The sequence below is a fragment of the Cognatitamlana onchidii genome (assembly GCF_004804355.1).
In the GTDB taxonomy this organism is placed as follows: Bacteria; Bacteroidota; Bacteroidia; order Flavobacteriales; family Flavobacteriaceae; genus Cognatitamlana; species Cognatitamlana onchidii.
In genome coordinates this window covers 288,358-346,028 of sequence record NZ_SRWZ01000003.1, presented here as the reverse complement: position 1 = coordinate 346,028, position 57,671 = coordinate 288,358, and the positions used below count along the sequence as shown (strand labels likewise).

General features: G+C 35.2%; 44 protein-coding genes and 1 tRNA gene (2 of these 45 only partly in view). 14 read left to right on the top strand and 31 right to left on the bottom strand.

The window, feature by feature from the left end:
* From E5D58_RS07755 to E5D58_RS07730, 6 genes are all read left to right on the top strand, one after another.
* Positions 1-1,404: the 3' end of a S41 family peptidase gene (locus tag E5D58_RS07755; RefSeq protein ID WP_136481282.1), read on the top strand. Its footprint begins 1,815 nt before the window's first position; the window shows 1,404 of its 3,219 coding nt (coding positions 1,816-3,219); the start codon falls outside the window, past its left edge; it ends in the stop codon at positions 1,402-1,404.
* Positions 1,405-1,437: 33 nt separating this feature from the next.
* Positions 1,438-2,667 (top strand): Nramp family divalent metal transporter, encoded by a 1,230-nt coding sequence (locus tag E5D58_RS07750; RefSeq protein WP_136481281.1) that lies wholly within the window; start codon positions 1,438-1,440, stop codon positions 2,665-2,667.
* A 3-nt stretch (positions 2,668-2,670) separates the two neighbouring features.
* Entirely contained in the window at positions 2,671-3,408 is a 738-nt protein-coding gene (pxpA, locus tag E5D58_RS07745) for a 5-oxoprolinase subunit PxpA (protein WP_136481280.1), read from the top strand.
* Position 3,409: 1 nt separating this feature from the next.
* Positions 3,410-4,144 (top strand): 5-oxoprolinase subunit PxpB, encoded by a 735-nt coding sequence (gene pxpB, locus E5D58_RS07740; protein ID WP_136481279.1) that lies wholly within the window; start codon positions 3,410-3,412, stop codon positions 4,142-4,144.
* A complete protein-coding gene (locus E5D58_RS07735) occupies positions 4,137-4,976 on the top strand; it encodes a 5-oxoprolinase subunit C family protein (RefSeq protein ID WP_136481278.1) in 840 nt (279 codons plus the stop codon). Before pxpB ends, E5D58_RS07735 begins: the two co-directional genes overlap by 8 nt.
* Positions 4,977-5,043: 67 nt before the next feature.
* Positions 5,044-5,790 (top strand): DUF6503 family protein, encoded by a 747-nt coding sequence (locus E5D58_RS07730; protein ID WP_235835865.1) that lies wholly within the window; start codon positions 5,044-5,046, stop codon positions 5,788-5,790.
* On the opposite strand, the gene deoD is transcribed toward E5D58_RS07730, so the two are convergent.
* The 4 genes from deoD to clpB all read right to left on the bottom strand — a co-directional run bounded on the left by deoD (position 5,787) and on the right by clpB (position 11,082).
* A complete protein-coding gene (gene deoD / locus E5D58_RS07725; RefSeq protein ID WP_136481277.1) occupies positions 5,787-6,485 on the bottom strand; it encodes a purine-nucleoside phosphorylase in 699 nt (232 codons plus the stop codon). The genes E5D58_RS07730 and deoD overlap by 4 nt on opposite strands.
* Before the next feature lie 9 nt (positions 6,486-6,494).
* Positions 6,495-7,163, bottom strand: coding sequence for a deoxyribose-phosphate aldolase (deoC, locus tag E5D58_RS07720; protein WP_136481276.1), 669 nt, complete (start codon positions 7,161-7,163; stop codon positions 6,495-6,497).
* 155 nt (positions 7,164-7,318) lie between these two features.
* Positions 7,319-8,068, bottom strand: a complete 750-nt coding sequence (deoC, locus tag E5D58_RS07715) for a deoxyribose-phosphate aldolase (protein WP_136481275.1) — start codon at positions 8,066-8,068, stop codon at positions 7,319-7,321.
* A 407-nt stretch (positions 8,069-8,475) separates the two neighbouring features.
* Positions 8,476-11,082: an ATP-dependent chaperone ClpB gene (gene clpB, locus E5D58_RS07710; RefSeq protein WP_136481274.1), complete on the bottom strand. Its 2,607-nt coding sequence runs from the start codon at positions 11,080-11,082 to the stop codon at positions 8,476-8,478.
* A gap of 192 nt (positions 11,083-11,274) precedes the next feature.
* On the opposite strand from clpB, the gene ytxJ reads away from it, so the two are divergent.
* The 3 genes from ytxJ (at position 11,275) to E5D58_RS07695 (ending at position 15,301) form a co-directional block, all read left to right on the top strand.
* Complete coding sequence (ytxJ, locus tag E5D58_RS07705) at positions 11,275-11,664, top strand: bacillithiol system redox-active protein YtxJ (protein ID WP_136481273.1); 390 nt, start codon at positions 11,275-11,277, stop codon at positions 11,662-11,664.
* A gap of 101 nt (positions 11,665-11,765) precedes the next feature.
* Positions 11,766-13,550, top strand: coding sequence for a DUF885 domain-containing protein (locus E5D58_RS07700; RefSeq protein ID WP_136481272.1), 1,785 nt, complete (start codon positions 11,766-11,768; stop codon positions 13,548-13,550).
* A gap of 68 nt (positions 13,551-13,618) precedes the next feature.
* On the top strand, positions 13,619-15,301 hold the full coding sequence (locus tag E5D58_RS07695; protein WP_136481271.1) for an RluA family pseudouridine synthase: 1,683 nt from the start codon (positions 13,619-13,621) through the stop codon (positions 15,299-15,301).
* 34 nt (positions 15,302-15,335) lie between these two features.
* Here E5D58_RS07695 and E5D58_RS07690 read toward each other — a convergent pair whose 3' ends face one another.
* Together E5D58_RS07690 and fahA are read right to left on the bottom strand one after the other, a co-directional pair.
* Positions 15,336-16,514 carry a hypothetical protein gene (locus E5D58_RS07690; RefSeq protein ID WP_136481270.1) on the bottom strand — a complete coding sequence of 393 codons (1,179 nt, stop codon included), beginning with the start codon at positions 16,512-16,514 and terminating at the stop codon, positions 15,336-15,338.
* Between the two features lie 123 nt (positions 16,515-16,637).
* Entirely contained in the window at positions 16,638-17,918 is a 1,281-nt protein-coding gene (gene fahA / locus E5D58_RS07685; RefSeq protein WP_136481269.1) for a fumarylacetoacetase, read from the bottom strand.
* A gap of 196 nt (positions 17,919-18,114) precedes the next feature.
* Here fahA and glyA point away from each other — a divergent pair, with 196 nt between their 5' ends.
* The gene (gene glyA / locus E5D58_RS07680) at positions 18,115-19,386 is read left to right on the top strand and encodes a serine hydroxymethyltransferase (RefSeq protein WP_136481268.1); all 1,272 of its coding nucleotides are present in this window, start codon (positions 18,115-18,117) and stop codon (positions 19,384-19,386) included.
* 467 nt (positions 19,387-19,853) lie between these two features.
* Here the strand turns inward: glyA and E5D58_RS07675 are convergent, their stop codons facing one another.
* The 18 genes from E5D58_RS07675 to E5D58_RS07590 form a co-directional block, all read right to left on the bottom strand.
* Positions 19,854-21,149 carry an alginate lyase family protein gene (locus tag E5D58_RS07675; protein ID WP_136481267.1) on the bottom strand — a complete coding sequence of 432 codons (1,296 nt, stop codon included), beginning with the start codon at positions 21,147-21,149 and terminating at the stop codon, positions 19,854-19,856.
* A complete protein-coding gene (locus tag E5D58_RS07670; RefSeq protein WP_136481266.1) occupies positions 21,146-21,988 on the bottom strand; it encodes a VOC family protein in 843 nt (280 codons plus the stop codon). The genes E5D58_RS07675 and E5D58_RS07670 overlap by 4 nt, the downstream gene beginning before the upstream one ends.
* A 539-nt stretch (positions 21,989-22,527) precedes the next feature.
* Positions 22,528-23,358: a helix-turn-helix domain-containing protein gene (locus tag E5D58_RS07665; RefSeq protein ID WP_136481265.1), complete on the bottom strand. Its 831-nt coding sequence runs from the start codon at positions 23,356-23,358 to the stop codon at positions 22,528-22,530.
* Entirely contained in the window at positions 23,345-23,635 is a 291-nt protein-coding gene (locus E5D58_RS07660) for a putative quinol monooxygenase (RefSeq protein WP_136481264.1), read from the bottom strand. Before E5D58_RS07660 ends, E5D58_RS07665 begins: the two co-directional genes overlap by 14 nt.
* Positions 23,636-23,801: 166 nt before the next feature.
* On the bottom strand, positions 23,802-24,041 hold the full coding sequence (locus E5D58_RS07655) for a hypothetical protein (RefSeq protein WP_136481263.1): 240 nt from the start codon (positions 24,039-24,041) through the stop codon (positions 23,802-23,804).
* Positions 24,042-24,147: 106 nt separating this feature from the next.
* Positions 24,148-26,421, bottom strand: a complete 2,274-nt coding sequence (locus E5D58_RS07650) for an aminotransferase class III-fold pyridoxal phosphate-dependent enzyme (protein WP_136481262.1) — start codon at positions 26,419-26,421, stop codon at positions 24,148-24,150.
* A gap of 697 nt (positions 26,422-27,118) precedes the next feature.
* Positions 27,119-30,619: a T9SS type A sorting domain-containing protein gene (locus tag E5D58_RS07645; protein WP_136481261.1), complete on the bottom strand. Its 3,501-nt coding sequence runs from the start codon at positions 30,617-30,619 to the stop codon at positions 27,119-27,121.
* A gap of 614 nt (positions 30,620-31,233) precedes the next feature.
* Complete coding sequence (locus E5D58_RS07640; RefSeq protein WP_136481260.1) at positions 31,234-32,433, bottom strand: serine hydrolase domain-containing protein; 1,200 nt, start codon at positions 32,431-32,433, stop codon at positions 31,234-31,236.
* 503 nt (positions 32,434-32,936) lie between these two features.
* A complete protein-coding gene (locus tag E5D58_RS07635) occupies positions 32,937-34,334 on the bottom strand; it encodes a right-handed parallel beta-helix repeat-containing protein (RefSeq protein ID WP_136481259.1) in 1,398 nt (465 codons plus the stop codon).
* An 886-nt stretch (positions 34,335-35,220) separates the two neighbouring features.
* Positions 35,221-36,366, bottom strand: a complete 1,146-nt coding sequence (locus E5D58_RS07630; RefSeq protein WP_136481258.1) for a pepsin/retropepsin-like aspartic protease family protein — start codon at positions 36,364-36,366, stop codon at positions 35,221-35,223.
* Between the two features lie 206 nt (positions 36,367-36,572).
* On the bottom strand, positions 36,573-36,785 hold the full coding sequence (locus E5D58_RS07625) for a helix-turn-helix domain-containing protein (RefSeq protein WP_136481257.1): 213 nt from the start codon (positions 36,783-36,785) through the stop codon (positions 36,573-36,575).
* Complete coding sequence (locus E5D58_RS07620) at positions 36,782-37,339, bottom strand: DUF2975 domain-containing protein (RefSeq protein ID WP_168796657.1); 558 nt, start codon at positions 37,337-37,339, stop codon at positions 36,782-36,784. The genes E5D58_RS07625 and E5D58_RS07620 overlap by 4 nt, the downstream gene beginning before the upstream one ends.
* Positions 37,340-37,769: 430 nt before the next feature.
* The gene (locus tag E5D58_RS07615; RefSeq protein ID WP_136481255.1) at positions 37,770-39,359 is read right to left on the bottom strand and encodes a hypothetical protein; all 1,590 of its coding nucleotides are present in this window, start codon (positions 39,357-39,359) and stop codon (positions 37,770-37,772) included.
* Positions 39,360-39,454: 95 nt separating this feature from the next.
* Positions 39,455-40,186, bottom strand: coding sequence for a hypothetical protein (locus E5D58_RS07610; RefSeq protein WP_136481254.1), 732 nt, complete (start codon positions 40,184-40,186; stop codon positions 39,455-39,457).
* A gap of 150 nt (positions 40,187-40,336) precedes the next feature.
* A complete protein-coding gene (locus tag E5D58_RS07605; RefSeq protein WP_136481253.1) occupies positions 40,337-41,359 on the bottom strand; it encodes a UDP-glucose--hexose-1-phosphate uridylyltransferase in 1,023 nt (340 codons plus the stop codon).
* Positions 41,360-41,379: 20 nt separating this feature from the next.
* On the bottom strand, positions 41,380-42,528 hold the full coding sequence (galK, locus tag E5D58_RS07600; RefSeq protein ID WP_136481252.1) for a galactokinase: 1,149 nt from the start codon (positions 42,526-42,528) through the stop codon (positions 41,380-41,382).
* 10 nt (positions 42,529-42,538) lie between these two features.
* A complete protein-coding gene (locus tag E5D58_RS07595) occupies positions 42,539-43,429 on the bottom strand; it encodes an aldose 1-epimerase (RefSeq protein WP_168796656.1) in 891 nt (296 codons plus the stop codon).
* An 11-nt stretch (positions 43,430-43,440) separates the two neighbouring features.
* On the bottom strand, positions 43,441-44,433 hold the full coding sequence (locus E5D58_RS07590) for a GntR family transcriptional regulator (protein ID WP_136481250.1): 993 nt from the start codon (positions 44,431-44,433) through the stop codon (positions 43,441-43,443).
* Positions 44,434-44,591: 158 nt separating this feature from the next.
* Between E5D58_RS07590 and E5D58_RS07585 the strand changes: the two genes are divergently transcribed.
* Together E5D58_RS07585 and E5D58_RS07580 are read left to right on the top strand one after the other, a co-directional pair.
* Positions 44,592-46,220: a sodium/sugar symporter gene (locus E5D58_RS07585; protein WP_136481249.1), complete on the top strand. Its 1,629-nt coding sequence runs from the start codon at positions 44,592-44,594 to the stop codon at positions 46,218-46,220.
* A 205-nt stretch (positions 46,221-46,425) separates the two neighbouring features.
* Positions 46,426-46,499, top strand: a tRNA-Arg gene (locus tag E5D58_RS07580).
* A 37-nt stretch (positions 46,500-46,536) separates the two neighbouring features.
* Here E5D58_RS07580 and E5D58_RS07575 read toward each other — a convergent pair.
* Entirely contained in the window at positions 46,537-47,598 is a 1,062-nt protein-coding gene (locus E5D58_RS07575) for a DUF4421 family protein (protein ID WP_136481248.1), read from the bottom strand.
* A 96-nt stretch (positions 47,599-47,694) separates the two neighbouring features.
* Between E5D58_RS07575 and E5D58_RS07570 the strand changes: the two genes are divergently transcribed.
* The gene (locus E5D58_RS07570) at positions 47,695-48,153 is read left to right on the top strand and encodes an RNA methyltransferase (RefSeq protein WP_136481247.1); all 459 of its coding nucleotides are present in this window, start codon (positions 47,695-47,697) and stop codon (positions 48,151-48,153) included.
* A 4-nt stretch (positions 48,154-48,157) separates the two neighbouring features.
* On the opposite strand, the gene E5D58_RS07565 is transcribed toward E5D58_RS07570, so the two are convergent.
* The 6 genes from E5D58_RS07565 to tsaD are packed head-to-tail and all read right to left on the bottom strand — an operon-like array spanning position 48,158 to position 53,409.
* A complete protein-coding gene (locus E5D58_RS07565; RefSeq protein ID WP_136481246.1) occupies positions 48,158-49,336 on the bottom strand; it encodes a THUMP-like domain-containing protein in 1,179 nt (392 codons plus the stop codon).
* 7 nt (positions 49,337-49,343) lie between these two features.
* The gene (locus tag E5D58_RS07560) at positions 49,344-50,432 is read right to left on the bottom strand and encodes an AI-2E family transporter (protein WP_136481245.1); all 1,089 of its coding nucleotides are present in this window, start codon (positions 50,430-50,432) and stop codon (positions 49,344-49,346) included.
* Positions 50,433-50,487: 55 nt separating this feature from the next.
* Positions 50,488-50,994, bottom strand: coding sequence for a TrmH family RNA methyltransferase (locus E5D58_RS07555; protein WP_136481244.1), 507 nt, complete (start codon positions 50,992-50,994; stop codon positions 50,488-50,490).
* Positions 50,995-51,013: 19 nt separating this feature from the next.
* Positions 51,014-51,667, bottom strand: a complete 654-nt coding sequence (locus tag E5D58_RS07550) for a DUF4159 domain-containing protein (RefSeq protein WP_136481243.1) — start codon at positions 51,665-51,667, stop codon at positions 51,014-51,016.
* 1 nt (position 51,668) lies between these two features.
* A complete protein-coding gene (locus tag E5D58_RS07545) occupies positions 51,669-52,373 on the bottom strand; it encodes a 16S rRNA (uracil(1498)-N(3))-methyltransferase (RefSeq protein ID WP_136481242.1) in 705 nt (234 codons plus the stop codon).
* 13 nt (positions 52,374-52,386) lie between these two features.
* On the bottom strand, positions 52,387-53,409 hold the full coding sequence (gene tsaD, locus E5D58_RS07540; RefSeq protein ID WP_136481241.1) for a tRNA (adenosine(37)-N6)-threonylcarbamoyltransferase complex transferase subunit TsaD: 1,023 nt from the start codon (positions 53,407-53,409) through the stop codon (positions 52,387-52,389).
* 186 nt (positions 53,410-53,595) lie between these two features.
* Between tsaD and E5D58_RS07535 the strand changes: the two genes are divergently transcribed.
* Positions 53,596-57,671, top strand: the 5' portion of a protein-coding gene (locus tag E5D58_RS07535) for a translocation/assembly module TamB domain-containing protein (RefSeq protein ID WP_235835877.1). 307 nt of this gene lie beyond the right edge of the window; the window shows 4,076 of its 4,383 coding nt (coding positions 1-4,076); its start codon is at positions 53,596-53,598; the stop codon falls past the right edge of the window.

The window sequence follows — 57,671 nt, the reverse complement described above, 5'->3', positions numbered from 1 at the left end:
ACCACTGGAAATGGTTCAAGAGGAAATGCTAAAGTTAGCTCAGATTTATTTAAAATTAAGTGGGATGGTAGAGATAAAAAGGCAGTAACTTTAAATGATACTAAGCCAAAAAATTTGGTTGTTAATAATGATAAATCCACGGTATATTTTACAAAATCAGAAGGTAGTTTGTCAAGTATAGATTTATCTAAGGATAAATTGGAGAATTTAGCCTTTACTGCCAAAATGAATATTGATTATAACGGGGAATCTAAACAAATTTTTAATGAAGCCTGGAAAGCTATTCGTGATGGGTTTTATGACCCCGATTTTCATGGTCAAGATTGGAACAAACTTCGACAGGTATACGAGCCATTAGCTCTTGGTGCTTCCACGCGCGTTGATTTTCAGCATATGATAAATAGAATGCTGGGGCAAATAAACGCCAGTCATATGGGCTTGTATCGGGTTGAAACCCGAGAGGACATACAAAAGGAATCTACAGGACTCTTAGGTGTTGAGTTGGAGTTAAGCTCTGGAGAGGACTTAAGGGTTGTTAATGTTATTGAAAACATGCCTGCTAGTAGAGAAGTAAGTCAGCTTATGCAAGGGGATATTATCAAGAGTGTCAATGGGGTTATTTTAAGTAAGCAAACTAATATTTACAGTCTTCTTGAAGGGACCTCAAATGAAAAAATATATATTAATGTGGAACGAGATGGTGTCTCAAAAGAAATAGTTCTCAGACCCAAAAGCAGCAATAGAATAGAAAATTACAAGGCATGGGTAAGTGAGCGCAAACGTTTAACAGACTTGTATTCTGGTGGTAAGTTAGGTTATATCCATATTCAAGGTATGAACTGGGAGAGCTTTGAACGTTTTGAAAGAGAACTTACCGCGGCAGGTTTAGGGAAACAAGGTATTGTTGTTGATGTTCGATATAACGGTGGAGGATGGACTACCGATTACCTGATGGCTGTTTTAAATGTTAAACAGCATGCTTATACGATTCCGAGAGGAGCGACCAAAAATTTGAAGTCAGACCATACTGAATTTGTAAATCATTATCCGTTTAATGAAAGATTACCTTTGGCTTCATGGACGAGACCCTCTATTGCTTTATGTAATGAAAGTAGTTACTCAAATGCAGAAATTTTTTCGCATGCTTATAAAGCCCTAGGCATTGGTACTTTAGTAGGCGTGCCTACTTTTGGTGCCGTGATATCAACAGGGTCTACCTCTTTAATAGATGGTTCTTATGTGAGGATGCCTTTTAGAGGCTGGTATGTAAAAGAAACCCAATCTAATATGGAATTGGGACCTGCACAACCCGATATTCTTGTGCATAACAACCCAGATGATAAGGCAAAGGGGCGAGATACACAACTAAAACGTGCTGTTGAAGAGTTGCTTAAACAATTATAAAAGGGTATTTTAGACGTATCTCAAAATACGTTTTTGAAAAATTTGTTAAAAAATATTGGCCCAGGGCCACTAATAGCAGCAGCTTTTATTGGTCCGGGTACGGTTACGGTGTGTACTTTAGCTGGTGCTGGATTTGGTTATGGTTTACTTTGGGCGATAGCACTATCTGTTGTGGCCACAATTGTTTTGCAAGAAATGGCTGCACGGTTAGGTATTATTTCGCAGCAAGGTTTGGCACAAGTTATCAGAGCACAAATAAATCACCCTTTAGTTAAACTTTTAGCTATTTTACTTATTTTAAGTGCTATCGTGGTTGGAAATGCAGCTTATGAAGCCGGTAATATAAGTGGTGGTGTATTGGGGTTGGAAACCATTTTTGGAGATCAAAGTTTAGACTTAGGTTTATATAATTTGAACCTTTGGAGTATACTTATTGGTTTAGTAGCCTTTGTGTTGTTGTATATGGGTAATTACAAAGTTTTAGAACGTGTTTTGGTATTCCTAGTAATTTTAATGAGTTTAGCTTTTTTACTTGCAGCCGTCATTACCAAGCCAAATCTTTCTCAACTATTTGAGGGTATTGTTAAGCCTTCAGTAAACTCCCAAAATTTACTCACCATTATTGCCCTTATTGGCACCACGGTAGTACCTTATAATTTGTTTTTACATGCCTCTTTAGTGAAAGAAAAGTGGCATGATAAAACAGATTTAGAAATCGCACAAAAGGACGCCATATTAGCTATTACCTTAGGTGGATTAGTGTCTATGTGTATTATTATTTCTGCGGCGTCTATTGAGTCTTCAGAGATCAATAATGCTTCTGATTTAGCTAAGGGCTTAGAGCCACTTTTTGGAAATTTCGCCAAGTACTTTTTAGCTATAGGTTTATTTGCAGCAGGAATAACAAGTGCTATAACAGCGCCGTTAGCTGGAGCTTACGTTATTGATGGCTGTTTGGGTTGGAATTCAAGTATGAAAGCCGTCAGATTCAAATTGGTATGGGGAAGTATTTTATGCGTTGGGGTTTTATGTTCATCGTTGGGCATCAAGTCAATCGAAATAATAAAATGCGCCCAAATCACTAATGGCGTCTTATTACCAGTTATAGTAGGGTTTCTTCTTTGGGTAATGAATAAAACAGCTGTTCTTGGAAAATACAGAAACACAACATTTCAAAATTTTTTTGGTAGTGCTATTTTGTTAATTACTATCTTACTTGCAATAGCAACTTTAAATAAGGTTTTTAATCTAGATTTACTGTAAGTTATGAAAACACGTATTGATATTAATGCAGATGTAGGCGAAGGGGTTGGAAATGAGTCGGAGATTATGCCATTTATATCTTCTTGTAATATTGCTTGTGGGGGCCATGCCGGTGGCATAAAAACCATGAGAACTGTTGTGGGGCTAGCAAAAGAAAATAAGGTAAAAATAGGAGCTCACCCGTCTTTTCCAGACAAAGAAAACTTTGGAAGACAAATAATAGATATGCCATGTACTGCCTTGTATACATCTATTAAGAATCAAATAAAGGATTTGATCGAAGTTTTAGATGATTATCATTTACAGATTCATCATGTTAAACCACATGGCGCTTTGTACAATTTAGCTGCTGTAGATGAAAAAACAGCGCAGGTAGTCGTAGAGGTTATGCGCGGCTTAATGCTTAGAGCTAAACTTTATGTACCCTATAAATCGGTTATAGCCAAAGTGGCTATAGAGCAAAACATTCCGATCATGTATGAGGCTTTTGCCGATAGAAATTACAATGATGATTTAACTCTGGTTTCTAGAGATTTGGATTATGCCATTATAGATAATGCGGATGCTATGTTCGACCATGTATTCAGGATGGTAACTTCGAATAAGGTAAAGACCTGGTCAGGAAAACTTAAAGCCATTGAAGCCGACACGTTCTGCATGCATGGAGACCATCCAAAAGCTTTTAATTTGATTTCTGAGCTTACTAAAAGATTAAGTGATCAAGGTATAAAGGTTGTTTAGAATGTCCAATTTTCTTTTAACATTTAAGTCCTTTGGGGAAAATGCTGTTCTTATAGAATGGCCTAAAGAAATAGATGAAACAATTCTAAAGGATGTTTTGCATTTTAAGTCTAAAATTGAAGCAAGTTTAGGTACTGATGTAAAGGAGGTAAGGTCTGCTTATCAATCACTTTTGGTGGTGTATGATAGGGCAATAAACCATACCAAATGTATTCCAAGGTTAAAACAGATTTATGGCGAAAATTTTGGTTCAAAGTTAACTATGTGCAGTAAATTATGGAGAATTCCAGTTTGTTATGAGGATTGCTTTGGAATTGATTTGGAGCGTATTGCAAAACTAAATAACCTGTCTAAAGAGGCTATTATTCATTTGCATGCAAAACCAGTATACACCGTTTTTTTTCTAGGTTTTCTTCCCGGTTTTTTATATTTAGGGGGGCTCGATGCTAAGTTGCATACACCAAGAAATGCGCAGCCAAGACTCCATGTGGAAAAAGGTGCCGTTGCCATTGGAGGTAAGCAAACAGGTGTTTACCCGAATAAAAGTCCGGGAGGCTGGAATATTATAGGAAATACACCTATAACCTTTTTTAGCCCAAAAAGTAAAGCACCCTGTTTTGCATCGGCAGGAGATCGTATTCAATTTTACCCAGTTTTATTTGAGGAATATTCTAAGATAAAGGAATTGGTAGAAACCGATGCTTTTTCCTTAGAAAATGAGGTGTGGAATGGTTAGAGTTATAAAAGCAGGCATATTGTCTAGCATACAGGATATGGGGCGTATGGGGTACCAAAATCTAGGGATTCCTTACTCGGGTGCCATGGATGCTAAGGCGGCTCTTATGGCCAATGCCGTATTGGGCAATAAGTCTAATGATGCCATACTAGAAATGACCATGACTGGCGATACATTAAAATTTGAATGTGAAACCTTAATTTGCTTAACAGGGGCTTTTATGAGCCCTAAACTCAACCAAAAGTCTATTGTAAATAACAAGGTTGTTGAAGTAAGAAGTGGTGATGTTTTAAGCTTTGGAGCTTTAAAAACAGGGTTTAGAACGTATTTAGCTGTTAAAGGAGGTTTTCAATCGGAAAAAGTATTAGGGAGCAGAAGTATGTATTCTGGAATTACCGATACGTTCAAGCTTAAAAAAGGCGCGCAGCTAAGTTTAAATAGTTATGCGAAAGGATCTGGAATTAAGTACGCTGGCGTAAAGGTGAATGATAGTTATTTTAATAGTCAAACTATTAGGGTTTATAAAGGGCCAGAGTTTTATTTGCTTTCTGAAGCGCAACAACACAAGTTAATGTCTCACGTATTTACGATATCAAAGCACAATAATAGAATGGCATACCAGTTAAATGAATTATTGGATAATAGCTTGGATCAGATTATTACGTCGCCAGTGCTTCCGGGTACTGTCCAATTAACACCATCTGGAAACCTCATTGTTTTGATGAGAGACTGCCAAACTACTGGTGGCTATCCTAGGGTTTTGCAACTTACGGAAGCTGCTATAAATACGCTCGCTCAAAAGTATACAGGACAAACTATACAGTTTTTATGAAATCAAATTAATATTATTAGAAGTAAGCTTGCTGTGTTTTTACGACTTAATTTGAAATGATGCGATCATGAAAAATTTCTTCATAATTGGTATTCTATTCTTGTTTTTAGTGTCTTGTTATAAAAAGCAAGACATGAATGCCAATACAATTATTATGAAATCTATCCTTGCCTCTGGGGGTAACCTAATAGATTCTTCAAAAGTTTCATTCAGTTTTAGAGATAGACATTACTATGCAATTAGAAACAAGGGGATGTTTCAGTTAGGAAGAATCACCTTAAAGAACAATGATTCTATATGGGATGTGTTGAGCAATAAGGGTTTTGAGCGTTTAGTAAATAACGCTAAAGTTTATGTTACAGATAGTATGATTCCAAAATATGCATCATCCGTAAACTCGGTGCATTATTTTTCGGTGTTGCCCTATGGACTCAATGCAAAAGCGGTTAAGAAAACACTTTTGGGTAGAACAGTTATAAAAAATCAAGACTATTTTAAGATCGAAGTTACTTTTGAGGAAGAAGGAGGTGGTGAAGATTTTGACGATATTTTTATTTATTGGGTAAATGCTAAGACCTTTCTTGTAGAATATTTAGCATATTCTTATAACGAAGAAGATGGTTTGGGACTGCGGTTTAGAGAAGCTTATAATGAACGTTACGTTAGTGGTATTAGGTTTGTTGATTACAGAAATTATAAACCTGAAACAGGTACTATTAAGCTGCAACAATTAGATAGTTTGTTTTTGCATGATAAATTGAAGTTACTGTCTATTATTGCGTTGGAACATATAAAGGTTGATTTTAATTTTTAGGCTAAATTAAGGGCAATCTTAACCATGTCATCAAAACTTGTTTCTCGATCTTGTGCGGAAGTGCGCTCTCCTGTGACAAGCGAATCCGATATAGTAAGAATGGAAAGCGCCTGAACCTTGTGTTTAGCGGCTACTGTATAGAGTCCTGCAGTCTCCATTTCAACGCAAAGAACACCAAATTTTGACCATATTTTGTACGATTCAAAGTCATCACTATAAAACTCATCTGAGGTAAAAACATTACCTGCTTTAACAGGAATACGCATTGATTTTGCCACATCTAAAGCTTTTTCAAACAATTCAAAACTGGCTGTTGGCGCATAATTAGCACTAGCAAACCGTATGTTATTCAATCCAGAATTGGAGGAGGCAGACATGGCTATAACCACATCTCTTAATGCTATTGTCTTTTGATAAGAGCCTGCGCTACCAACCCTAATCAAATTTTTTACGCCGTATTCGGTTATAAGTTCGTGGGCATATAATGAAATAGAGGGTACACCCATACCTGTGCCCATAACGGAAACCGGTTTCCCTTGATACAAACCAGTATAACCAAGCATGTTTCTAACTTTATTAAAGCATTTTGAGTTTTCTAGAAATGTGTGCGCTATCCACTTAGCTCTAAGTGGGTCGCCAGGAAGTAATATGGTTTCTGCGATATCGCCTTTTTTTGCTTCAATATGAATACTCATGTTACTGTTTTAGTATTTTGTATTTGACTTTTTATCTGTAACTATAGCTACCCCAGATGATGTTCCAAGCCTATTTACACCAAGGTTAATAAACTCCAAGGCTGTTTTTTCATCACGAATACCTCCAGAAGCTTTTATTTTAACACAGCCTTTACAAACACTTTTCATTAACTTTATGTCATGAATGCTAGCTCCTCTACTGCCAAATCCAGTTGAGGTTTTAATAAAGTCGGCTCCGCTTTGGATTGCGAGCTCACTGGCCTTAATAATCTCAATATCTTCCAAATAACAGGTTTCTAAAATTACCTTTAATATATGGTTTGGCATTGTTTTTTTAACAGCTTCAATATCTTTCCATACGCCATCAAAATCTTTGCTTTTAAGTAATCCAATGTTTAAAACCATATCAATTTCATCCGCACCATCTTTAATGGCGTTTTCAGCTTCAGCCACTTTGGCTATGGTGCTCATAGCTCCAAGAGGGAAGCCAATAACAGAGCAAACTTTAACAGGACTGCCTTTTAGTTGTTCTTTGGCAAGTGCTACGTAACCACTATTCACGCATACTGAAAAAAAATCATAGGTTTTTGCTTCTTCGCATAGCACTGTGATGTCTTCTTTAGAGGCTGTTGCTTTTAGTAGTGTATGATCTATAAATTTACTGAATGGGCTATTCATGGTTAGACTGTTTTATTAAAAACACCTCGCCTTTAGTCCAGCTTTTTAGAAACCATAAAGGAGGTCTCTCAAAGGTATTAACAAAAAGTAATATAAGCTATTTCTTGAGACCAAAAGAAAAAAATAGCCCTTGTCTTTTAGTTTAAAAAAAGAACCTAACGCATTGTTTTGTGCGACATAGACTTTGGCACGTCAATTTTAATATTAACATTTTTAGACTTTTCGATATACTGCTTGTAGATTCTACTATTTCGGATTTGACGAGAGTTACTAAAAGGGTTTATTGCTGTAAAACTTCCAATTCTATCAGCCCCTACTTCTAAATATTTTATGGCAGTATCAAAATCAGTAATGTCACCAGTGGCCTTAATTAAAGCTTTGTTTTTAACGGTTTTCTTAATGATTTTAATGGCAGTAAAAGTGGCGCCTCCTTTAGAAAATCCTGTTGAGGTTTCAATAAAATCTGCCTGACCATCTAAGCAGATTTCACAGGCTTTAATAATCTCATTTTTATTAAGCTCGGATATTTCAATAATAACCTTAAGCGATTTAGAACCAATGGAGAGTTTTACATCTGTAATATCCTTTAAGATTGCCACATAATTTCTACTTTTTAAATAGCCAAGATTAATAACCATGCTAATTTCTTCAGCACCATCTAACACAGCTTGTTTCGCTTCAAAAGCCTTTGATTTCGTTGTGGTAGCACCCAAAGGAAATCCAACCACAGTAGTTACCATAACATCAGATTTTACTAATAACTGTTTGGCAAGAGCTACATAGCAACTATTTACACAAACACTGTTGTAGTTATTTACCATAGCCTTTTCGCAAAGCACAATAATATCGTGTTCTGTGGTATTGGAATCTAGTAATGTAAAATCTATTTGTTTAGAGATATTCATTGAAATAGCAGGTTTTTAATGAGTTTTACGGTTTAATTAATGCAAAGTTTGGGGCTTTATATAACAGCTAATTTATTGATTTAAATTTACTAATTTGTGTTAAAAAAGCAATTTTAGATGAACTGTAAGTATAAGGTAACAACATAACAAGATATTAAACAAAATAGTATTTGTTTCATTTTATTTTTTTATTATTAGCTCCCGAATTTAGTTATACGCTATTGTTTGATAAATCACTTTTCTTGCTTCTGTCTTGTATAATTAAATTGATATTTGAACGGCCAATCTTTAAATTTGGAATAAAAAAAAGCAACAATCCACTCTTAGAGTATCATGTTGCTTTTCAACTAACCAACTAATTTATAGACTATTTATAACCTTAAATGTTACAAAAGTTTTCAAAAAATTTACACTTCCTTAGTAACTAAGTCGCTTTGATTTCTAAAAACTAACTTTTCATCAAAGGCATCCAATAAGATAATACTATCTGTAGTAACCTTACCAGCCAATATCTCTTTACTAAGCGCATTAAGTACCTCTTTTTGAATAACACGCTTAACCGGTCTAGCTCCATATTCTGGATTGTATCCTTTATCCGCTAGGTAGGATATAGCTTCTTGTGTGGCATCAAACGTAATACCTTGTTGAGCGATCATTTTTGTAATGCTCTTTAACTGAAGTCCAACAATATCAAGGATGTTATCCTTGCTAAGTGGAGTAAACATAACGGTATCATCAATTCTATTAAGGAATTCAGGTCTTACCGACTGCTTTAGTAATCCAAGAACATCGACTTTAGCAGCTTCAATGGCCGAGTCTATGTCTTTTGTGGCTTCAAAACGCTCTTGAATAATTTGACTTCCCATATTAGACGTCATAATTATAATAGTATTCTTAAAATCTGCAGTTCGTCCTTTGTTATCTGTTAAATGACCTTCATCAAGTACTTGTAATAGTATGTTAAAAGTATCGGGATGGGCTTTTTCTATTTCATCTAATAAAACAACAGAGTAAGGCTTGCGTCTAACAGCTTCTGTTAATTGCCCGCCTTCGTCATAACCAACATATCCAGGAGGCGCTCCAACCAATCTGCTTACTGCGTGTCGTTCTTGATATTCGCTCATGTCAATTCGTGTCATGGCGCTTTCATCGTCAAATAAATATTCTGCTAAGGCTTTAGCAAGTTCTGTTTTACCAACACCAGTTGTTCCTAAAAATAAAAACGTACCTATGGGTTTTTGCGGGTTTTGTAAACCTGCTCTACTTCGTCTTACAGCATCACTTACAGCTTCTATAGCCTCTTCTTGTCCAACAACACGTTTGTGTAGCTCATCTTCAAGTTTCAAGAGTTTTTCCCTTTCACTTTGAAGCATTTTTGTTACAGGAATTCCTGTCCACTTAGCAACAACTTCAGCGATATCATCATAAGTAACCTCTTCTTTTATCAAAGAATTTTCAGACTGTTCTTGAAGTTTTACTTGGTATGTTTCAAGTTGTTCTTGAGCTTCTTTTATCTTGCCATAGCGTAATTCAGCCACTTTACCATAATCCCCTTCGCGCTCTGCTTTTTCAGCTTCAAGCTTGAAGTTTTCAATATTTTGTTTAATGTTTTGAATATTGTCAACGACTTCTTTTTCACTTTTCCACTTGGCATTTATTTCATTACGTTGCTCTTTAAAATTTGCCAAGTCTGCTTTTAACGATTTTAACTTAGCTTCATCTTTCTCTCTTTTAATGGCTTCAATTTCAATTTCTAGTTGCATTATTTTTCTATCTAATACATCTAGTTCCTCTGGCTTAGAGTTTATTTCCATACGCATTTTTGATGCCGCCTCGTCCATTAAGTCAATAGCTTTATCGGGTAAAAAACGATTGGTAATATACCGTTGAGATAACTCTACCGCTCCAATAATAGCGTCGTCTTTAATACGTACCTTGTGATGTGTTTCATATTTTTCCTTGATTCCTCTTAAGATCGAAATCGCACTTTCGGTATCTGGTTCGTCTACCAAAACCTTTTGAAAACGACGTTCTAGCGCTTTGTCTTTTTCAAAGTATTTTTGGTACTCATCAAGTGTAGTCGCTCCAACGGCACGTAGTTCGCCTCTTGCTAAAGCTGGTTTTAAAATATTAGCAGCATCCATAGCGCCTTGTCCACCGCCAGCACCCACTAGTGTGTGTATTTCATCAATAAAAAGGACGATATCGCCGTCGCTAGTGGTAACTTCTTTAATTACCGATTTAAGACGCTCCTCAAACTCACCTTTATATTTAGCTCCTGCTATAAGGGCCCCCATATCAAGTGCAAAAATCTGCTTGTCTTTTAGGTTTTCAGGAATATCACCATCTACAATTCTATGTGCAAGCCCTTCTGCAATAGCGGTTTTTCCGGTACCTGGTTCCCCTACAAGAATAGGGTTGTTTTTGGTTCTACGAGATAATATTTGAAGAATACGTCGTATTTCTTCGTCTCTACCAATTACAGGGTCTAACTTACCATCTTTTGCTAGTTGATTTAAGTTCTTAGCGTATTTTGATAAGGCATTATAAGTTTCTTCTTGGCTTTGAGAGGTTACTTTTTCGCCTTTACGCAATTCATCAATAGCCGCTGTTAACCCTTTTTCTGTAACACCTTGATCTTTTAACATTTGGGCAATTTTACTTTTTGATTTAAAAATGGCCAATATTAAATGTTCGATAGAGACAAAGTCATCATTCATTCTTTTAGCAATGATGGCGGCTTCATTTAAAGATTTACCAGCTTCTCTAGAAAGCATAAGTTCGGTTCCAGATACTTTTGAAAAACTTTCTAACTGCTTATCTAAAGCTTGTTCTAAAATATTTACATTGACATGCAGTTTTTTCAGTATAAAGGGCAAAACATTTTCGTCAACATTAAAAACGCCTTTAAAAAGGTGTTCGTTTTCAATTTGTTGATGGCCAAAGCCTTGCGCAAGCTGTTGTGCTTGCTGTATGGCTTCCTGTGATTTAATTGTATAATTGTTTAGATTCATATTCAATTTTTATTTTTCCGATATTACGGGTGTTTCTTTTTGTTTACATCAAGAAGAAGTCAACAATCTTACCAATCCATTTGCTAAGACAAAATGTCTGTTTTATTTTGTTTTAGGATGACGTTTTGTCTGTTTGTAAGATTTAATATATTTGGCGACTTAAAGCATTGAAAATAAAACTTAATAGCATCAATGGGATTAATCAATAAATTATTTGGAGGTTCATCGGAACCAAAAGAAGAAAAAGTTCTGCCTTGGATTGAATTGTCTAGTTTAGAACAATTGGATGTAATTAAAGAAAAATCTAAAAGTAAAACACAGGTTATATTCAAGCACTCAACCCGATGTGGCATTAGTAGAATGGTAATGAATCAGTTTATTGATGCGTATCAATTTAAAGAAAGCGATTTGGACTTATATTATCTGGACTTATTAAGCTATCGCGACGTATCGAATGAGGTTGGCTATAGATTTCAAGTGATGCACGAATCGCCTCAAATTATTATTGTTAGGCAAGGAGAAGCCGTTGCTCATGCTTCTCACGGAGGTATCAACGACATTGATTTATCTGAGTATATGTAATGTTTTAAGACGTTAATTTTTCCTTAAAAGTTTAATTTTGGCTTATAATAAGTATAACATATTTGTAAATTTGGAGCTTTTATAATTTCAAATATGTCGATATGAGACGCTATGTACTTTTATTTTTATGTGTTTTTGTTGTTTTTTCATGTAAAAATGAAACAAAAAAAGAAAAAGCAATTAAGAATGAAGATCAAGTAGCTCTAACGGAATTACTTCAAAACTACTATGATGACGGTTTGGCTTTCAATGTAATGAAAGCTACAAATGCTGGAAATTCAAAATATAACGATCAATTTCCAAATACCTTATCACTCGATTTTAAAACAAAAAAGCGGGCCTATTATGAAAAATATAGGGACGCGCTAGATTCAATTGATGATAGCTCGCTATCAGATACCGAAAAGTTAAGTAAAGCGGTGTTAATGTGGGATATAGATATCAATTTGGAGGCAATGAATTTTAAGAAAGATTTGATGCCCATTGACCAAATGTGGTCAACAAACTTAAATTTCAATGGTTATGCCAGTGGGGAAAAGGCGCAGCCTTTTAACACCGTAGACGATTACAAGAATTGGTTAAAACGTGTTGATGATTATTTAATTTGGCTAGATGCAGCCAAAAAGAATATGAAAGAAGGCATAAAGACGGGTTACGTGTTACCGAAACCTTTAATACTGAAGGTAATTCCTCAGTTTGCGATGTTAGCCTCTGGTCCCGCAGAAGCTCATTTATACTATACGCCCGTATTTAGTATACCAGAGTCTTTTGGTGAGGAGAATAGGGAAAAACTAGTTGAAGCCTATACAGATATGGTGGTTAATAAAGTTATACCTGCGCATCAAGATATGGTTGAGTTTTTAGAACATGATTATTTGCCAAATGGAAGGACAACTCACGGTATTGGTGATACGCCTTTAGGAGCCGCTTACTATGCGCATCAAATTAAAAAACACACCACAACAGAGTTAACAGCAGAAGAGATTCATGCTATTGGACTTCAGGAAGTTGAGCGTTTGCGAAATGAAATGCAAGGGGTTATGCAAACTGTTGGTTTTGAAGGTGATTTGAATGCTTTTTTCGATTTTGTAAGATCAAATAAAGACCTCATGCCTTTTACCGAACGCGCTCAAGTTATTGCATATTATGATAGTATTTATCAGGTAATAAAGCCACAAGTTGATAAGCTATTTGGAAAACAGCCTAAAACCGGGTTTGAGGTAAGAAGAACAGAACCTTTTAGGGAAAAGTCTGCGGCAGCAAACTACAGTAGCGGTTCTTTAGACGGTAAGAGGCCGGGTATTTTTTACACGCCAATTCCAGATGTTGCTACTTATAATGTTTTTGATAAAGAGGATTTATTTTTACATGAGGCCATACCTGGACATCATTTTCAAATTTCTTTGGCTCGAGAAAATGATGACTTGCCTTACTTTAGAAAAACACTTTCTTATAGTGCTTTTACTGAAGGCTGGGCTCTTTACGCAGAATCTTTGGGTAAAGAACTAGGCCTGTATAAAGACCCGTACCAATATTTTGGGATGCTAGGGGCAGAAATGCATAGAGCAATTAGATTAGTCGTCGATACAGGTATTCATGCCAAAGGGTGGACAAGAGAGCAGGCTATTCAATATTCACTTGAAAATGAGGCCAAGTCTAGGTCGAAAATTGAAAGTGAAATTGAACGCTATATGGCAAATCCAGGGCAGGCGTTATCCTATAAAATTGGACAGTTAAAAATGCTTGAATTAAGGAAACGAGCGGAAGATAAACTTGGTAATGCTTTTGATATTAAAGCCTTTCATGATTTGATTCTTGAAACAGGAAGTGTGCCTTTACACTTACTAGAACAGAAAGTTGATAATTGGATAGCAACGACTATGTAAGCATAGTTTATAATAATTATTCAAAATTTTCGGGAATAGTTGTTTATTTGTGTTGTTTTAAGCGTTTTATGCAACATTTTACAACCTCTTGTTTTCATCCTTTAAAACCTAGTACAATTGAAGGTTTACCTAGAAAGTTTACGTTTCCGTTTTACTATGAGCCGCATCCATTGAGTCTTTTGGCGGCTCAGGATTTACAAGAGTATCTTTCTATTCAACGTGATTTTGAACATAATTTCGGGTTAAAAAGTGAGAAACAGGGAACACCAATAGGTAAAATGTTTGGTGTCATGGTTGTTAAAAATAGAAATCAAGAATTAGGGTATCTGGCGGCTTTTTCGGGAAAACTTGCAGAAAGTAATGCGATTAATGGGTTTGTACCTCCAATATACGACACCTTAAATGAACAAGGGTTTTATAAAAGGGGAGAAGCTAAGCTTAATGATCTAACCCATCAAATTAAAATTTTAGAGGAAGACAAGGCTTTGGAAGCTGCTCATTTAGCTCTAAATAAAGCCATAAAAGAGTCAGAATTAGAATTGAAGTCCTTTAAAACGCTTTTAAAACAGAAGAAAAAGGCTAGACATTTGCTTCGAAAGGAACTTTTGGGGCAAGAGAATGAAAAAACAAAAAACCTTTTAGAAAATCTTAAAAATGAGAGCATTTATTTTAATTTTAGATTAAGAGATTTAAAGCTGAAATGGGATAGCCAAATAGAAAAAGCTAGAACTCATCTAGAATACATACTTAAACCCATTAATGAGCTTAAATCTGAACGTGCTCATTTGTCTACTACCTTACAAAAACAATTGCATGAAAAGTATAATTTTCTAAACGCGAACGGTGAGTTGAAAAACTTAGTTTCTATTTTTGAAGCTACTACATCGCCCATACCACCAGCTGCAGCTGGAGAATGTGCGGCTCCTAAATTATTTCAATATGCTTACAGGAATAATTTAACTCCAGTGTCTATGGCCGAGTTTTGGTGGGGGGACTCCCCAAAATCAGAAGTGAGAAAACATAAGCAGTTTTATCCTTCGTGCCGAAGTAAATGCGAACCTATTTTAGGACACATGATGCAAGGCCTGTTGGTGGACGATAATCCTATTGGTGTTATTCCAAAGCACGAAGATCCTCTTGATATTGTTTATGAAGATCAGCATTTGCTTTTGGTAAATAAGCCACATCATTTTCTCTCGGTACCTGGAAAACAAATCAAAGAATCTGTCTTAACAAAAATGAAAGCCTATTTACCAGATGCGCAAGGTCCGTTGCTTGTTCATCGCTTAGATATGTCTACTTCTGGTTTATTGTTGGTAGCAAAGAGTATGCGGGTGCACAAGTATTTACAAAAACAATTTATTAATAGACTTGTAAAAAAAAGATATGTGGCGGTATTAGAGGGCGTACTTTCTAAAAAATCGGGCAGTGTTGAATTGCCTTTGCGCGTCGATTTAGATAACCGACCAAACCAGCTAGTATGCTATAAACATGGAAAACATGCCAAAACAAAGTATGAAGTAGTTTCGATTGAAGGTGGTAGAACACGCGTACATTTTTACCCTATAACAGGAAGAACACATCAGTTAAGAGTACATGCAGCTCATGTAGATGGTTTAAATATGCCCATTGTTGGTGACGACCTATATGGAACAAAGGCTAATAGATTGCATCTTCATGCGGAGTTTATTAGTTTTATGCATCCCATAACAAAACAGGTGCTTGAGGTATCAGCGCCTGTTCCATTTTAACATGAATAAAAGCCTTCAATTAGAAGGCTTTTATTTATCTATTAGCGGTGTACGAATTAATAATGTTTTTTAATTGAAGTTTTAAATCTTCGCCAGTATCATATACCATTTGTTCATTATTTGGAAATGGTACTCTCCTGTGCTCTAAGAAATCAATATCTCTTGGTAGTAGGGCACGTCGGTCTCCTTGGGAAGTAGCGTATATATACTCGAATACAAATTGACTGTCGATAGGAAATTTGTTCAATATTTGTTGCGATCTTAAGTCTTTATAAACAACGTCTCCAATAACTTGCGATGTTTTTGTCTGAATAGTTTCAAAATAGCGACATTGTACCGTCACTAATTTGTCGACTTTAATATCATTTCCTAAACTATCTTTGGCCACATTCCCAGAACTGTCTAACACATATTGCCACCCATCAACAATCTCTTTTTCTCTTACAAACTCACGTTCTTTTATTTGTTCAGGTGAAATATTGATTTGTTTTAGGTTTAGTTGTAGAGCATAGTCGTATGGTAAATCAGAAACCCTGTTAACGTGATAGGTACTCCAAAATTTGTTAAGACCATAAGTGTCTAAGCTAAGTAAATCATCTTCTAAGCGCTCCGGAATTACTTGCTCTGTTTCGTTGTTTATAGATACCAAAATATAATCCATTCCACGTTGATGTGCTTCGGCAAGTAGTTCTGGGGTGTTTTCATAGTTAGGATTAATTTGTTGTAAGTAATCTAAGGTATTATAAGCATCTCGAATGGCTTGCTTATCATCGTTTTCAAGTAAGGCTAAACCTTTCTCGTAGAGATAGTCAGAGGCTTCATTTCGGGCATTTAAATAGTCGTCTGTGTAGTTTTCGAAATGAAAACTAACCTTTCTGCCGTTTAAATAAAGAGGTAGAATTGGTTTGATTTTTTCCTGTCTTCGATTCAGTCCCGAATACAATTCATAAACTTCAGTAAGCGTTTCCGGGTTATTATCTTTTTTTAGGTGATTTATAGTCCCTAAATCACGATTTACAGCTTTCTTGTAAGCCTCTTGAAGCATGGCTACATAGTCTGCATTACGTTTTTTGTCCTTATTCGTTCTAAGTTTTCTTAGCGCTGTATTGATGGCTTGGTCATAGTTACCCGTATTAACGGCTTTTTCAACCTGCTTTCGGGTACTACAAGCTAGAAACACAGTAACAATGGAGAAAAGTATTAATTTTTTCATAGGTTAATGTTTTGGTATTGGTAAGAACCAATTCAATAGTGATGCCAAAATACAAAACATATAGACTAAAAGCTAATTAATCCGATAAAATGAAGTAAATATCAATAAATTGTAGTATTAAAACTACTTTTTGTATACAGGAAGCAACTTTGTAGAAACCTCTCCAAAGCCAATTCTAGTGCCATCCTTTTCACAATGTCCTCTCATAATAACCGTATCGTGGTCGTTTATAAACGTTCTTTCACTGCCATCTTTCATCTTTAAAGGTTTGTCCCCCTTCCAGGTCAATTCAAGCATAGAACCATAGCTGTCTTCGGTAGGGCCAGAAATAGTACCACTGCCCATCATATCCCCCGAATTTACAGGGCACCCATTAATTGTGTGATGTGCCAATTGCTGTACCATATTCCAATACATGTATTTAAAATTAGATTTGCTAACCACTGTTTCTTTGGCGCCCTTTGGTTGTATGGCGACCTCCAATTGAATATCGTAGCTTTTTTTGCCTTTGTATTTGAGGTATTCAAGTTGTGGTTTAAGGGCTTTAGGGCCTTCAATGCGATAAGGCTCCAAGGCGTCCAGAGTTACAATCCAAGGAGAAATAGACGACGCGAAATTCTTAGCTAAAAAAGGACCTAAAGGCACATACTCCCATTTTTGAATATCGCGAGCACTCCAATCGTTTAATAGCACGAGTCCAAAAATATACTCTTCGGCTTCTTCAATAGGAATTGGTTCTCCTAAATCATTGGCATCTGTTGTAATAAAGGCCATTTCTAATTCGAAGTCTACTAGTTTGCTTGGCCCAAATACGGGGGTCTCCGCTCCGCTAGGTAAGGTTTGTCCTTGAGGACGATGCACTGGAATTCCAGAGGGCACAATAGATGAGCTTCGACCATGATAGCCAACAGGAATGTGTAACCAATTTGGTAATAAGGCGTTCTCAGGATCTCTAAACATGGTACCTACGTTTGTAGCATGTTCAATGCTCGAATAAAAATCTGTATAATCACCTATATGAACAGGTAACTGCATTTCTATTTCATCAAGACGAAATAAGATGGTTTCTTTATGTTTGGTATTGTTTTTTAACGTATTGTTCTCTGCGTCAAAAACCTCCGCAATTCTATTCCTTACAGCACGCCAAGTTTGTCTTCCGTCGGCTATAAAATCATTTAGGGAATCTTGAAGGAAAATATCATCAGTAAGCGGAATACCTTCAAAGTATCCCAATTGATGTAAGGCGCCTAAATCAATGGCCGTATCACCAATTCGGGTTCCAATAGTAATAATGTCGTCTCTCGTCAAAAAGACCCCAAATGGTATGTTTTGAATGGGAAAATCAGAATTTTTATCTACGTGCAACCAAGAGGTTCTATCTGGATTATTAGCTGATAATGGCATGACTTGAATTTTTATTAGTGGATTCTCATCAAACCTACACATTTTTTTTATTTTAATTGAAAAAATTGAATAAAATCTAGATTAACAATAACCGTTAATAAATCAGTTAAAAACTTCATTCTAATTCCATCAATTTTCATGATTATAACTGAGGTATTTAGTATTTTTGCCGAATATTTAAAAAGAACTGATTTATATGCAACGCGACGAACAAATTTTTGAACTAATTCAAGCTGAAAAAGAACGCCAACTTCACGGTATAGAACTTATCGCATCAGAGAATTTTGTTAGCCCACAGGTTATGGAGGCAGCAGGCTCTGTATTAACCAATAAATATGCTGAGGGTTACCCAGGTAAACGCTATTATGGTGGGTGCGAAGTGGTTGATGAAGTTGAGCAAATAGCCATTGATAGAGCAAAAACATTATTTGGTGCGGCGTATGTTAATGTTCAACCTCATTCAGGGAGTCAAGCAAATACCGCAGTATATCATGCGTGTTTAAAACCTGGAGATAAGATTTTAGGTTTTGATTTGTCTCATGGCGGGCATTTAACACATGGTTCTCCAGTAAACTTTTCAGGTAAACTTTATAACCCAGTATTTTATGGGGTAGAGCAGGAGACAGGTGTTTTAAATTATGATAAAATTCAGGAGATTGCCACGGCAGAGCAACCAAAGTTGATTATTGCCGGTGCGTCTGCTTATTCCAGAGATATAGATTTTAAACGTTTTAGAACTATTGCAGACAGCGTTGGGGCTATTTTATTGGCTGATATTTCTCATCCGGCTGGTATGATTGCTAAAGGCATTTTAAACGACCCATTACCACATTGTCATATTGTTACAACGACTACTCATAAAACCTTAAGAGGACCTAGAGGCGGTATGATTATGATGGGTAAAGATTTTGAAAACCCATTTGGCATCAAATTAAAAAATGGGAACTTGCGTAAAATGTCATCCTTATTAGACTCAGCAGTTTTTCCTGGTAATCAAGGAGGACCTTTAGAACATATTATCGCGGCGAAAGCGATTGCCTTTGGAGAAGCTCTAACAGATGCGTTTTTACACTATCAGTTGCAAGTAAAGCAAAATGCGGCTGCCATGGCGGAAGCCCTAGTTGCTAAAGGCTACAACATTATTTCTGGAGGCACAGATAATCACTGTATGCTAATTGATTTACGGAATAAAGATTTGTCTGGTAAAGATGCCGAGCAAGCGCTTGTAAAAGCTGATATTACTGTAAATAAAAACATGGTGCCTTTTGATGACAAGTCGCCATTTGTAACGTCAGGTATTCGTTTAGGTGTTGCCGCCGTAACTACAAGAGGCTTGAAAGAAACAGATATGGTTTCTATTGTTGAGCTTATTGATGAAGTTATTACCAATTTTGAGGATGACGCTACGCTTGATGCGGTAAAAGATAAAGTAAATGCTATGATGAAAGATAAGCCTTTATTTGTATAGTTTGGACTTATACTGGAATCGTATTTTCATAATTAATAATAGAAGTCCTGTGTAACAACAGGACTTTTTATTTTCTGCAATGTCCATCAACCTCGTTGACTTAGCATACTTCTTTTGTTTTGACCTGCATGTGGGGTTTGCCCAAATCGAGCTGTTGATTGATTAGATATAGTTATAAATTGATTGCATCTCAAATTAAGAAGTCATTGAAAGCAGAGCATTCAAAGTGTTCTTATTCATGTGTATAGATGCATTAGGAGGATGTCTTCCAAGGAACTATGAGGGTCAAAGCTATTATATTCCTCTCTTAAATAAATTTAGTTTTTCCAGAGCACTTTGACATGCACTATTCACAATTTCCCCTTACCATATAAATACTTTAGGTGCCCATTAATTTCCGCGTCGTCTTACTATCAATAGTTTCAAAAGAAGAAAGAACAGAAAGAATTATAAGCCACTCGAATACCTCAAAATGAGTGTTTTGGATGTGTTAATTGAAAGCTTGATTCTTTAAAACTAGGGAATTGTGAAACAATCGCTTCGTAGGCCTCATCCTGATACCCAATGCTTGCCATACGAAATGCTGGAGCCAGAATCTCTGGTAGAAAGGGAACAACCTGCTTGTAGTGCCAGACTCTAGGAGGCGTTCCTTCGGGTACTTTCTCGATATAGGGTCGAAGGAATTCCAGAGCTTGCCGAATGCTCCGCCCATCTGTCGTCTCGAATTTCCAAAGGTCTATCCCAAGCCACTCACCGAGAGTCGCTAGCTCAGTAAGTCCCGTTACATTCATTTCGGAGTAGTTAAACGACTTGGTACGGCGCAGTTCCATTGGCTGTGCACCATCTGGTTCTATTTGGCGAGCGATGCGGTTTTCTTTTACCGACTCAAGTCTTTCATGTGCAAGGTTGTGCTTGCCCAAAGCGAGAGCTAAGCGCACGACTCTTACATCGAACATAGTACCGTGGTTTTGTCGCATCTGAATCTCTTCTCGACCATATTCGCTATTTATAAACCAATCCAAAAATTCTGTTATCCATATATCTAATGCCGTCCGATCGGTTTCGCTCCAATGCTTAGATCCTTCTAATAGACCCGCCGCGTCCAACGCTTTTACTATGCCGCCTGCTTCGATCATTCCAATATACCGTCCTTGGTTTCTACCTGGTACAGCCTGTGCATACTTGAGGTGCGGATTCATTCGTGTCGCAGAATCGATAAACCAAACCCGCAGACATCGGGCTGCATGTGCCGCATAAGATTCTTTCTCTGTAAAATAATAGGCAAGGGCGAGGGATTCGACCAAGTGGCCTATTTCCTGACCACGTGAATAATCTGCAAAATCGGGGTTTCGGGATTCTGGATTAATTATGCCGTCTTTTGGCAGGTAGGGTAGACCGTTTAACTTCGAAGGGTCGGGCCACAGGTAAGGAGCTTGAGTGTAGTAGTCGTTCAGATTCCCAGAAACTGGATGTCGTTTTTTGTCAGTCACCGTTGGGGGTTCCGTCTCTAGTGCTTCATCTGCAACTTTTAAAAGGGTTTTGTAGGCTGGCATAAGCGAGGTCTCACCTAAGGCAATGCTTTGTTTTACCCTTGGCAAGGCGCCACGTCTTGCACCGAAGTAGCGCGGACTCTCTTTCATAGCCAAAGCCGTGGTGTTTAACTCATTTTCTTCAAAGCCAGCTTGTGCTAAAACAATTGGGTTCACCACTAAAAATAGGATTCCAAATAGGGAAAAACGAGATAGTTTAACTATACGTATCATTTTGTCACTGCTGGTTTTGATTCCATTAATTCACATCGTGTACCGTCTAGATCGTGTACATTACACACCCAACGGTTGTTTCGGGCAATCAAGGGCTCGTAGCGTTCAAGATCGGGTAAGGCATTAAACAGCATATCGCGATGCGCTTTTTTAATATCATCAGTCAAAAGGCACATATGATGCATTGTTCCCATTTGCCTCCGACTAAGCTTTATATCGTTTATAAGAATATACTCAATGTAGTCACCGCTATCTCCGGGTAACTGCATATTCACCCAAGCATCTGGACCACCATCTTGGCGTGATCCTCGCCAAATCTCCTGAAATCCTAGGGCATCTCGATATAGTTTGTTGGCCGCCGCTTCGTTCGTAATTGTGACACCCACGTGTAGCAAACGATCGGAAACGCGTCTCGACCCTAGATGCTTACCTTTTGCTAGCGTTTGCTTGGAATCTGAAGTATATTCAACGAAAATAAGGTTATGCCCGTCTGGATCTACAATACCGGTAGCCAAGGTGCCATCTGACTTTATTTCCATGGGTGTTGGATCGAGGCCTCTTTCTTGGAGCATAGCGATGGTAGTTTCGATATCTGAAACTTGAAATGCTATTTCTACTAACCGATTGTCATCTGTCCCCTCAGGTTTTGAGACCAACTTTACGAACTGGTTGTCGTTGATTTTTAAATACCATGCCTCTTGGTCTTCATAAGATGTAAAGGCGAATTCGAATCCGTAGAAAGCCGTATAAAAGGCACGCGATTGCTCTAAGCTTGATACCTGAAATGCCACATGGGCTATTCCTAATATAGGAAGCACCTTTTTAGCTTTCTTTCCCATGGACAGACAAGATAGTGCCAGGACTAAAAGAAGTATTTTCTTCATATGTTTTGCGTTTACAGCGAAATTGAAAATTTTCATGACTACGTTAAGATACTAAATATTATGAGATCTTTAATGAAGATATAGTTATTTGCATTGGTTTTCTTGGTTTTTTATAAAGTTTAACCACGATAAATTCGTAGACAACATTTTTCTTATAAAACATGAGGGCAATAAGATTAGTGAGGTCACCTATTCAGAAGATAAACGAATTGAGAATGAGAAATTAAAGGGGATAGGCTACAATTTGAAGAGGCAATTACTTCCATTTCTGTGTTAAAGGTAGTTGTGAAGACATTTTGGTTAACTCTAAAACCAAACTTAATCCTTCGGTTGGTATATGAAACGCAGGCTAGTCTTCAGATATATATACAGATTGATTCGGGCAATAGAAATATTTTGATTTTATCGTTTTTTTCGAATATCACGTTTATGTTTGATGACTTTGTATATTAACACTGATGTTTTCGCTTAAATCAGAACCGTCTTGATGTTTTTTATACCTTGTTATCAGGTGTCTTTTGATTAATTGATTTGTGATAAAAATGGCTATTAAAGTTTTCAATTGTAAAGTATTCTAAAGGTGTCCTTTGGGTTAAAGATTTAAACTCTTTTATAAAATGACTTTGGTCAAAATATCCATTCTCTAAAATTATAGTTAAATAATCAGCCTTTTTGTTGAGTAGTAGGCTTTTAATAACTTCCTGGAATCTTGTGATTTTCTGAAACTCTTTCGCAGTTATTCCGAATTGTTTTTTGAAACCTCTTTCAAACTGACGAAGACTCAAATTAGATTTTTCAGAAATCTCTTTGATCGTATTACGTTTGAAATGGTAATATAATTCATCAATTATAAAATCCCACTTATCATTTTCTTTTTTATGATAATCATCAAATATATCTGCTAAGAACAATTCAATTTCTTTAATTTTATTTTCAAGAGGTGTTTTCTTATCGAGTCTGTTTATTAAGCTTTTTCCTTTTTTGCCCCATAACGATTGAACCGAATAATAGTTGTCGTTCAGTTCAGAAAAAGGAACATCAGAAAAATGTCTGAAAGCACCACTTTTGAATCGTACAGATATAAACGATGTACTTTTAGTTTTATCAAAATTGAATATTGTTCTTGGGCAAACTGTGTGAGCCTTAGGTAGTTGGTTGTTGTTAACAAAAAGTGGTGAACCTAAATAAAACACAAGTTCTAAGCCTGTTCCAGGAGGAACAGCAGGAAGTTCAAAATAAACATCACTTGATTTCTCAAAAACATAGAACCTATCAATGTATTTTGATAAAAACGAAGAAGGGCGGTAGGATTTATTCTTGTACATCAAAACTTTCTATTAATGGTTCTTTGGTTAATAATGGGACTACAGAATTTATAAAATTTTTAAAATGTTCGGATGAATTATGCTTTTCAACGGCTTTTTCATTATTATACTTTTCATAAAAAAGAAATTCATTCTTGTTATCTAAGTCTTTTGCTAACTTGTAAGTTAAACATTCGCTTTCAGAGATACTTTCGTTAACCATATTTTTTGCCAATTTAAGAAAATATTCGATTTTCGTTTCTTTTACGCTTACTTGCACTATTACTACTTTTTTCATAATTTGATGTATTTTAATAGTGCAAAGATGAAAAGTAAGATTGTTGTTTGATTGTAAAAAAACGACAATGTTTGTTTAAAAGGGCTATGGACCGTATGCACCAAAAAGACGATAGGAACACAGTTGCGTTACCATTTTTGTTTTGACGCAGTTCTTAATACTTAGTTTAGACTAAGTAGTTTACAGGTATTCTACCAATTAACTTTCGTTCTTTGTCGACAACATAAACAGTTAGAATTCTTTTTTTAACATATCTATAAAGTTTCTTGATTAGTACTTGAACTTGTTTTAATTCTTCAGTTAGTGGGTTATTTTCCAATAGAAAAACAATTTTAGTTGAGCCTCTTAAGGTTATCGAGGGTTGAATAAGGGGTACCAAACTACTTTTTGACCAAGTATGTTCCATTGGCCTAGTATATGAGCCATAGCAGGTTTACTTACAAACTTTCAGGTTAAGCACTGACCTTTGTTTTATCTTTATACTTTGGTTTTATTACTTTAATGATTATTTATCATAAGTTACTGTAATGAGCTTTTAATACAGCATCAATGGTATTAACCACAACTTCTACATTTTCTTTACTGAAGCACAAGGGTGGTTTTGATTTGATAATACTGTTAAAAGGGCCATCAGTACTAATCAGTATATGTTTTCTTCGCAATTCATTTTTAATATATTGCGCAAGACTTTTATTTGGTCTTTTGGAGTAGTCTTCTACAATTTCGCAACCAATGAATAACCCAGTTCCTCTAACATCGCCGATACATGGGTATCTAGGCATTAATTCTTTGAGTAGATACACGTAATACTCACCAACTATTTTAGCGTTTTCTTGTAAATTCTCTTCTTCGATAACATCCAACACAGCCGAAGCAATGCTGCAGGAAACAGGGTTGCCTCCAAACGAACTAAAAAACTCTACACCTTTCTCAAAAGAAGTCGCAATTTCTTCTGTACAAACAACGGCACCCATTGGATGGCCATTAGCTATTGGTTTCCCAAGAATCACCATGTCTGGTACAACTCCATGAGTTTCGAAACCCCAGAAGTGGTTACCAATCCTTCCAAAACCTGTTTGCACTTCATCACTAATACAAATACCGCCTTGCTTCCTAATAGTTGGATATACCTCATTTAAGTACCCTTTCGGTAAAGGTACTTGACCAGCACATCCAACAATAGGTTCACTAATGAATGCAGAAATAGGTGCAGTGCTATTTTTAATTTGAGATATGGCATCGGTACCATAAAGTTTGCCTGCGCCGGGATTGTTTTTTTGATACTTTCCTCTATAGGTGTCAGGTAATGGGGTTCTTATTATGTGTCTTTTTTGTCCTTCCCCTTTGGGGTTATTAAATTTATAGTCGCTAATATCTATAGCGGTTTGTGTATTACCGTGATACCCCAATTCCATTACCATCATGGTATTGGCTTTTGTATGTGTATTAGCCATTCGAATGGCCAAGTCACTTGCAGCACTACCCGAATTCACAAAAAATATTTTGTTTAATTCTGATGGGAAATAGCGTAATAGTTTTTCAGCATATTCTGCTAATTCATCAAACAGGTACCTCGTATTGGTATTTAGTCTAGCCATTTGTTTTTTTCCTGCTTCTACCACCTTTGGGTGTGAATGTCCTACATGCGGAATGTTATTATAGGCATCCAAAAAGGTGTTTCCATCAGCATCGTACATATATTGAAACGCAGACCTAACCATATGGATAGGATGCTCATAGCTTAACGACAAAATAGGACTAATGTGTTTATGCCTTCTTTCTAATACTTCATTAGTAGGAACTGTTTCTAGTATTGGAAAACCTGCAGCCTTCCTAAATTCATTCTCTGCCTTTATAGGATTTACGGTTAGCCATCGATATATCATTTTCCAAGCCAATTTCTCACTTACAGCGGCATAGGTGTTACTAGGGGTTGTTTTACGTGCATGTGCCGAATTGCATACGCTAATGCATAATCTAGCGGCAATTAGATAGTATAGCCCTTTTAGCTCTTTTTCCTCTAATGGATTTAAATGATGATATGCTTTAATAATAATTATAGACCATTGAAGAGGGTTTTCTTTATCATAGCATGCATAGGTGATAGCAATAGCAAGTTCATTAATTAGAAAAGAATGCGCAATATCTCCAAAATCTATAATTCCAGAAATTTCTCCATCAGTAACAAGTACATTCCACTCGTTTGCATCATTATGAATTATCTGCTTTCGTAGTGAAGGAATGAGCGGTCTGACTACTTCCTCAAATTGATTGAAAAAATAAATAACCACTTTTCTATCCTCAGGATTTGGAATATGTTGAATGTACTTTTTATTTAAATCCAAATATTGAATATCCCATTCCCATTGTCTGGCCTTTATAGCATAGCTTTTAAAACCATTTAGCCTAATATCTAATTTTGCAAGAAACGACCCTAAGGAATTAAATAAAGCAGGTGTATGCTTAACATCACCCAAAAATTTCCCCTTCAGAAAAGAGAGCATTCTGCATAGTGTTTTTTTATTGTCAACATTCAAAGTTTTAAGATAAGATTGGTCTCTAAAGGCAATAGGAATGGGTGTTTTCGAATTGAATTTTTTTTCTAGGTATAACAAGGTTTCATTCTCGGCCTCAATAATATCTTTTAATATTTCTGAGTCTCTATAAGTTTTGAATATAAAATCGCTCTCGGCGGTAGAAATATGATAGTTCTTATTATCATACCCATTAAGTGTTTTGGTTTCAAGGACTTCTAATCCAAATTCTTTTTCAATTAGTGATTGCATTAGTTAAAGATTTCTTTAGAATGTGTAAATAATTTAAATGCTATAGGGTTGCCACTAACCCCAAAGATAAACATCGCTAACGACTCCCAAACTTTGCCCTCTTATCTTTTCATGGGATTAGAAAAAAATTCAATTATTTCAGATTCTAATTTGTTCTTGGTTTTTTGAAAGATATCGTTCTCTAATATACTTCCAAAATGAGTAATAGAAAACCTATTTCCAACTGTTTTTTCGTAGTATTCAGTTTGGATAAATCATGTCTAATATGAGCTGGGAACTTGTTGTTAAAAATTTTAAATCGATCCAATTTTTAGTTGATTTTCCATCTATGTAATCTAATAATGTTTACATAAATTTTTGAGTTGATTAAGTACCTATTTCGGTTTAAGCTCATAAGTCTGTATTACGTTCTGTTAGCAACTGCTTTTTACGCTATACTGTGCTATAAACTATTTTCAATTCCGTACCGATTTACTTTTCTAATTCGACAAAAAATTCACTTTTGAAATTACCCCAATTCCAAAAGTTAGGTCTATAATCTTCAAATTTCACTCCAAATTGAATTCGGTAACTGATCTTCAAGAGAAGTTTAGTCTTCAAATATTAGTAATATTGAAGAGGAAAATTAATTGATAAAAAAAGACTGCCTTTATAGACAGTCTCTTTAGCTCTTATATAAAGAAATAAGTATTTGAGCTTACATTTTAATAAAAATCTCTGTACTATACAATTGATTTTCCACAAAAACCTGTAAAAAGTATGTGCCTATTGGTAAAGTATTTAATGGTAAATTAATTGTTTCAACACCTTCGTTAACTTGTTGCGTTTGTTCCGCAACAATACTACCGCTTATGTTTAATAATAGTAATTTAACAATGCTAGTTGTTTTTACTTCAATGTTAGCACTTATTAAAGTAGTAAATGGATTTGGATACGTTTGTACACTTACTGTTTCGTTAGCAAGGTTTTCAGAACATTCACCTAAGGTGTCGCCATGATTTAGATGTGCTTGCACTGCCGCTTGCGCAACACAAATAGTTTTACCTTTGTGACACATCTGTACTTTAGTATTTTTATTTGTTCCGCAGCTCACATCAATAACCTCAACAGTAATTTCTTCAGTAGCCTCGCAACCATCAGCGTCGGTTACTGTTACCGTATATACCTGTGTGCTATTTGGGCATGCATCAATCACTTGGGTTGTTTCGCCAGTACTCCAACTAAATTGATATGGAGCTGTCCCTCCTGTAACAGTCGTTACTCCAATTGTAGCACATTCATTTGCTCCATCATAGCCTGTGTACAATACCATATTATCGGACACCGTAACAACTATTGCACTGGGCTCAGTAATTTCTGTACTTGCTGATATAGTTACGTTTAAAGTATCAGTAACGGTAACCGAATAAGTACCTGCTGCAAGACTACTTATTGTAGGCGTTGTTTCACCAGTATTCCATAAATATGTATATGGCGCTATGCCTCCAGTAACGGATACACTAATCGTACCATCGTCTGCGCCAGCACAGCTAACATTTGTAGCAACTAATTCTGATTCTAAAGGTTCACCCAGAGGTATGGCTTCCCATACACTTCTATTATCAGTTTCTGGAGCTGTTTTATGTGTAACCTCCCCATTTTCTTCATGATACAAATACCTTCCAGTGGTTCTAGATGCAAATCTATACGTATCAGTAAGGTCGTCATAACGTATGGTCCACGTTTTATCTGTATCTCCTGCTGGTGGTGCTTTTAGGGTACTTACAATTACATAAGGACCTGCCGGACCACTAGCACCAGGTGCACGCAATATTCCAGTACCACCAGTTTCACTTTCACTATCTATATTATAATAGTCTCCACTTTGTACAAACGTCCAATGTGTATTTTGAGGTCCTCCAGAATCTGACATGCTAACAGGCTGACTACTTCCTCCTGCAGCAATTAAAAATTGTCCTGTTTCTACATTTCTTAATCTAACAACTTCTGTTGGTGCTGGGTCTGAGTCAATAACCTCAACTTTTTCGTAAGTTGTATTTGCCCATCGCATTTGAGCTCTACCTCCTTTTACACGGTATACACCATATCTAATACCAGATTCCAGCCCTCTTTCTGGTTCAGGAATATTCCAGTTAAAGGCTTCACCGCCTATTACGGCATCAGAGTAATGTATTTTTAAACCAGGATTGTTAGGATCTTCTCTAAAGCCCACCTCTAATTCAATATCTACCATTTCATCTTTAGCTACATTTTTAAGAAAAACAATAGTTCTTCCATCGGCCCCTGAACCTCCTCGAAAATTGATCTGTTCTCTTACAATATCGAAAGATACTTGCACCTGGTTGCCGTTGCCGTCATCACCATATACAGGCATTGCTAAATACAAGCATATAGCAGGATCTGCTGGACCACCGCCACCGGAATGTTTTCCTTTAGCTTGCATCAAATAGGAGCCATCGTTGTTGGTCCCTGTTGTGTCACCTACTTCAAGAATTCTTAAGGTCCCTGTAAATCTTGCATAACTCCCAACACCAGTTTCTTGAGATCTTGGTAAAGAACGCTCTATTCTAGGCTGTAAGGTGTTTGGTGCATCCCAGTGGTTAGAGCCAGCAGTAATATTATAAACACCCCAAGTTTTGTCATAAACATTACTTTCTGAATAATCTGAGTAACACGTTCTATCATCTGCAGTCCCTACATTAACAGCACCTGGTATGTCAACATTTCGAGTTTCATCGTTTTGAAATTCACCTGAAGCTGGACAAGCGAGGTCTGGATTCGTATCTTCATCAGGAGCTGCCCCTGCAGGAGCTTGCTCAACCAGTTTCCAATTACTTCTGTTATCCGTATCTGGGGCTGCGGTATGTGTTACCGTTCCATCTTCATTTTGATACAAAAACCTACCGGCCGTATTTGACTCAAATCTGTAGGTGTCTGTTGTGCTGTTATAAGATATTGTCCATATTTTATCTGTATCGGCTGCTGGCGGCGCTTTATTGGTACTTACAACTGCAAAATTAGCTCCACTACCTGTTGCCCGCAATATTCCAGTTGCACCACTTTCACTTTCACTATCTATATTATATATTCCACTTTCACTTTCAGTTTCTACAAGCGTCCATTGTGTATTATCAGCATCTCCTGTTTCTGACATGGTAACCGACTCATTACTTGCTCCAGCAGCGGTTAAGAATTCTCCTGTTTCAAGATTTTGAAATCTAAGTGTTACACCTACTGGGATTTGATTTTCCACCAGTGGGACAAGTTTCCAATTACTTCTATCATCTGTATCTGGGGCTACAGTATGCGTTACAGTTCCATCTACATTTTGATACAAAAATCTGCCAGCGGTTCTGGATTCAAATCTATAAGTGTCAGTACTTGCATCATAATCTATCGACCACGTTTTATCTGTGTCGGCGGCTGGCGGTGCTTTTAAAGTACTTACAACTACATAGGGCCCTCCTGGACCACCAGCACCTGGTGCACGCAGTATTCCAGTACCACCAGTGTCACTTGCACTATCTATATTATAATAGTCTCCGCTTTCTTCAAGCGTCCAAAGTGTGTTTAGCGCTTCACCTGTTGCCGACATCGTGACGGGCTGACTACTTCCTGCTGCAGTAGTTAAGAATTCTCCTGTTTCAACATTTTGAAATCCAAGAGGTGTCCCCAATGGAATTGGCGGCGTAAGTGGAACGAGTTTCCAATTGCTTCTATCATCTGTATTTGGGGCGGTAGTATGCGTTACCGTTCCATCTACGTTTTGATACAAAAATCTGCCAGCGGTTCTGGATTCAAATCTATAAGAATCAGTAGTTGCGTCGTAATCTATCGACCACGTTTTATCCGTATCCGCGGCAGGTGGCGCTTTTAAAGTGCTTACAACTACATAGGGGCCTCCTGGACCTCCAGCACCCGGTGCACGCAGTATTCCAGTACCACCAGTGTCACTTGCACTATCTATATTATAATAGTCTCCACTTACTACAAACGTCCAATGTGTATTTATAGCTTCTCCAGTAGCGGACATAGTGACGGGTTGACTACTTCCAGCTGCCGTGGTTAAGAATTGTCCTGTTTCTACATTTTGCAATCTGAAAATATCATCAGAAGGCAGTTTGTTTTGCGCTGTTAAAAAAAGAGAAAAGAGCGTAAGAATGCTTAACAAGACCCTTTTAAGAGTGTTTTTTTTCATGTCTTTAAAGTTTAAGTGTTGTTTAAGAGTGCTTTAAGTTAATGTATTTAGCAACTGTAAGTGTCCTGTGCTATACTGTGTTATTTAAAAACTAACATATGTTATCATATAAGCTTCCATGTATTTCTGAGCTTTTCTTCTGTTTTTTATTGGTAAAATGAGAAGATGGAGCTAGGTTACATACATATATATGTCAGAACAATTGCATGCTCTTCTTTTTATTAAGAACATTAGGTAGGAACTAGTTTAATTTTCGAATAATCCAGTTTGGGATATTTTCTATTACCTGTTATTTACTAAAGAATGAATACGGTATTGCTGTATTTCTGTTTACTTTTCACTGTATTTGTTCTATAAGTCTGGTATAGGAATTGCTGTTGCTTGATATTTAACCACACCATTCGGAAAGTAAAGGGTGATGAAAACTCTTCGTATTTTTTATTTCATTTTTTTCACTTTTCGAATTTATCATTTGTTACTTGACAAATTGATTTAACATTATGGGATCCAATTTCTCAATCCTTGATTCTTTGGAATTGAAAATATAATTAAGTACTTGGTTTTTCTAAGTATTGCCAACAGTTTTTAGTAATGATTTGATTGCGAAAAATCAGCTATGGTTTTTCGTCTTTCAAGAATAAATCGGCTATTTTGTACGTGATATCAAACAATTCAGTTGATTTTCCATTTCTATTCATTGCCACTGCAAGGCTAACATTATATTCTGGCAACAAAATTAACATTGCAGTTGAACCCATTGAAGTTCCTCCGTGATGGACAATCCTTACTTCTCGGTTGTCAATAAATACATTTGTGCTAATATCATTTCTCCAGCCTAAACTATAGTTTTGTTCATTTACATGTCCATTGTTTAATATAACGGGCTGAAATAAAGTTTCGGTAGTTTTTGTATCAATGAGTTTGTTGTTTAAAACAGCATTGCCAAATTTCACCAAATCGGATGGTGTTGAAAGAAAACCGCCTCCTGCATATTTACCGCTACTACTAGTTTTATATGCCTCCTTTATTTTACCGTTCTCGATATCATAAAATTTTGCAGTGTTATCGTCTGATTCGGTTATTCCTCCTGGTACTGTTCGCAATAAACCTAATGGATCAAATACCTTATTTTGCATAAATTCAAGGAAATTAGTTTTAGTGGCTCCTTCCATCATGGCGCTCAATAAATTGTAATTGTAAGTTGAGTAACTAAAATCTGAACCTGGCTCAAAAAGAAGTTTGTCGTTATTGAAAATTGAAATACTTTCTTTGATAGAGCTATATTTATCATTATCATAAAATTCCCAAATTGGCAAACACAAGCAAGTGCTGTAATTTCTAATTCCAGAAGTATGTGATGCCAATTGTTCGACTGTTAAATTGGATAATTTTTCATTCACATATGGAACAAATTCTTTCACCTTAGAGTTCTTCTTAAGAACATTGGTTTGCAACAAAACACCTAATCCGATTGAAGTTAGGGTCTTGGATATGCTTCCAATTCTGTATTTAGTTTGCTGACTTGCGAAAATAGAGTTCTTTATATCTGAATATCCAATAGAGTTAGCCCAAATCAAGCTATCGTTCATCCCTATGGCAATCGAAAGGGAAGGTGTTTTTAGTTTTGTAAATTCTGCCTTTAGAATTTTGTCCGCTTGTTTGTTTAAAAGTTCGGTATGAAGCGTTTTTGGTTGAACATCGTTTAAGTTTGACATTTCCGTTCTACCAAAATTATATAAGAAAATAGGTTCAAAAAGGAAGTAACATAGAATTAAAACCCCAATAGGAATTAGCACCTTAAATAGTTTTTTCATTCGATTAGTTTCCTATAAGACGATGAAGTCGTTCTTATGTTACTTTGCGCTAAAAATTAGTACCAACGTTCTTGTGTATGTTTCAGTTGCGTAGTTTTAGCATTAAATTAGCGAATAATTATGGGAAATCAGTTAGGATTTTTCCAAAGTAGGCTAGGAGTTAGCAATTGAATATAGACGTTAGTACCAGTTTTTATTTTTTCTATTTGCAACAACTAATTCCCCAAACACTTAATTTCTCAAAAGAAAAATCTATTTCAATAGTATTTTGGTCAATAACCTTAATTCATTTCCTTGCTTATAATTTGAGTTAAAAAGGTCCATTAATTTCAGCGATACAATTCTTGTATTTCCGCTCCAAGTTCCGCTCGAGATTATTATAAATTTTAATCTTACAAATTACCAATATCTATTTTTTTAAATATCCTTAATATTAAAGTGCCCATTGGAGGAAAGGCACTAATTTTATAATCGTTAACTAATAGACGAAGTTTATTTCTGAGTTATTGTTTTACTATTTTCTTAATAAGAAGTTTTGAATTTAACGTAAAATAGCCAAAATATATTCCAGATGGAATACTTGCTACATCAATGTAATTTTGAGTAAGTGAATGAGCTTGGTAAACAATTCGTCCATTTAAATCTGTAAGATGAAATTTTGCTAACAAGGCATCATTTTTTAATTTAAAATAAAGCCTGTTTTTTACAGGATTCGGATACAACTGTATGTCATTTGAAGATAAATCTGCTAACCCAAGGGATGCGAAATATTCATCAGCACCAACATCATACAAGCCATCTGTAGGACGTTCTTCCCCATCTAAATCTTTAGTAACTTCACCAACTTCTACTCCAGCATCTATCGCTGGCGAATCACTTTTTATGCGGTAGTTATGATTACTAACATCAACAAATTTTGCATCTGCTACATTTTCAATAACAAGGTTGCCTTCTCCACCTAATTGATTATTTTCAAAACTACTACCATTCCCAACATAGAAATTGTTTTTATTCGCACCTGTTATATTATTCGATTGAAAACGAACATGTCTTATTCCATTGTTTACAAATGTGTTGTTATAAACGCGAAGATTAAAACCTACTCTTGCATTGAGGCCATGTTCAAGGTTATCATGAAAAATGTTATTTCTAATAATTACATCTTCAGTATCACCTGCATTTTCAATTTCAATACCCTCTATACAATCAGTAAATCGATTGCCCTCGATAACAACATTTTTTGTACCTAAGTGCATCACAAGTCCCTCTCCAGAACTTCCAGTACACCCAAGTTGATTATCCTTCTCACAAGGTCTAAATCCTTTAAACACATTGTTACGGATGTAGATTGGACCGATGGTTTGCTTTAAATCAACACCATTTTCACCTGTTCGAGGTTTAGTAACTTCAAAGAGATTGTTTTCAATGGTGATGTTTGTGATGTTTCCCCCAGAATGGCCGCACTGGAATCCATCTGCACCTATGTCACGAAACGTACAGTTACGAACGATTATATCATGTCCCTCGCTACCAATATTGATGGCATGGATATCTCTATCTATTGTACTTCCAGGGGCATCAATAAACCTACAGTTATCAATAATAACATCTGTTGCGCCAATTATTGAGATGATTGGATTCTTGTAGTTGATAAAAGTACAGTTGGTAATGCGTGAGCCGTTATTGCTAGCGTCTATACGTATGGTTCCTGCCCCTAAGTTAGCGTCAAAAGTTTTACCTGTGTGAATTATGGCTTGAGAATGGGTAGCTGCTGTTATTAGTAGTGAACAAATAGCGACAATCATCTTAAATTCTTTATTGCTAAACTCACAGATGTAGCATATTATTTTTTTTGAATTTTTGTAAGTTGATAATGCTGCACTAGACTTATTGTTTGTCATAAAATTTTTTATTCACTACTTATTATTTTAGATCATATACTTGAATATCAAGTAAATACTTTTGTCGCTTAAAATCACGATATATTCATTGTATTATAAAAATACTCTTAAGAAATATTTCATTCTCTTGCTTTTTGCAAAAAAACAATTGTAAATATATTGATTTATTTCAGTACAATGATGAATTTGTGAACTGATATTTTTTAAGTGTATTATTCATTTTTTTACATATGCACTAAACGACCTGCTAAACGCAGTTCGGCTATGAAAACGAAGATACAAAAAGTGGAAGATAGTGAAGCATACGGTCAGGTGGAAACGTGATAGCCATTATCCATCTAGCTTATCACATTTTTTCCTTAAATACATGCGGTGAGTGAGCCACTTTATTGTATTTGGAGTTTGATTAGTCGATCCAAATTGTTTTAGCTACTCATGTTATATGTTTTCCTCTGATGGGCAGTGGGAGCTGAACATACTAAATAAGCCTGATAGCAATTTGGTTTAGTAGGTCGATGAAATACATGCACCGAAATAGAGGGAGCAACGCAGTTGCGGAGCTATTTTGGTCAGCTTTTGCTGAATGTATTCCATCTGTAAGGGGTATGATTTCCTTGCGTGGTTAAGAAACTAGATTAGCAAATACCAACTGAATAGAAAATCCACCAGACTTTAGTAAGTAAGCTAGTACTAGCAATGAATTATACAATTTGTTGTATGGCGTTTTATTTGTGAGTACATCTTCGATTAACATTGCAATATTTCACTAATCAGTCATTTAGAGAATGTGTGTTTATTAGAGATGGGAAAAAGGATTTACTATTCATAGTTTCTAATATATTTAGTTCGTTTTTATTCATTAAGTTTTTTATCTTAATAATTGAAGTCAAAGTCTTGTCCATGTTGATTTCCTTTTGGTTTCTTTAAGGGTCAGTGTAGAATAATCAATTTCACCGTCTTTATTTCTTGAAAAAACTATAGAAATATGCATTGGTTTGAAGCTGAACGTGTAATTGTTTACAGGAACCATAGGCAGTGAATTTTTTTCCTTTGCTGTAAGGTATAAAAGGTTTCTCTTTGCTTCTAATGTAACTGTAAAAGGAAGGTTTGGAGATGAATATTCTCCTTCATACATTTTTAAGGAGGTATCATTGATTGAAAAGACCTCTTCAATAGGGCGTATTCCAAGTCTTTTGTTATTGTAGTCAATCAATAAGTTAAAGCGTTCCAATTCTCTTAAGCCAATATGTCCTACTCTGTTCTTATCGCGAGAATGTCCAGTGGATGTATACTTAATCGGTATTGCCCAATTGGTAAATCCAGCAATTTCCAAACTATGAGCAAGCCATAAAACTCCCATCATTGGTTTGCCATCTATTCCCATACCAATAATTTGTTCTTTCTTTTCTACTGGAGCAATTATGTTTTTGCTGGGATTTGTTTTTACCCACATGTAATTCATATTTCCTAAATCAAAATGTACTTTAAGTGGAATTTTTTCGTCTTCAGGCTTAATCCGTAAATTAATATTACAATAAGGCTTATTATTTTTAAACTCAAGATTTGAATAGGTCCAATGGTTTTGGGGAATATCTTCCTTTGGGTTATGTAATGTTACGGTTTTGTTTTCTTGATTAATTTCTAAGGTTACAAATCTCAAAAGATCATAGCCTATGATGCCATCATAGGGTACATTGTCATAAGAAGTGCTTTTGAAAAACATTTCTGGAGGCCACAGCGCTACAGATAGGTTTTTAAGAAATATATCATTGTTCATTTTAAGATGTAACCCGTCAATAAATTTTACGGGCTTTTCCATATAGGTTTCTGTATGTGAGCCAATTTTGCTATGCTCATTCAAAGGGGATTTAAAGCCAATGGTCCTATCAGATTCTAAAATACATGTGATGGGTGCACCAGTATCCAAAACAAAGTTTAGTGGATTTGAATTGTTTATTTGCAGTTTAATAACGATAAGCCCGTTGATGATTTCGTAAGGAAGGGTTAGTGGGCTTTCTAGTGTATTTACCATGACTGGTTCCTTTGTGTTTAGCGCAGAGGGATTGCAAGCGTTAAACAATAAGATTATTGCTATAATTGAGTATAGTTTCATTTTCGTTAAGAATTATTTATTTTAATACTTGGCATATAAACTGTACTTTCTCATCACTTCAAAATGAGGTTGAGACATTTATCATTTACCATTTTAAACTATTTTCATTAGGCTTTGCGTTCATTTCACGAATCAGAAGAAACGTGTTCCAGTATATCCCCTGGTTGACATTTCAATATTTCACAAATGCTATCTAGGGTGTTAAACCTTATGCCTTTTACCTTACCGGTTTTTAAAAGTGAAAGATTGGTTTCAGATATGCCAATGGTTTCAGCTAGTTCTTTTAGCTTCATTTTGCGTTTGGCCAGCATTACATCAAGATTTATAACGATGCTCATAATATTGAATCTTTATCCTCTTGCAAGAGTTGACCTTCTTTAAAAACTTCACTAAGACTTAGGCTGAATAACGCAAATAGCAACCAATCTAGGGGAAACCCTATTTCTAAACCTATCCCGTTTTGTCCCTCGTCAACAAAATTAATGGTTCTAAAAAAGGCGATTGCTAAGGTATATTTGGCTATTCGTTTGAAATACAACATGTTTTGACTATGGAATGTTTTATAATCTCTCACTGATTTTAAAATTTTGTTTACTTCATTAATAATCAATATAAATAGTAAACCCATTGTAGCTAGGCGCAGTAGCATCCAGATTTTCATTCCCGAACCAACTTCCGCAATAGGGATGCTTTTTGCAGTATAATCACATTCAGTACAAAAGTAAAAGGTTGAAATATTTCCATCATTTAAAATTTTAATATCGGGATACGATTCTGGAAAAATAAATAAATAACCTATACAAAGAATAAGTGCAGTCCCTACAACTATTGACAACCAAAAAGTGAACCTATTAAGGTTTAATGTGGTCTGAATTATTTTATTTCGTTTCATGAGTAATAACATTTATTTATACAAACATAAATAAATTTATGTAAAACATAAAGTAATTATTATAAAATTTAATTTTTACTCATAATTCATATTACTGTGATTAGATTTTCAATTTGAATACCGTTAATTTTTAGGTATGCTCTTGATGTCGGGAATGACATACAACTAGTTATATGATGACAAAACATCCTTTTATTATCTAAATTTTTAGGGATAATAGGAAGTTTTGGTGTAAAATATAAAAGTAATTTTAGTGCTTTATGTTAAAAAACTTACATAATCAGTTTAACTATTAATGCATAAGTATCAAACGAAAAACGATTTTATTTTAAATCTTTCTAACCTCGGTTTTTACACGTTCTTACCTCCCAAAAAAAAGCTCTGGTGTTATTTAGCATTAATAACTGTAAAGATTACCAGTATGCCTAAACTACTCTTCAGAAAATGTAGTATGTTGATATGCGCCAATATCGGGACTATTGGTTCTGTTTACCGTTAAAATGTCTAACGGAACTTGATCGGCAAATACAGGATCTGCTTGGTTAATACCTGCCGATGCTTCTCCTACGGCCATTTGGTTGCGCTGGGTGTTTTGAAAATCTGGGTTTTCGTTAAATAAGATGCTTTGGTATAAATTAGTATCCTCAAAGTCGTAGTTTGGGCCATCATACTCTTCATTATTATCTTTAAATTTCACCAAACAATTCGTAAACTTAAAATTAAATACTACAGCATCGTCTTCTATCTCTTCTAATAAAAATTCAATGTCTTCATTCCCAAAAATTATACAATTATTAAAATTAGCCGCGTCTAAATCGGCAAGTATGGCGGTATCGTCTTCATCTAATAAAAAATTATTAATGAGCAGTGCTGGAATTTCCCTAAAACTGTTACTCCAATAGTTAGCTATGGTACTGTGTGTTAAGTTGTATTTTCCACCAAAAGTACCAGCAAAAGAAGCCAATCCTGAGTTGTTTATTACTAAATTCTCTCCTGTTATAGAGGTGTTTCTTCCTAAAATCCCAAAGCTAGCCGAATTGTATATCTGTGAGTTTGTTATGGTTAATTTGTCTGTTACGCCTCTAGGGTCAAAAATACTGCCAGAGCCATTAGGGTTACCATCACTTAATATTCCAACGGTGGCGTTTTTAATAGTGGCATAGTTAATAATGTTGTTTTTACTATTTTCAAACAGCCAAATGGTGCCCCATTGTCCCGGAATATCACTAAACAAGGGCTCTAAACGGTCGCCTTCAAAAATCACTTCATTTTCCATGCGTTCTTTGTCGGTGCTAAATTCACCATTTACTTTTAGCGAGGCGTTTTCTAAGACGATAAGACCGGAGTCTTCATGAAAGTGTAATCTGGCACCAGCTTCTATGGTTAATGTTTTGTTTGGAGGTACCGCTGCATAGCCGTAAATTACATAGGGTTTCTCGTTGGTAAATGTAAGTTCGTCGGGCAATAATTCACGTCCTTGTAAATCGGTTTCAAACGCTTCACCGTTAATTGTTATTTTTAAAGTTTCAATAACCTTAGTGGCTTCATCTCTATCTGGGTAAATAAAAATAGCATCTTTAACCAAAGTAACTAACTCTACTTTTTGCAAATTGGCGCCCGAGTCAAACTCAATTTGATCGGTGTATAAATACGCGCCATTGGGGTTTGGGAAGTTCTTAATATCTATGGTAGATTCTACAAAAATGAACAAACTGTCATTGGCTAATAATTCAATATCTTCAAAAGTTTTACCTGCAATACCATCTACACTTAATCTGTAATTGGAGGTTTCTCCCAAGGCCAGTTTTACCGAGGGAATAGAAATATCATTGTTACTTTGATTATAAACCTTTAGGGTATAAGTGCTAGAACCTATATTAGTAAATACAGTGTCAAGGTACACGGTATCCTTTGAAAACTGAAGCCCGCCAGTACTAGGCGCAAACTCAAAATCTTTTCGGCAAGAACTCCAAAGCATTAAAAAACCTATGGTAATGATAAAATAGAAGCAACGTTTCATGAAAAGTACAAATATAGATAACCTTAGTATCGGCTAAAATATAACTTTTGAAACTATCATTTAGTATGTAACGGGGTAATTAATTAAAAAGTAAATTAATTTTGGGAGCTTTCTTCTTTTTCCTTTAAAAAGGCCTCACTTAAAACTAGTAATTCCTCTAAAAGAAGGAGTTTGTTTTCTTTTTGTATATAGCTTTTGTCAATATTATGCGCTGCACAATAATTAAAGAATAACTGGGTGTCTTCTGGAGGAATTTTAAGGTTATGGGTAAGCAGAGACTGGTTAAAAAAAGTGTCTTTTTTAAAAATTGAATCTAAATCGCTAGCACTTGCTTGATGATTTTCAGGATTCTTTTTTTTCTTTTTAAGAAGTTCGCTAATCATCCCTGCAAGCCTAATAAAATCTAAACCATACTTGGAAGACGTTTGATAAAGATGTGGATTGGATTTAGAATCTCCTTCTATATTTTTTTTAATGACCTGCTTTTGTTTTATAGTATTAAACTCGGCCGGATCGATATTGTTTTGCAACAAAATTTCATTTAGCCTGTTAATGGTTTTACGGAGTTCAACAACAAAAGTTTCATTAAAATGGTGTGCTTCAAGTTTGATAATCTTTTGATTATGAAACAACGAATGAAATGAAAGGGTATCGCCTATACGTGCATTGATTGAAAATATGCCCTTATCATCTGTATATGCGATGGTTTTTTGACTTAGGTTAAATACATCAATGCCTTTAACCGTAGATTCACTGTCGTATACGGTTCCTGATATGGTTTGCGACCAAATGGATATAGGAAGCAAGAAAGCAATAATGAATTTCATTTATTAGCTTATTAATAATTCAAATTAATAGCTTTTTATTGGGTTATACCTTATAAATTAGAATACTTTAACAGCTTAAAAGCTAAGACCACACAACCTCGACTAACTAAACTAAGGCAGGCATTGGTGCCTAGGGTGTTTAGCTTTATTTTAAAGCAAAGCTCTTAGCATGTTCACTGCGGTTTCTGGTGTAATATCTCGTTGGGGTGAACCAAACATTTCGTAACCAACCATAAACTTTTTAACCGTCGCGCTCCGCAACAGAGGTGGGTAAAAGCTCATATGCCAGTGCCAATGGGTATTAGTTTCGCCATTAGTTGGTGCTTGGTGTATACCACTTGAATAGGGGAAGGAGGTATTAAACAGCTTGTCGTATGCTTTAGTTAGTACTGCGATAGCCTCTGCATATTGTAAGGTCTGGACACCAGTCATTTCAAGAATATTTGCTTGCTGAATTTTAGGAATAATCATGGCTTCAAAAGGCCATATGGCCCAAAACGGCACTAAAACTGCAAAACTATCATTTTCAAAAATAATGCGTTCTTCGTTTTCTAATTCTTGCGCAAGGTAATCTCCTAGTAAGCTACTATTGTTTTTATTAAAATAATGAAGCTGCCGTGTATTTTTCTTATCCACTTCATTAGGAAGTGTAGATTGACTCCAAATTTGACCATGCGGGTGCGGGTTGGAACATCCCATAACCGCCCCTTTATTTTCAAAGATTTGAACATAGTTAATCTTTGGGTTACTAGCAAGTTCTTTAAATTCTCTTTGCCATGCAAAAACTACTTTTTGAATTTCGGCAGGCGACATGTCTGCTAAACTTTTGGAATGGTCAGGACTAAAACAAACAACTTTGCAGATACCTGTTTCGCTTTGAGCTACTAAAAGGCCATCTTCAAAAGAAAAGGTTTTAGAATCACTTTGTAATGCTGCAAAATCGTTAGTAAACACAAAAACATCTTCATATTTAGGGTTTGTTTCTCCATTAATTCTTGTATTACCTGCGCATAAGTAACAGGTGTCATCATATGTTGGGCGTTTATCATTATTTATGGCTTCATTTTGCCCTTGCCATGGTCTTTTGGCTCTATGGGGAGATACTAGTACCCATTCTCCAGTTAAAATATTTAAACGTTTATGGGAGTAGTTTTGTAAGTCAGTGAAGTTCACGATTAAATGCTTTTTGGTTTTTAGTTAACAATATGTGTGCCTTGTGATAGTTTTACAAAGTACACCGAACAGTCTTTCCCAAATTTATTTTTGTAAGCTTTAGAGACTTCTTTGGCAAAGTTTTTAGTTTCGTTTTTAGCAATTAGGTTTATGGTACATCCGCCAAAACCGCCGCCCATCATTCTTGCACCTAACACAAGTTCGTTTTTTTTGGCTTGCGCTACCAAAAAATCGAGTTCATCACAACTTACTTTGTATTGTGTAGATAATCCCATGTGCGATTCGTAAATTAATGCCCCTAAGCTGTCTAAGTTGTTGCTTTTAATAGCTTTTGCAGCTTTTATGGTTCTTGCATTCTCTTGAATAACAAAAAGGGCTTTATGATAATTTTCAGGGGTAACTTTATCAACAATGGCCTTTAAATCGGTTTCTGTTGCATCACGTAGGGCTTTAATGCCAAGGAGTGAAGAGATGTCCTCACAAACGGAACGACGATCGTTGTAGGCGCTATCAGATAGACTATGTTTAACGTTGGTATTTATTAGCATTAATTCATGGTCTTCAAAATTAATCTCATAAGGTTGCGATTCAACAGTTCTACAATCTAAGTGAAGCGCACTGTTTTCAATACCAAACATACTGGCATACTGATCCATGATCCCGCAGTTAACACCTACATAGTTATGTTCTGCTTTTTGCGAGATTAAAATCATTTCTTGTTTAGTTAAGCCTAATTGAAAAAGCTCATTTAAACCGAATACCACACTATTTTCTAAAGCTGCAGACGATGACATGCCAGCTCCTCCAGGAATATTTCCTTTAAAAACAATATTAAAATTCCCAAGGGCTTTATTGCTGTTTTGAATTTCGGCCACGACACCAAAAACAAAGTTTTCCCAGCTACCTTCTTTTACAGGTTTTAGTTTGTCTAATTCAAATTCAACCGTACTGTTTAAATCTAATGCAATAGCTGTACAGGTACCAGAATCACTTTTTTGAATCGCAGCAGCTATTCCTTTATTAATAGCCGCAGGGAAAACATACCCGTCGTTATAATCGGTATGCTCTCCAATAATATTGATGCGTCCCGGTGAAAAAATTAATATGGGATCTGTTTTGAATCTCTCAACAAAAGATTGCTTTACCAATTGAATTAATTCTGAGCTCATATTTTATGACTTACTGGTTTAATATTTTTAAATCCCATCTTATTTTATAGGTGCTATTTGGTTGAAGTGTTTGAAGTCCAATACTATTGTTGAAACTATTTGATACTCCAGTTGTAGGTTCGATGGCAATGGTATTTTTCTTTGGAGGGATATAAGCTTGCAGAAAATTATGCTGACCATTAGTGTTAAATTGAAGACTGTATTTTGGCGTGTGAAATAAAACCTGATCAGATTTTAATATCCAGCAATCATCTAGGGCATTGCAATCGAGCACTAAAGGGTTTGGGGTCGGGTTTGCTTGGGTTCCAGTGGTAATGTTTCGCTGGTCCAGAACAATTTTTTCATCACTCTCAAAAACTAAACTACTGGTTTTTAAATTAGAACTTGTAAAGTAAGGATGCCAACCTAAAGTAAAAGGAAAGGCTTCTAGAGCCGTATTTTTAACGGATAAACTTAAGCTTAATCCATTCTGTAAAAAAAGGTAGGTAACCTTAATCTTAAAAGTGTACGGAAACCCTTCGGAAGGTTCGGATTCTTCATATTCTAGATTAATAGTTGCTGAATCTTCATGAGTCTCCATTGATGTGATACTAAATGTTTTATCGAAAACTAAACCATGTAGCGCGTTGTTTTCCTCTATTTGGTTGATAGGGAATTGATGCTGCATTCCTTTAAAGTTATATGTGCCATCTTGTATTCTATTGGCGAAAGGGAATAAAATGGATGAAGCATAGGTCTTTTTATATGGCAGCGGCGATAAATCTTGAATAATGGCATGACCATTTAATGTAAGCTCCTGCAAACTGGCACCCTGATTCAAGTGGATCTTTCCAAAAACATTGTTTTCAGAATTGGTAATTTCTAAAATGTTAGAGTTTTGATGGTGGTAAATGTTGTACACTTCTTGTTTTTTTATATTGAATTTCTAATAATCAAATGGTTCGGGTTTTCTATCTTAAGTTTTTGTTTATTTAAAATCATGATAGCTAATTCTTGTCCCATCTTTTTAAAATCTGTTGAAATGGTTGTTATACCACCTTCAACTATTTCTTTAAGTAGGGTGTCGTTAAAAGAAATGACGCCAATGTCTTTAGAAAGTGTATAACTTCTGGCTTTCATGCTTTTTAAAATAATAAGCAGGCTTTTATCTTCTAAAGTAATATAGAGGCGTCCTTTTTCCAATGCTTGGTCTGTAACACGATCAATAACTTTAAAAGACAGACTGTTTTTCTGGCAAAATTTTAAAAAACCAGCTTTGATACCTTGTGGCTGTTTTGCTTCAGAAAATACTAAAACTAAGGTTTGATATTTCCCTATTTCTTGTATCACTTGACTTAGGTTGTCATAAATAGCTTTCTCAAAATTTTGATATATGGCAGGGTATTGTTTGAGGTCATCATGTAATTGATCTAGTATATAAACTTTATCCTGCGGCAGTGCCTTAATAGCTAAGGATGCATTATTTATATTGGCCGGCATGATAACGTAGTGATTGTAGTCTCCTACATGGTCTTGAATTAGTTTGTTAAACAAGCTAGCATTAAAGTGGTGAAAATAGATATCAACCTTAATTTGGTCTCCTAGATGTTCTAAAAATGAGTTATACAAGTCTTCTTTAAAAGCATTTAGCTCATCAAAAAGTAAAAATATTTTTTGTTTCACCTGTATGGCCTCGCTAGATACGTAATATCCTTTTCCAACAACCGATTGAATGATACCACGGTTTTTTAGCTCGTTAAAAGCCATTAAAACAGTATCTCTGGATAAATTATAATCGTCTCTTATGCTGTTTATAGAAGGTATTTGGTTTCCTTTCTTTAATACTCCAGATGCAATAGCTAATTCAATAGACTGAATAATTTGCTTGTATTTAGGAATACCTATGTTTTTTTTTACCTCTATCATGTTTACAAAAGTATTAAAAACTAGTTAAACCATACTAGACCCTACTAGTTTGTTTTTTTTGCAGCTTGAAGCATTTTTTAAGGCAATTGAGATATAGGCCTTCCAATTTAAATATCTATATTTGGTTTGTTAATGACCAACTAAACTTTAATAAAATTATGACAGCAGGATTTGAAATGTGGGACTATATTGTCTTTGTGGCTTACGCTATATTAATTCTAGGAGTAGGGCTATGGGTGTCACGAGATAAGGAAGGGCACCAAAAAAATGCCGAAGATTATTTTCTAGCTAGTAAATCTCTACCATGGTGGGCTATAGGTACATCTTTAATTGCGGCCAACATTTCGGCAGAACAATTTATTGGAATGTCTGGTTCAGGGTTTGCACTTGGAATAGCTATTGCTTCATATGAGTGGATGGCAGCATTGACCTTAATTATTGTAGGGAAATATTTTTTACCAATTTTTATAGAGAAGGGGTTGTATACCATTCCAGAGTTTGTTGAAAAACGTTTCTCAACAAATTTAAAAACCATATTAGCTGTGTTTTGGTTGGCGCTCTACATTTTTGTAAATCTGGCGTCAGTATTGTATTTGGGAGGCTTAGCCATTGAAACTATTATGGGTGTAGATATGATGTATGCCATTGTAGGTTTAGCATTATTTGCTGCAGCGTATTCCTTATATGGGGGCTTATCGGCTGTGGCTTGGACCGACGTTATTCAGGTCGTGTTTTTGGTTTTGGGAGGTTTAGTAACAACTTATTTAGCATTAAATACTGTGTCGGGCGGAGAAGGCGTTATGGCCGGTTTTGTTCAAGTTTGGGAGGCAGCTCCAGAAAAGTTTCATATGATTTTGGAAGAAACCAATGATAATTATGTGAATTTACCTGGTATTTGGGTGCTTATCGGTGGTTTATGGGTTGCTAATCTGTATTATTGGGGTTTCAATCAGTATATCATCCAACGTACTTTAGCAGCGAAATCGTTAAGAGAGTCTCAAAAAGGAATTTTACTGGCTGCATTTTTAAAACTACTTATTCCATTAATTGTAGTGGTACCTGGTATTGCGGCCTATGTTATGGTTAATGATCCTTCTATTATGGCAAATCTCGGTGAGGTTGGAATGCTTAATATGCCATCAGTAGATCAAGCAGATAAGGCTTATCCATGGCTACTACAATTTTTACCTGTTGGACTCAAAGGGGTTGCTTTTGCAGCACTGGCAGCAGCAATTGTATCATCATTGGCATCCATGTTAAACTCTACATCAACAATTTTTACCATGGATATTTACAAGCAATACATTAATAAAAATGCCAGTGACAAGGCTACGGTAAATACCGGAAGAATCTCTGCTTTTATTGCTTTGGTAATAGCTTGCATCATGGCGCCTTTATTAGGAGGAATTGATCAAGCATTTCAGTTTATTCAAGAGTATACAGGTATAGTAAGTCCAGGTATACTAGCTGTTTTCTTATTGGGATTATTCTGGAAAAAGACAACAAACAATGCAGCTATTTGGGGAGCAATTTTGTCAATTCCTATAGCATTAGGGCTTAAGTTTCTTCCTATATCCGTGTTTGAACCATGGATGCATCAAATGGGGATTACAACAATTTTAACCATGGTCATTATTATCGTTTTAAGTAATATTCAGAATAAAGGTGCTGAAGATCCTAAGGGTATTGATTTAAACTCTGACTTGTTTAAAACATCGCCTTTGTTCAATACTGGGGCGTTTATAGTTTGTATAATACTAGCCATTTTATATGCTTTGTTTTGGTAGTTATTAGATAATTAAGTAGCAAAAGAGACAAGCATCATACGTAATGATACTTGTCTTTTTATAGTCATACCAGATAGTAATATCCTGTATATAAAGTCGTCATGATTAATTCATTAAAAAACATAAAAATTATAAACATTTCTTTTGGTGGGGTGTCTAGTTAATTTTATATTTGCGCACCGGAAAATAAAAATGTTTCTGTTCAGGTCGCGTAGCTCAGCTGGATAGAGCATCTGCCTTCTAAGCAGACGGTCACAGGTTCGAATCCTGTCGCGATCACAAAAGCCCTTACTAAATTTAGTAAGGGTTTTTTGTTTTAAAAACCGAAGGTGTCCTCAAACCAACCAAAGAACTTTCGCATGGGTTTATTATCGTTAAATCTGTAGCCCAAATATACTTTAAAATAGTCCGAAAGATTATTGAATTCATCTTCCTGATTGTTAGTGTAGTTACTGTTTCTAAAATTCAGCGAGGTACCAAAAAACCATCGATAGGCATTATAGCCCAATGCTATTTCACCGTCTAAAGCAAAAGTTAAACTGTTGAATGTTGTTGTAGGTAATTCAGTAGCATCATTATACTGCAACTCGTTATAACTATAGCCTATACCAGGGTGCATGCCTAGGGAAGCAAACCATTTTTTATTGAGAACAAAAGTATATAAGTATCCCGCTTGTGCAATCACATAAAAATTATTCAATTGACTAATTTCATTCAAAAATTGACCGTCATTAAACACAATATTAGTTTTACTATATCCATATTTAAGTCTAGGAATCAAGCTACCAGCGCTTTTAAGCTGACGCTCCGTTTGGGCGTAATGGGCTCTAAAAGAAAAATTTTTATTGACTATAAAATAAGTACTTCCTTCAAAGGATTCGTATTCGGTATCGTTAAGAGCAACGTTTTTTTGAAGACCTTGATCGTTAAACTCAATTTCGGTATAAAACCCTTTAAAAGCTCTATAACTTAACTCTTGTCGCCATCTATCGGAGTAAAAGAAATTAATGGTAAGTCCTAACGAACTGCTTTTTTCAAGTTCATCAACGAAGTCTGGATTCATAAGAAATTTAGGCGTGAAACTTAGTCCAAAAGCAATCCATTTATAATCTACGGTTGCACCAATTTGATATTCCGAGATTGGAATTAAACTAATTCTATTGCCTGTTGCCCCGTTCTTGAATTCTATTTCTCTAATATCTGAAGAAAACTCAGTTTTTATGATGATATTCTCAAAGTAGTTTACTCTGTAAAGTGAATCGTACCCTTTTATTTCCGCATGTTTTTTTTGCATGTCAAGATCATACGTTCTCATCTTTTGTGCCACGCCAACAAACGTCATAGATAGTGTGCATAAACAGACTAAAAAAAATCTCATTAACAGGTTTTAGTTGGTTGATTCAAAATTATAAATATAAATGAAAAGCCTAAAGTAGCTCTGCTAATACTGTAATTCTTTTTATTTTTACCACCTATGAATGATAATTTTGTCAATGAATTTTTTGGAATCGGAATTCAAAATGGGAAAACACCAGAAAACCTTGGAGTGCTATGGAGATCGGCTCAAAACATGGGGGCTAGTTTTATTTTTACCATTGGAAATAGGTACGCTAAACAGGCCTGCGACACCCACAATGCTGTAAAATCAATGCCTTATTTTCATTACGATACCTTTGATGATTTTCATAAAAATTTACCAAAAGGAGCCAGAATTGTTGGCGTAGAGCTTACCAATGATGCGCAGTCTCTAGAAACGTTTTCTCATCCGAGACGCTGTGTGTATTTGTTGGGAGCTGAAGATCATGGTTTATCCAAGCAAGCCATTGAGGCATCACATTTTTTAGTCAAGTTTAAATCTAAACTCAGCTTAAACGTATCTGTTGCTGGTACTATTGTTATGTATGATAGGGGGTTAAGCAAGCCACGGTCATAATAAACTATAATGTAGTTGTTATTAAAACTATTTTTTCATCATTCATATTGGTACAAAAAAATAGATATGTAGAACCACCATCTTTAATTTTAAATTTTTTTCTAATTACTTGAACACTTTCTGGGAAATTTCGGGTGGTTATATTGGCTTTATTAATGTTAAGATGTTTCATGTTTTTTTTGTGGTAGGGAATTACATTTTCTATTTTGAATCGTCTACCAGGAAACGCCATTAAAGTATCTGAGGAATACAAATGCGTGTGTTTATGCAACTTGTTTACTTGCAATTGCTCAGGGATAACATCAAATGCACCAGCTTTCATAATGGCAGCATTGGGCTCGTATAGAAAAGATTTTGGAAGCTCATAATCTAGAGGGAAAAATGGTTTTTTCTTAAATAGGGTAGAAAAGTGTTCGGTACTATCGTTTTTAATATTAGCAGTTTCAATACCAATAGGGCCAACATAATCTTTTTCCAAAATCCAAAGCAGTTCTTTTACTTCATTTTTTATAGCTATAATATGAATGGTTTTAACAAAGTTTAGTTCTTCTATACCAACGGATAAATCTAGCAGCGGAGACGTTTTTATAGCTATATTTTTAGTTTTGCTGAATAGAAATCTAAGGTGCTTGGGTACATTAGGTAGGCAATCTTTTAGGAAAAACACTTTACCTTTTGTATCGTGCCTTCTAGAAGGGTCTATATAAATCCAGTCAAATTCTTTGTTTGACTGCTCTAAATACTCCAAACCATTACTACAAATAGTTTCAATGTTTTTAACCCCTAACTGTGTAAAATTATGCGTTACAATGTCCGAAAGTGATGGATTAATTTCGCAGTGCTTAACCGTTTTAAAATATTTTGAAAAGTAAAAACAATCTACTCCAAAACCACCAGTTATATCAATAATACTATGTCCATTGATTAGTTTAGCTTTATAGTTTGCAGATATTTCAGAAGAAGTTTGTTCAATGTTTAATCTATTGGGATAAAAGATATTTTTAGTAGTAAACCAAGTAGGTAGTTTTGAGCGACATCGTTTTTTAGCTTCAATTTGTTCAACAATGCTTTTAATGTCAACTTTGGGAAAAGGAGCGCCTTTCAAAATCAATTTTGAAATATCCGATTCTAAATTTTGATTTATAAAGTTTTGAATCTCTGTATTTAAAAGTAAACGCTTCAAAAAAAATTTAAAGGTCCTTAGTAAGTTTTTTAACAATTTTATTATCCGATAGAAATTCTTTTAAAATAACTTTAATTGCTGTATAAGCAGGAATTGCCATAATTAAACCAATAACACCAAATAAAATGCCGGTAATTAAAATAACTAGAAAGATTTCTAAGGGATGTGACTTAACACTTTTGGAAAAAATAATGGGCTGACTAAAAAAGTTATCCACCAATTGGCCAATACCAAAAACAAGCAATACCCAAAGCGTTTTAGGAACAATAACATTACTAAAAGACTCTCCTAAGTGGCTTGTCATGGTTAATGTGAGCATAAGGACTGCTCCAATAACAGGGCCTACGTACGGAATAAGGTTTAGTAAAGCACATAAAAAAGCTATAACGATGGGGTTATCTACGCCTACAATGGATAATCCAATGGTGTAGATAATAAATAAGATAAGAATTTGGAAAATAAGGCCAACGAAGTACCTTGATAGTAAATCTTTAATTTTGCTAGACGAGCTTTTCCATCGTGTTTCTTTACTATCAGGAATAATAGTTAGCAAACTATTTTCAAAAAGCTTACTGTCTTTTAAAAAAAAGAAAGAAATGAATAATACTGAAAATAAGCCAATACTAAAGCTTCCCAATCCACTAATAAACGAATTCAAAAATTCTGGAATATGAGATAAATCTAGTTGAGAAAACCAACTAGAAGCATTCAGAGACTTTTCAATATTAATATGGTATAGGTTAAAATAATTGACAATCTCTGAATATAAATTTTCAATATTGCCTTGAAGTTCATTAATGTTTAAAAGTGATAAGTTCTTGCCTTGAAGAATTATTAGTGGAATGAATAAACTAATTAAGCCAGTAAACAAGCCTAAAAGAATAACCATAGTAACCACAACAGCAATGGTGTTTTTAAACTTTAATCTGTGCTCTAAAAACCTTACGATAGGCCTTCCTATTAGGGAGATAACCGCAGCAATAGCTATATAGCCAATTACAGATTGTATTTTATTTAAAAAGAACAAGAGTAATGCTATCCCGAGAATAACAGCAATAGCTCTTAATATGCCGTTTGCTATGGTTTTAGATTCCAATATGCTTTTGTTTTATGTAGTAGTAAAACTAGTTATTTATGGTGAAAGATAGAAATTACTTTTTAAGGAATTGTTTTGTAAGCTCGTACAAGGCAACATTAGTAGCCTGAACTACATTCATGCTGCTGTTCTGGCCATACATATCGATATGAATAATGTCATCTGCTAGCTTGAGTAATTCATCTGAAATTCCAAAGTTTTCATCACCAATTAGTAATGCATGTGGCGTATCCTTATAAACCTTAAAATTATGAAGAGGTTTACTGTTTTTAGTTATTTCTAAGGCAATTATTTTATAGCCATCCTTTATTAAACTATGCGTCACTTCAAGAGCTTCCTTGTTAAGTTCATAATTGACCACTTTCTCTGTTGCTCGAGATGTTTTTGCTGTTTTACGATTAAGATTAACTCCTTTTCCACAAAAAATAATGTTTTCTATACCGAAGGCATCAACAATTCTAAAAAGGCTTCCAATATTTGGTGCATTTGATACTTGGTCACAAACTACTGTGATTGGAAATGTTTTTTTTTTGAATTTGGTATTATAATGGTCTAGCTGCAAACTTGAATAACCTTAGTTCTTAATTTTCAAAAGCGTACTTTATTATATTGGCTCCCATTTTAAGGGCTTTCTCTCGAACATCCTCTGGGTCATTATGTATTTCAGGGTCTTCCCAACCATCCCCTAAATCACTTTCATAAGTAAATAATAGGATTAATCGGTCTGCATGAAAAATGCCAAAAGCTTTTGGTTGTTTGCCATCATGTTCATGAATTTTAGGTAAGCCCTCGGGAAACTTAAAAGCAATATTAAATATCTCATGGCTTGTTGGGATTTCTATCAACGCTTTGTTTGGAAACACTTTCTTCAGTTCAGCAGTTATATAGGGTTCCATACCATAGTTGTCGTCTATATGTAGAAACCCTCCAGATATTAAATAGTTACGCAAATTTTCTACATCAGAATCACTAAAAAATACATGACCGTGTCCAGTCATATGAGTAAATGGGTATTGAAATATATCTGGGCTAGATACTTCAACAGTTTGTGGTTTAAGATCTAATTTGGTGTTTATATTTTGGTTGCAGTACTTAATAAGGTTGGGTAAGGCGGTAGGATTACTATACCAATCGCCACCGCCATTATACTTTAATATGGCGAGCTCTTGGGCATTCAACATAGTTGTTAAAATACAAACCATTAATACAACTAGATAAGGCGCAAATCTCTTCATGCTATTCATTAATAAAGGCTGCAGAATGGCAAGCTACAATAGCAGCTGTTTCTGTTCGTAATCTATTTGGACCTAAAGTTACAGGAATAAAATTATTTGCAAGCGCTAAATTAATTTCTTTAGCAGAAAAATCACCTTCAGGACCAATAAGTATGGTTATATCTTCTTGAGGATCAAGCATTTCTTTTAAAGTCTTTTTACTGGTTTCTTCACAATGCGCAATAAACAAGTTTCCAGACACATTTTGAAACATAAAGTCCTTAAAAGATATGGCTGGATTTAACTTGGGTAAATAGCAGTTTAAAGATTGTTTCATGGCCGATTGCAAAATACGATCGTAACGTTCTGGTTTAATAACTTTGCGTTCGCTATGATCGCAAATAATTGGAGTAATACTATCAATGCCAATTTCTGTAGCTTTCTCTAGAAACCATTCATAGCGGTCATTCATTTTTGTTGGGGCAACAGCGAGATGAAGTTTATAGCCCCGCTCTGGCTGCAATGCTTTTGAAACAATTCTAGCGACACTTTTATGGATGTTGGGAATCACTAGTTCTGCTGTAAATAGCCACCCCTTGCCGTTGGTAATGTGTAGAACATCTCCAGATGATTTTCTTAAAACCTTTATAATATGCTTGCTTTCCTCTTTTTGAAAAGTGAATTGGGTAGTTTCTTCTGTTATGTTAGCGTTATAAAACAGTTGCATAAAATAACGGGGTTTATATTTTTAATCGAGCAGAAGCTACTATGTTTTGATTAGCAAAATCCTGATTTAAATATTTAAGATATCCAACAATGGCAATCATTGCAGCATTATCTGTTGTAAACTCAAATTTAGGAATATAGGTTGTCCAGCCAAATTTTTGTTCACCATCTTTTAATGCTTTTCTTATTCCCGAATTGGCCGAAACCCCACCACCAATGGCGATTTTCTTAATGCCTGTTTGTTTGGTGGCTAATTTTAGTTTATCTATCAGTATGCCTACAATCGTGTATTGAATTGAAGCACAGATATCATTTAAGTTGTTCTCAATAAAGTTCGGATTTGCCGTAGTTTCTTTTTGAATAAAATATAAAATAGCCGTTTTAAGACCCGAAAAACTAAAATCTAAGCCATTTACCTTTGGTTTTGTAAACTTGTAAGCTTTTGGGTTTCCAAGTTGAGCTCGTCTATCAATTTCTGGCCCCGCAGGGTAACCTAAACCTAAAACCTTTCCGCTCTTATCGTAAGCTTCACCAACTGCATCGTCAATGGTTTCACCAATAACTTGCATGTCGAAGTAGTCTGTTACTTGCACTATTTGTGTATGTCCACCAGAAATGGTCATGGCTAAAAAAGGAAAACTTGGTTTATCAAAACCTTTTTCGTCAATAAAATGAGCTAAAATATGGGCTTGCATGTGGTTTACATCGATTAACGGAATATTCAGTCCAAAGGCCAAAGATTTGGCGAAAGACGTTCCTACAAGCAGGCTTCCCATTAACCCTGGTCCCTGAGTAAATGCGATGGCACTTAACTGCGATTTGTCAATATTTGCTTTTTTAAGAGCTTGCGACACCACAGGAACAATATTTTGCTGGTGTGCTCTTGAGGCTAATTCCGGAACCACCCCACCGTATTCTTCATGTATTTTTTGGCTGGCAACAACATTGCTTAAAATACGTCCGTTATAAATAACAGATGCTGCCGTGTCGTCGCATGATGATTCTATCCCTAGAATATAAATATTTTGTGAAGCCATTAATAAATTTTAGGCACAATAATTGTTAATTTTGAAAACTAATGAAAGCATGCAATTCAGCATGTTATTCGTAATTGCAAATGTAGTTTATTCTTATATAAAGTTATAACTTTAGGCCCTATCAAGAAATTTCTTAAAATACTACTAAAAATAGCAAGCATATTTCTGCTTTTGTTCATCATTATGGTGCTTGTTTTGTCTATACCTTTTGTACAAACAAGCCTTGGGAATTATGCGACTAAAAAACTAAATGAGGAGTTTAAAACCAATATTAATATTGATAGAATAAGTATGCAATTCAATGGAGATATTGAGTTGAAAGATATATTAGTAAGAGATTATAAAAATGATACTTTAATAGATATTACCGAGCTAAATACTTCTATATTAAGCTTTAAAAATTTATCAAAAGGCGATTTGGTTTTTGGAGATATAGATATTGAAGGTCTTATATTTAACATTAAAACTTATAGGGGAGAACGCGATACCAATCTTGATTTTTTTGTTAACAAATTTGAAAGTGATAACCCAAGTAAGGAGAAGAGTACCTTTTTATTGTCTTCCAGCGATGTGTCTATTTACGGCGGAACATTCACTATGGCCGATCAAAACAAAGAGACTCCGCAACTTTTTAATTTTAGTGAATTGAATATTAATGCCACAAATTTTTTAATTTATGGAAGTGATGTAAGCATGCGTGTTAATACCATGAATTTTCTTGACAGTCGCGGGCTTAGAATGAAAAACCTAAAAACCAATTTTGCCTATACTTTAACGGGAATGACGTTTGGTGACCTTCAACTAGAAACTCCTAAGTCAAAAATAGATGGAGATTTAAAATTTACATACAAGCGTGAAGATTTACAGTATTTTACAGACAAGGTTAAGGTTTCAGCTTCCTTTCAAGATTCTAAGGTTCAATTAGATGAGTTAAACGTATTTTATAACGAATTTGGAAAGGGGCAGTCGGCTCAATTTAGCGCAGATGTATCTGGAACACTTAATGATTTAAAGGCCCAAAACCTTCGATTAAGGTCAAGAAGAAATACTAGAGTTTATGGTAATCTTCATTTTAAAAACCTTTTTAATAAAGAACCCAATAATTTTTTCATGGATGGGGATTTCCATAGTTTGTCCTCTACATACACCGATTTAAAAAAGCTATTGCCTAATGTATTGGGAGCTTCAATTCCGTCTTCCTTTGAGTCTTTGGGCAGATTTACCATACATGGTAACACACAAATTACATCTGCTAAGGTACTCGCCAATATTTCGATAAATACAGAACTAGGTTTTGTAGATTCTAACCTTGAAATAGACAAGATAGATGATATTGATAACGGTATTTATAATGGAAAAATAGAAATGAAAGACTTCGATTTTGGAGCTTTTTTAAAAGATCCAAAAGTTGGCATAGGTTCTTTAAATTTAACAGTTGATGGTAAAGGTTTTACTGCAGAAGCCCTTAATACAAAGGTAAAAGGGGATGTTTATAGTTTAGAGTTTAATAATTATAAGTATAACGGTATTAAGGTTGCGGGAAATGTTATGGACCGAATTTTCGATGGAAATTTAGTGGTTAATGACAAAAATCTTGACCTTAATTTTACGGGTTTTATCGACTTTTCTGAATATGTTAAAAAATATGATTTTGAAGCTGTTGTAGACTATGCTAATCTTAGAGCCTTAAATTTTGTAAAAAAGGACAGTGTTTCTGTTTTTAGGAGTAAGGTTCGAATGAATATGAATGCAGGGAGTTTTGATGATGCTTTTGGTAAAATTGCTTTTAGTAATACTGTTTATAGAAATGAACATGACGTCTACAAGTTTAATTCTTTCGATATAACATCCCGATTTAATGGCGATATGCGTCATGTTTCAATAAATTCTCCAGATATTATACAAGGGGAAATGAAGGGGAACTTTTTGATAAAAGATTTAAAAAAGCTTTTTGAAAACTCCCTGGGGTATGTTTATTCTAATTACATTCCTAATGAGGTGAAAACAGATCAACATATAGATTTTAATTTTAAGATTTATAATAAGATAGTTGAAGTTATATACCCAGAAATTCAGTTAGGGAAGAATACTTTTATCAAAGGGCGGGTAGAGAGCGATGAAAAACGGTTTAAACTCACATTTAAGTCACCACAAATTAAAGCTTACGATTATTTTGCGAATAATATCGAACTGCAGGTAGATAACAGTAATCCTGTGTTTGATACTTATATTGAGATAGACAGTTTAAATACGAAATTTTATAATGTTTCAAATTTTAGTCTAATTAATGTTACTGTTAACGACACCTTGTTTATGAGGTCTGAATTTAGTGGAGGTAAAAGGAACAAAGATGCTTATAATCTAAATTTTTATCATACTATAAATAAAGCTAACGAGTCGGTTATTGGTTTTAGAAAATCGGATGTCACAATAAAGAATAATAAATGGTTAATTAATGAAGAGAATGATAGTCTACACAAACTATCTTTTGATAAAAAGCTAAGCAAATTAGATATTGATAAGTTTAGGATTAACCATGGCAAGGAAGAAATAATTGTGAACGGTTTTGTTAGGGACTCTACCCAAAAAGATATAAAGCTTAATTTTTCTAACGTTGATTTGCATAAAATAACACCCGATATTGATAGTTTAAGGCTAGATGGAAATGTTAATGGACGCCTAGATATTTTACAACAAAACGGAAGTTATTTACCCAATTCTAATATTGTAATCGATAATTTTAAGGTAAATAGATTTTTATTAGGGTCTTTTGATGCGTCAATAAAAGGAAACGAGTCATTAAGTAATTACCAAGTCAATGCGACAATTAAAAATGATGACTTAAATTCTTTTTCTGCACGCGGCGATATTAATGTTTTAGAGAATGAATCAAATATTGATGTGACCTTGAACTTTGCTGATTTTGATTTGTTTCCGTTAAATCCGTTGCTCGATGGTATTTTATCTAATATTAGAGGAAAGGCCACTGGAGATGTAAAAGTGATTGGCAATCTTAAAAAACCGGATATTAATGGGGAGTTAATTTTGGCAAAAGCTGGCCTTGGCATACCATATTTAAATGTTAATTACGATTTTAATGAACAAGCATCCGTTACATTAAAAAATCAAACCTTTGTTTTTAATAATATTGATCTTACAGATATAAAGCATAGTTCTAAAGGTAGGCTGAATGGTTCTATTAGTCATGTTAATTTCTCTAATTGGAGTCTTGATTTAGGAGTTTCAACGCCTAGATTATTGGTTTTAGATACCGAGGAGTCTGAAGAGGCGCTTTATTATGGTACTGGATTTATTGGAGGTAAAGCCACAATTGTGGGGCCAACAGAGCAATTGGTAATTAACGTAACAGGAGTTACTGAAAAGGGAACCGTATTTAAAATACCACTCAGTGATACGACTACCTTTGGTGATAATACATATATTCATTTTATAACTAAAGAAGAAAAGCGTGCTAAGCAGGAAGGCATAGAGTTAATTGTTGAAAATATTGAAGGTCTTGAACTTGATTTTGATCTAGACCTTACAGAAGATGCCGAAGTAGAGCTGATTATTGATAAGAATATTGGGCATTCGCTAAAAGGTAGAGGTCGAGGCGGAATTCTAGTTGAAATCAATACCAACGGTAAGTTTAATATGTGGGGTGATTTTTCTGTTTTTGAAGGTGTTTATAATTTTGCTTATGGCGGTATTATTAGAAAACAATTTATTGTACAACCAGGAGGAACTATTGCATGGGAGGGAGACCCGCTAAAGGCGCAGATTGATATGCTAGCTATTTATAAAACGAGAGCGAACCCATCTCCGTTATTAGACAGCCCAATAAATAGAACTATACCTGTTGAGCTTAAAATTGCCTTGGTAGGGGATCTTGAACAACCTGAACCCGAGTTTGATTTTGGATTTCCAAATGTTAATTCAACCATCAGGTCCGAGCTAAATTACAGGTTACAAACGCAGGAAGAAAAGCAAAACCAAGCGCTTTTTCTTATTTCATCAGGATCATTTTCAGGAGCGGGTACTAATTTAAATTTTTCTGGAACCATTGCAGAGCGTTTAAATGGCATTGTTAATGGTTTATTTTCCAATAATGATGGTAAACTTAATATAGGTCTTAATTATGAAGCTGGTTCAAATAGGCCAGATTATCAAACAGACGACAGATTTGGGTTTACATTGCAAACTCAAATTAGTGAGCGCGTGTCCATAAATGGTAAGGTTGGGGTTCCAATTGCTGGGAGAGG

Excerpts from the sequence above, each read along its gene's own strand:
- glyA (WP_136481268.1), top strand. The coding sequence starts at position 18,115 with ATGCAACGCGACGAACAAATTTTTGAACTAATTCAAGCTGAAAAAGAA.
- E5D58_RS07610 (WP_136481254.1), bottom strand. The coding sequence starts at position 40,186 with ATGAAATTCATTATTGCTTTCTTGCTTCCTATATCCATTTGGTCGCAA.
- deoD (WP_136481277.1), bottom strand. The coding sequence starts at position 6,485 with ATGAGTATTCATATTGAAGCAAAAAAAGGCGATATCGCAGAAACCATA.
- fahA (WP_136481269.1), bottom strand. The coding sequence starts at position 17,918 with ATGCCATTATCAGCTAATAATCCAGATAGAACCTCTTGGTTGCACGTA.
- pxpA (WP_136481280.1), top strand. The coding sequence starts at position 2,671 with ATGAAAACACGTATTGATATTAATGCAGATGTAGGCGAAGGGGTTGGA.
- E5D58_RS07645 (WP_136481261.1), bottom strand. The coding sequence starts at position 30,619 with ATGAAAAAAAACACTCTTAAAAGGGTCTTGTTAAGCATTCTTACGCTC.
- E5D58_RS07630 (WP_136481258.1), bottom strand. The coding sequence starts at position 36,366 with ATGGTAAATACACTAGAAAGCCCACTAACCCTTCCTTACGAAATCATC.
- E5D58_RS07550 (WP_136481243.1), bottom strand. The coding sequence starts at position 51,667 with ATGAAGAGATTTGCGCCTTATCTAGTTGTATTAATGGTTTGTATTTTA.
- tsaD (WP_136481241.1), bottom strand. The coding sequence starts at position 53,409 with ATGGCTTCACAAAATATTTATATTCTAGGGATAGAATCATCATGCGAC.
- E5D58_RS07635 (WP_136481259.1), bottom strand. The coding sequence starts at position 34,334 with ATGACAAACAATAAGTCTAGTGCAGCATTATCAACTTACAAAAATTCA.
- E5D58_RS07640 (WP_136481260.1), bottom strand. The coding sequence starts at position 32,433 with ATGAAAAAACTATTTAAGGTGCTAATTCCTATTGGGGTTTTAATTCTA.
- clpB (WP_136481274.1), bottom strand. The coding sequence starts at position 11,082 with ATGAATCTAAACAATTATACAATTAAATCACAGGAAGCCATACAGCAA.
- E5D58_RS07545 (WP_136481242.1), bottom strand. The coding sequence starts at position 52,373 with ATGCAACTGTTTTATAACGCTAACATAACAGAAGAAACTACCCAATTC.
- deoC (WP_136481275.1), bottom strand. The coding sequence starts at position 8,068 with ATGAATATCTCTAAACAAATAGATTTTACATTACTAGATTCCAATACC.
- E5D58_RS07670 (WP_136481266.1), bottom strand. The coding sequence starts at position 21,988 with ATGGGAAAGAAAGCTAAAAAGGTGCTTCCTATATTAGGAATAGCCCAT.
- galK (WP_136481252.1), bottom strand. The coding sequence starts at position 42,528 with ATGAGCTCAGAATTAATTCAATTGGTAAAGCAATCTTTTGTTGAGAGA.
- E5D58_RS07700 (WP_136481272.1), top strand. The coding sequence starts at position 11,766 with ATGAGACGCTATGTACTTTTATTTTTATGTGTTTTTGTTGTTTTTTCA.
- E5D58_RS07675 (WP_136481267.1), bottom strand. The coding sequence starts at position 21,149 with ATGATACGTATAGTTAAACTATCTCGTTTTTCCCTATTTGGAATCCTA.
- ytxJ (WP_136481273.1), top strand. The coding sequence starts at position 11,275 with ATGGGATTAATCAATAAATTATTTGGAGGTTCATCGGAACCAAAAGAA.
- E5D58_RS07620 (WP_168796657.1), bottom strand. The coding sequence starts at position 37,339 with ATGAAACGAAATAAAATAATTCAGACCACATTAAACCTTAATAGGTTC.
- E5D58_RS07615 (WP_136481255.1), bottom strand. The coding sequence starts at position 39,359 with ATGAAACGTTGCTTCTATTTTATCATTACCATAGGTTTTTTAATGCTT.
- E5D58_RS07660 (WP_136481264.1), bottom strand. The coding sequence starts at position 23,635 with ATGAAAAAAGTAGTAATAGTGCAAGTAAGCGTAAAAGAAACGAAAATC.
- E5D58_RS07655 (WP_136481263.1), bottom strand. The coding sequence starts at position 24,041 with ATGGAACATACTTGGTCAAAAAGTAGTTTGGTACCCCTTATTCAACCC.
- E5D58_RS07650 (WP_136481262.1), bottom strand. The coding sequence starts at position 26,421 with ATGCAATCACTAATTGAAAAAGAATTTGGATTAGAAGTCCTTGAAACC.
- pxpB (WP_136481279.1), top strand. The coding sequence starts at position 3,410 with ATGTCCAATTTTCTTTTAACATTTAAGTCCTTTGGGGAAAATGCTGTT.
- E5D58_RS07570 (WP_136481247.1), top strand. The coding sequence starts at position 47,695 with ATGAATGATAATTTTGTCAATGAATTTTTTGGAATCGGAATTCAAAAT.
- E5D58_RS07735 (WP_136481278.1), top strand. The coding sequence starts at position 4,137 with ATGGTTAGAGTTATAAAAGCAGGCATATTGTCTAGCATACAGGATATG.
- E5D58_RS07585 (WP_136481249.1), top strand. The coding sequence starts at position 44,592 with ATGACAGCAGGATTTGAAATGTGGGACTATATTGTCTTTGTGGCTTAC.
- deoC (WP_136481276.1), bottom strand. The coding sequence starts at position 7,163 with ATGAATAGCCCATTCAGTAAATTTATAGATCATACACTACTAAAAGCA.
- E5D58_RS07695 (WP_136481271.1), top strand. The coding sequence starts at position 13,619 with ATGCAACATTTTACAACCTCTTGTTTTCATCCTTTAAAACCTAGTACA.
- E5D58_RS07625 (WP_136481257.1), bottom strand. The coding sequence starts at position 36,785 with ATGAGCATCGTTATAAATCTTGATGTAATGCTGGCCAAACGCAAAATG.
- E5D58_RS07730 (WP_235835865.1), top strand. The coding sequence starts at position 5,044 with ATGAAAAATTTCTTCATAATTGGTATTCTATTCTTGTTTTTAGTGTCT.
- E5D58_RS07590 (WP_136481250.1), bottom strand. The coding sequence starts at position 44,433 with ATGATAGAGGTAAAAAAAAACATAGGTATTCCTAAATACAAGCAAATT.
- E5D58_RS07665 (WP_136481265.1), bottom strand. The coding sequence starts at position 23,358 with ATGTACAAGAATAAATCCTACCGCCCTTCTTCGTTTTTATCAAAATAC.
- E5D58_RS07575 (WP_136481248.1), bottom strand. The coding sequence starts at position 47,598 with ATGAGATTTTTTTTAGTCTGTTTATGCACACTATCTATGACGTTTGTT.
- E5D58_RS07690 (WP_136481270.1), bottom strand. The coding sequence starts at position 16,514 with ATGAAAAAATTAATACTTTTCTCCATTGTTACTGTGTTTCTAGCTTGT.